59 protein-coding genes (2 of these 59 only partly in view) are annotated in these 55,622 nt (G+C 59.6%); 20 read left to right on the top strand and 39 right to left on the bottom strand.

Going from position 1 to position 55,622, the window contains the following annotated elements:
- A protein-coding gene (locus KI797_RS10645; protein ID WP_218408578.1) for an SRPBCC family protein crosses the window boundary here: on the top strand, nt 1-7 show its 3' portion. The gene continues 404 nt to the left of window position 1, outside the view; the window shows 7 of its 411 coding nt (coding positions 405-411); its start codon lies beyond the left edge, outside the window; it ends in the stop codon at nt 5-7.
- A gap of 40 nt (nt 8-47) precedes the next feature.
- Here the strand turns inward: KI797_RS10645 and smrB are convergent, their stop codons facing one another.
- Nucleotides 48-572 carry an endonuclease SmrB gene (smrB, locus tag KI797_RS10640; RefSeq protein WP_042650147.1) on the bottom strand — a complete coding sequence of 175 codons (525 nt, stop codon included), beginning with the start codon at nt 570-572 and terminating at the stop codon, nt 48-50.
- A 65-nt stretch (nt 573-637) separates the two neighbouring features.
- Here smrB and prmB point away from each other — a divergent pair, with 65 nt between their 5' ends.
- Nucleotides 638-1,573: a 50S ribosomal protein L3 N(5)-glutamine methyltransferase gene (gene prmB, locus KI797_RS10635; RefSeq protein WP_041206945.1), complete on the top strand. Its 936-nt coding sequence runs from the start codon at nt 638-640 to the stop codon at nt 1,571-1,573.
- Between the two features lie 16 nt (nt 1,574-1,589).
- Entirely contained in the window at nt 1,590-2,678 is a 1,089-nt protein-coding gene (gene aroC, locus KI797_RS10630) for a chorismate synthase (protein WP_042650148.1), read from the top strand.
- Between the two features lie 88 nt (nt 2,679-2,766).
- Here aroC and KI797_RS10625 read toward each other — a convergent pair whose 3' ends face one another.
- Nucleotides 2,767-3,579, bottom strand: a complete 813-nt coding sequence (locus KI797_RS10625) for a substrate-binding periplasmic protein (protein ID WP_404801083.1) — start codon at nt 3,577-3,579, stop codon at nt 2,767-2,769.
- 313 nt (nt 3,580-3,892) lie between these two features.
- Here KI797_RS10625 and KI797_RS10620 point away from each other — a divergent pair, with 313 nt between their 5' ends.
- Nucleotides 3,893-5,293, top strand: a complete 1,401-nt coding sequence (locus KI797_RS10620; protein WP_005326024.1) for a DEAD/DEAH box helicase — start codon at nt 3,893-3,895, stop codon at nt 5,291-5,293.
- Nucleotides 5,294-5,386: 93 nt separating this feature from the next.
- On the opposite strand, the gene KI797_RS10615 is transcribed toward KI797_RS10620, so the two are convergent.
- The 3 genes from KI797_RS10615 to cra all read right to left on the bottom strand — a co-directional run bounded on the left by KI797_RS10615 (nt 5,387) and on the right by cra (nt 8,463).
- Entirely contained in the window at nt 5,387-5,773 is a 387-nt protein-coding gene (locus KI797_RS10615; RefSeq protein ID WP_182785522.1) for an MAPEG family protein, read from the bottom strand.
- A gap of 194 nt (nt 5,774-5,967) precedes the next feature.
- Nucleotides 5,968-7,161: an aromatic amino acid transport family protein gene (locus KI797_RS10610; protein WP_043131751.1), complete on the bottom strand. Its 1,194-nt coding sequence runs from the start codon at nt 7,159-7,161 to the stop codon at nt 5,968-5,970.
- A gap of 303 nt (nt 7,162-7,464) precedes the next feature.
- Nucleotides 7,465-8,463 (bottom strand): catabolite repressor/activator, encoded by a 999-nt coding sequence (gene cra / locus KI797_RS10605; protein ID WP_005329727.1) that lies wholly within the window; start codon nt 8,461-8,463, stop codon nt 7,465-7,467.
- Between the two features lie 306 nt (nt 8,464-8,769).
- Here cra and fruB point away from each other — a divergent pair, with 306 nt between their 5' ends.
- Genes fruB through fruA form a run of 3 tightly spaced genes read left to right on the top strand, consistent with a single transcriptional unit; the run spans nt 8,770 to nt 12,592 of the window.
- Entirely contained in the window at nt 8,770-9,870 is a 1,101-nt protein-coding gene (gene fruB / locus KI797_RS10600; RefSeq protein WP_182785521.1) for a fused PTS fructose transporter subunit IIA/HPr protein, read from the top strand.
- A complete protein-coding gene (gene pfkB, locus KI797_RS10595; RefSeq protein ID WP_005329724.1) occupies nt 9,870-10,859 on the top strand; it encodes a 1-phosphofructokinase in 990 nt (329 codons plus the stop codon). The genes fruB and pfkB overlap by 1 nt, the downstream gene beginning before the upstream one ends.
- Nucleotides 10,856-12,592, top strand: coding sequence for a PTS fructose transporter subunit IIBC (fruA, locus tag KI797_RS10590; protein WP_226169291.1), 1,737 nt, complete (start codon nt 10,856-10,858; stop codon nt 12,590-12,592). The genes pfkB and fruA overlap by 4 nt, the downstream gene beginning before the upstream one ends.
- Before the next feature lie 80 nt (nt 12,593-12,672).
- Here the strand turns inward: fruA and KI797_RS10585 are convergent, their stop codons facing one another.
- Nucleotides 12,673-12,924 carry a DUF1289 domain-containing protein gene (locus tag KI797_RS10585; RefSeq protein ID WP_005329720.1) on the bottom strand — a complete coding sequence of 84 codons (252 nt, stop codon included), beginning with the start codon at nt 12,922-12,924 and terminating at the stop codon, nt 12,673-12,675.
- A gap of 150 nt (nt 12,925-13,074) precedes the next feature.
- Here KI797_RS10585 and mltA point away from each other — a divergent pair, with 150 nt between their 5' ends.
- Nucleotides 13,075-14,226, top strand: a complete 1,152-nt coding sequence (mltA, locus tag KI797_RS10580; RefSeq protein WP_226169290.1) for a murein transglycosylase A — start codon at nt 13,075-13,077, stop codon at nt 14,224-14,226.
- Between the two features lie 120 nt (nt 14,227-14,346).
- Here the strand turns inward: mltA and yfaE are convergent, their stop codons facing one another.
- The 5 genes from yfaE to ubiG form a co-directional block, all read right to left on the bottom strand.
- A complete protein-coding gene (gene yfaE / locus KI797_RS10575; protein ID WP_041205821.1) occupies nt 14,347-14,667 on the bottom strand; it encodes a class I ribonucleotide reductase maintenance protein YfaE in 321 nt (106 codons plus the stop codon).
- Nucleotides 14,664-15,797, bottom strand: coding sequence for a class Ia ribonucleoside-diphosphate reductase subunit beta (gene nrdB, locus KI797_RS10570; RefSeq protein ID WP_041205819.1), 1,134 nt, complete (start codon nt 15,795-15,797; stop codon nt 14,664-14,666). Before nrdB ends, yfaE begins: the two co-directional genes overlap by 4 nt.
- 83 nt (nt 15,798-15,880) lie before the next feature.
- Nucleotides 15,881-18,148, bottom strand: coding sequence for a class 1a ribonucleoside-diphosphate reductase subunit alpha (gene nrdA, locus KI797_RS10565; protein WP_005329715.1), 2,268 nt, complete (start codon nt 18,146-18,148; stop codon nt 15,881-15,883).
- 539 nt (nt 18,149-18,687) lie between these two features.
- Entirely contained in the window at nt 18,688-19,371 is a 684-nt protein-coding gene (locus tag KI797_RS10560; RefSeq protein ID WP_005329713.1) for an HAD family hydrolase, read from the bottom strand.
- Nucleotides 19,371-20,087 carry a bifunctional 2-polyprenyl-6-hydroxyphenol methylase/3-demethylubiquinol 3-O-methyltransferase UbiG gene (gene ubiG / locus KI797_RS10555; protein ID WP_041205817.1) on the bottom strand — a complete coding sequence of 239 codons (717 nt, stop codon included), beginning with the start codon at nt 20,085-20,087 and terminating at the stop codon, nt 19,371-19,373. Before ubiG ends, KI797_RS10560 begins: the two co-directional genes overlap by 1 nt.
- Before the next feature lie 199 nt (nt 20,088-20,286).
- Here ubiG and gyrA point away from each other — a divergent pair, with 199 nt between their 5' ends.
- Nucleotides 20,287-23,064 (top strand): DNA topoisomerase (ATP-hydrolyzing) subunit A, encoded by a 2,778-nt coding sequence (gene gyrA, locus KI797_RS10550; RefSeq protein ID WP_226169289.1) that lies wholly within the window; start codon nt 20,287-20,289, stop codon nt 23,062-23,064.
- 255 nt (nt 23,065-23,319) lie between these two features.
- Nucleotides 23,320-23,490 (top strand): hypothetical protein, encoded by a 171-nt coding sequence (locus KI797_RS10545; protein ID WP_167336105.1) that lies wholly within the window; start codon nt 23,320-23,322, stop codon nt 23,488-23,490.
- A 78-nt stretch (nt 23,491-23,568) separates the two neighbouring features.
- On the opposite strand, the gene KI797_RS10540 is transcribed toward KI797_RS10545, so the two are convergent.
- The gene (locus KI797_RS10540; protein ID WP_182785516.1) at nt 23,569-24,624 is read right to left on the bottom strand and encodes a PA0069 family radical SAM protein; all 1,056 of its coding nucleotides are present in this window, start codon (nt 24,622-24,624) and stop codon (nt 23,569-23,571) included.
- A gap of 175 nt (nt 24,625-24,799) precedes the next feature.
- Here KI797_RS10540 and KI797_RS10535 point away from each other — a divergent pair, with 175 nt between their 5' ends.
- Nucleotides 24,800-25,390, top strand: coding sequence for a tetratricopeptide repeat protein (locus KI797_RS10535; RefSeq protein WP_042648224.1), 591 nt, complete (start codon nt 24,800-24,802; stop codon nt 25,388-25,390).
- Between the two features lie 4 nt (nt 25,391-25,394).
- Here the strand turns inward: KI797_RS10535 and KI797_RS10530 are convergent, their stop codons facing one another.
- The gene (locus tag KI797_RS10530) at nt 25,395-25,610 is read right to left on the bottom strand and encodes a hypothetical protein (RefSeq protein ID WP_182310659.1); all 216 of its coding nucleotides are present in this window, start codon (nt 25,608-25,610) and stop codon (nt 25,395-25,397) included.
- Nucleotides 25,611-25,962: 352 nt separating this feature from the next.
- Between KI797_RS10530 and thrS the strand changes: the two genes are divergently transcribed.
- The 4 genes from thrS to rplT all read left to right on the top strand — a co-directional run bounded on the left by thrS (nt 25,963) and on the right by rplT (nt 29,097).
- Nucleotides 25,963-27,891 (top strand): threonine--tRNA ligase, encoded by a 1,929-nt coding sequence (gene thrS / locus KI797_RS10525; protein WP_043131783.1) that lies wholly within the window; start codon nt 25,963-25,965, stop codon nt 27,889-27,891.
- A gap of 3 nt (nt 27,892-27,894) precedes the next feature.
- Entirely contained in the window at nt 27,895-28,443 is a 549-nt protein-coding gene (gene infC / locus KI797_RS10520) for a translation initiation factor IF-3 (RefSeq protein WP_041204270.1), read from the top strand.
- Nucleotides 28,444-28,528: 85 nt separating this feature from the next.
- Nucleotides 28,529-28,726, top strand: a complete 198-nt coding sequence (gene rpmI / locus KI797_RS10515; protein ID WP_005315535.1) for a 50S ribosomal protein L35 — start codon at nt 28,529-28,531, stop codon at nt 28,724-28,726.
- A 14-nt stretch (nt 28,727-28,740) separates the two neighbouring features.
- Entirely contained in the window at nt 28,741-29,097 is a 357-nt protein-coding gene (rplT, locus tag KI797_RS10510; protein WP_010674800.1) for a 50S ribosomal protein L20, read from the top strand.
- Between the two features lie 756 nt (nt 29,098-29,853).
- Here rplT and KI797_RS10505 read toward each other — a convergent pair.
- The 24 genes from KI797_RS10505 to KI797_RS10395 all read right to left on the bottom strand — a co-directional run bounded on the left by KI797_RS10505 (nt 29,854) and on the right by KI797_RS10395 (nt 48,618).
- Nucleotides 29,854-31,464 (bottom strand): hypothetical protein, encoded by a 1,611-nt coding sequence (locus KI797_RS10505; protein ID WP_226169287.1) that lies wholly within the window; start codon nt 31,462-31,464, stop codon nt 29,854-29,856.
- Nucleotides 31,461-32,021, bottom strand: coding sequence for a baseplate complex protein (locus tag KI797_RS10500; protein WP_226169285.1), 561 nt, complete (start codon nt 32,019-32,021; stop codon nt 31,461-31,463). The genes KI797_RS10505 and KI797_RS10500 overlap by 4 nt, the downstream gene beginning before the upstream one ends.
- Complete coding sequence (locus tag KI797_RS10495) at nt 32,018-32,620, bottom strand: hypothetical protein (protein WP_226169283.1); 603 nt, start codon at nt 32,618-32,620, stop codon at nt 32,018-32,020. The genes KI797_RS10500 and KI797_RS10495 overlap by 4 nt, the downstream gene beginning before the upstream one ends.
- Nucleotides 32,621-32,855: 235 nt before the next feature.
- Nucleotides 32,856-35,474 (bottom strand): phage tail-collar fiber domain-containing protein, encoded by a 2,619-nt coding sequence (locus KI797_RS10490; protein WP_226169282.1) that lies wholly within the window; start codon nt 35,472-35,474, stop codon nt 32,856-32,858.
- Nucleotides 35,474-36,154, bottom strand: a complete 681-nt coding sequence (locus KI797_RS10485) for a phage tail protein (protein WP_201964396.1) — start codon at nt 36,152-36,154, stop codon at nt 35,474-35,476. The genes KI797_RS10490 and KI797_RS10485 overlap by 1 nt, the downstream gene beginning before the upstream one ends.
- A complete protein-coding gene (locus KI797_RS10480; protein WP_226169280.1) occupies nt 36,147-37,334 on the bottom strand; it encodes a baseplate J/gp47 family protein in 1,188 nt (395 codons plus the stop codon). Before KI797_RS10480 ends, KI797_RS10485 begins: the two co-directional genes overlap by 8 nt.
- Nucleotides 37,331-37,654 carry a DUF2590 family protein gene (locus KI797_RS10475; RefSeq protein ID WP_005892386.1) on the bottom strand — a complete coding sequence of 108 codons (324 nt, stop codon included), beginning with the start codon at nt 37,652-37,654 and terminating at the stop codon, nt 37,331-37,333. Before KI797_RS10475 ends, KI797_RS10480 begins: the two co-directional genes overlap by 4 nt.
- On the bottom strand, nt 37,654-39,426 hold the full coding sequence (locus KI797_RS10470; protein ID WP_226169278.1) for a phage tail tape measure protein: 1,773 nt from the start codon (nt 39,424-39,426) through the stop codon (nt 37,654-37,656). Before KI797_RS10470 ends, KI797_RS10475 begins: the two co-directional genes overlap by 1 nt.
- 6 nt (nt 39,427-39,432) lie before the next feature.
- A complete protein-coding gene (locus KI797_RS21160) occupies nt 39,433-39,567 on the bottom strand; it encodes a DUF6890 family protein (protein WP_404801082.1) in 135 nt (44 codons plus the stop codon).
- Between the two features lie 50 nt (nt 39,568-39,617).
- A complete protein-coding gene (locus KI797_RS10465) occupies nt 39,618-39,878 on the bottom strand; it encodes a putative phage tail assembly chaperone (protein ID WP_226169276.1) in 261 nt (86 codons plus the stop codon).
- Complete coding sequence (gene lysC / locus KI797_RS10460) at nt 39,875-40,120, bottom strand: Rz1-like lysis system protein LysC (RefSeq protein ID WP_226169274.1); 246 nt, start codon at nt 40,118-40,120, stop codon at nt 39,875-39,877. The genes KI797_RS10465 and lysC overlap by 4 nt, the downstream gene beginning before the upstream one ends.
- Nucleotides 40,002-40,436: a hypothetical protein gene (locus KI797_RS10455; RefSeq protein ID WP_226169272.1), complete on the bottom strand. Its 435-nt coding sequence runs from the start codon at nt 40,434-40,436 to the stop codon at nt 40,002-40,004. Before KI797_RS10455 ends, lysC begins: the two co-directional genes overlap by 119 nt.
- A complete protein-coding gene (locus KI797_RS10450) occupies nt 40,433-40,894 on the bottom strand; it encodes a glycoside hydrolase family 24 protein (protein ID WP_226169270.1) in 462 nt (153 codons plus the stop codon). Before KI797_RS10450 ends, KI797_RS10455 begins: the two co-directional genes overlap by 4 nt.
- The gene (locus tag KI797_RS10445) at nt 40,881-41,969 is read right to left on the bottom strand and encodes a DNA-methyltransferase (RefSeq protein WP_226173075.1); all 1,089 of its coding nucleotides are present in this window, start codon (nt 41,967-41,969) and stop codon (nt 40,881-40,883) included. The genes KI797_RS10450 and KI797_RS10445 overlap by 14 nt, the downstream gene beginning before the upstream one ends.
- Nucleotides 41,970-41,978: 9 nt before the next feature.
- Complete coding sequence (locus KI797_RS10440; RefSeq protein WP_226169268.1) at nt 41,979-42,296, bottom strand: phage holin, lambda family; 318 nt, start codon at nt 42,294-42,296, stop codon at nt 41,979-41,981.
- A 23-nt stretch (nt 42,297-42,319) separates the two neighbouring features.
- Complete coding sequence (locus KI797_RS10435; RefSeq protein WP_226169266.1) at nt 42,320-42,529, bottom strand: TraR/DksA family transcriptional regulator; 210 nt, start codon at nt 42,527-42,529, stop codon at nt 42,320-42,322.
- A 3-nt stretch (nt 42,530-42,532) separates the two neighbouring features.
- Nucleotides 42,533-42,988: a phage protein gene (locus KI797_RS10430; RefSeq protein ID WP_226169263.1), complete on the bottom strand. Its 456-nt coding sequence runs from the start codon at nt 42,986-42,988 to the stop codon at nt 42,533-42,535.
- A gap of 3 nt (nt 42,989-42,991) precedes the next feature.
- Entirely contained in the window at nt 42,992-44,116 is a 1,125-nt protein-coding gene (locus tag KI797_RS10425) for a DUF2586 domain-containing protein (RefSeq protein WP_226169262.1), read from the bottom strand.
- Nucleotides 44,117-44,120: 4 nt separating this feature from the next.
- Nucleotides 44,121-44,807, bottom strand: coding sequence for a phage virion morphogenesis protein (locus KI797_RS10420; RefSeq protein ID WP_226169260.1), 687 nt, complete (start codon nt 44,805-44,807; stop codon nt 44,121-44,123).
- A complete protein-coding gene (locus KI797_RS10415) occupies nt 44,804-45,316 on the bottom strand; it encodes a phage tail protein (RefSeq protein WP_226169258.1) in 513 nt (170 codons plus the stop codon). The genes KI797_RS10420 and KI797_RS10415 overlap by 4 nt, the downstream gene beginning before the upstream one ends.
- Before the next feature lie 8 nt (nt 45,317-45,324).
- Nucleotides 45,325-45,786: a head completion/stabilization protein gene (locus tag KI797_RS10410; protein WP_226169256.1), complete on the bottom strand. Its 462-nt coding sequence runs from the start codon at nt 45,784-45,786 to the stop codon at nt 45,325-45,327.
- A 170-nt stretch (nt 45,787-45,956) separates the two neighbouring features.
- A complete protein-coding gene (locus KI797_RS10405) occupies nt 45,957-46,685 on the bottom strand; it encodes a phage terminase small subunit (protein WP_226169254.1) in 729 nt (242 codons plus the stop codon).
- Nucleotides 46,686-46,688: 3 nt separating this feature from the next.
- Entirely contained in the window at nt 46,689-47,738 is a 1,050-nt protein-coding gene (locus KI797_RS10400; RefSeq protein WP_096117861.1) for a phage major capsid protein, P2 family, read from the bottom strand.
- A 10-nt stretch (nt 47,739-47,748) separates the two neighbouring features.
- Nucleotides 47,749-48,618: a GPO family capsid scaffolding protein gene (locus tag KI797_RS10395; protein ID WP_226169252.1), complete on the bottom strand. Its 870-nt coding sequence runs from the start codon at nt 48,616-48,618 to the stop codon at nt 47,749-47,751.
- Between the two features lie 176 nt (nt 48,619-48,794).
- Between KI797_RS10395 and KI797_RS10390 the strand changes: the two genes are divergently transcribed.
- The 5 genes from KI797_RS10390 (at nt 48,795) to KI797_RS10370 (ending at nt 54,048) form a co-directional block, all read left to right on the top strand.
- A complete protein-coding gene (locus KI797_RS10390) occupies nt 48,795-50,615 on the top strand; it encodes a terminase large subunit domain-containing protein (protein WP_226169250.1) in 1,821 nt (606 codons plus the stop codon).
- A complete protein-coding gene (locus KI797_RS10385; RefSeq protein WP_226169248.1) occupies nt 50,612-51,625 on the top strand; it encodes a phage portal protein in 1,014 nt (337 codons plus the stop codon). The genes KI797_RS10390 and KI797_RS10385 overlap by 4 nt, the downstream gene beginning before the upstream one ends.
- Nucleotides 51,626-51,683: 58 nt before the next feature.
- Complete coding sequence (locus KI797_RS10380; protein ID WP_226173074.1) at nt 51,684-51,935, top strand: ogr/Delta-like zinc finger family protein; 252 nt, start codon at nt 51,684-51,686, stop codon at nt 51,933-51,935.
- 404 nt (nt 51,936-52,339) lie between these two features.
- Nucleotides 52,340-53,194: a hypothetical protein gene (locus tag KI797_RS10375; protein ID WP_226169246.1), complete on the top strand. Its 855-nt coding sequence runs from the start codon at nt 52,340-52,342 to the stop codon at nt 53,192-53,194.
- A gap of 53 nt (nt 53,195-53,247) precedes the next feature.
- Nucleotides 53,248-54,048: a hypothetical protein gene (locus KI797_RS10370; protein WP_226169244.1), complete on the top strand. Its 801-nt coding sequence runs from the start codon at nt 53,248-53,250 to the stop codon at nt 54,046-54,048.
- Between the two features lie 284 nt (nt 54,049-54,332).
- Here the strand turns inward: KI797_RS10370 and KI797_RS10365 are convergent, their stop codons facing one another.
- Both KI797_RS10365 and KI797_RS10360 read right to left on the bottom strand, forming a co-directional pair.
- The gene (locus KI797_RS10365; RefSeq protein WP_226169242.1) at nt 54,333-54,806 is read right to left on the bottom strand and encodes a hypothetical protein; all 474 of its coding nucleotides are present in this window, start codon (nt 54,804-54,806) and stop codon (nt 54,333-54,335) included.
- A protein-coding gene (locus KI797_RS10360; RefSeq protein WP_226172943.1) for a replication endonuclease crosses the window boundary here: on the bottom strand, nt 54,803-55,622 show its end. The gene runs 1,457 nt beyond the window's last position; 820 of the gene's 2,277 nt are visible here — the last part of the coding sequence; the start codon falls outside the window, past its right edge; its stop codon occupies nt 54,803-54,805. The genes KI797_RS10365 and KI797_RS10360 overlap by 4 nt, the downstream gene beginning before the upstream one ends.

Below are 55,622 nucleotides of genomic sequence, written 5' to 3'. Positions count from 1 at the left end.
GCCCTGAGGCGCGCGTTTCGATCGACTATTTCCTGCCCGACGCCGGGTTACTCCTCGATATCCAGCAGTACCAGAATGGCGCTCTCGCCGCCCCATTCCCGCGGGGCTTGATGGAAGGCGCGCACATTGGGGTGCTGGGCCAGCCAGCTCGGGATGCGCTGCTTGAGCACATGCTTGCCGATGCCGTGCATCACGGAGGCGACGTGAATGTTCTCTTTTTGGCACAGGGTGAGCAGGGCGGCCAGCTCCTGCTTGGCCTGGAGCTGGCTCATGCCATGGAGATCCAGATAAATCTCCGGCGGATAGAGGCCGCGTTTGAGCTTTTTCAGCTCGAATTTTGACACGTCTTCACGCACAAAACGGGTCGGGCCCTCTTCGTCCAGATGAGGCTGGTACTCGTCGCTGAAAAAGTGGTCAACCCCAAGCTTTTCGCGGCTTTCACGCAGTTCGCGTTTCTGCTTGACCGGGCTTGAGGAGGCCCTTATGGTATCTTGCTTAATTTTCCGGGTACCTTTGACAGCATCACGAAACAGCAGGCTTTCCTCGTCTGTGGGTGAGGGCGTTTTTTTCATCAGGTACTCGTCTTGCTCGCTGTATAGAATTCTCGGGCCGGATATTACTCGACTTGGAGGTGGATTTGGACAAGATATTTATCGACGAGGTGGTTGCCGAGATGCACACCATCCAGGACATGTTGCGCTGGGCCATGAGTCGTTTCAACGACGCCGGGATCTTCTACGGACATGGTACCGACAACGCCTGGGATGAGGCCGTGCAACTGGTGCTGCCCGCGTTACATCTGCCGCCGGACGTGGATCCTGGCATGCGCCACTCCCGCCTGACCACCAGCGAGCGCCACCGCATCGCCGAGCTCATCATCCGCCGGGTGCAGGAGCGGGTGCCTGCCGCCTACCTGACCAACAAGGCCTGGTACGCGGGTTGGGAGTTCTACGTGGACGAGCGGGTGCTCATTCCGCGCTCCCCCATCGCCGAGATGGTGGCCAACCGCTTCGCCCCCTTCCTGAAAGAGGAACCGACCCGGATCATGGACTTGTGCACCGGCTCCGGTTGCATCGCCATCATCATGGCCCATGAGTTCCCCCATGCGGAAGTGGATGCCATCGACATCAGTGTCGATGCCCTCAATGTGGCCGAGCGTAACATCAACGATCACGGCCTGGAGCAGCAGGTCATCCCGATCCGCTCCGATCTGATGCGCGATTTGCCCGCCGGCGACAAGTACGATCTCATCGTCTCCAACCCGCCCTACGTGGACTCCGAGGACATGTCGGATCTGCCGGAAGAGTTTCGTCACGAGCCGGAGCTGGCCCTGGCGTCGGGCTCCGATGGCCTCAAGCTCACCAAGCGCATCCTGGCCAATGCCGCGGACTTCCTCAAGGATGACGGCGTGCTGGTGGTCGAGGTGGGCAACAGCATGATCCACCTGGAAGCCCAGTTCCCCGAGGTGCCCTTCACCTGGGTCGAGTTCGAGAACGGTGGTCACGGCGTGTTCGTGATGACCAAGGCAGAGCTCGAGCAGTACCAGGCCCATTTCGCGATTTACAAGAGCTAAGCAGCAAGGAGCACCCATGGCAGGGAACAGTTTTGGCCAACTCTTTCGGGTCACCACCTTTGGCGAGAGCCACGGCCTGGCGCTTGGCGCCGTGGTCGACGGCTGCCCCCCCGGGCTTGAGATAAGCGAAGCGGATCTGCAAATCGATCTGGACAGACGCAAGCCCGGCACCTCCCGTTACACGACCCAGCGCCGCGAGGCGGACGAGGTACGGATCCTGGCCGGGGTATTCGAGGGACGTACCACGGGCACCTCCATCGGACTGCTCATCGAGAACACCGATCAGCGCTCCAAGGACTACTCCGAGATCAAGGACCTGTTCCGCCCGGGCCACGCCGATTACACCTATCACCAGAAGTACGGCCAGCGTGACTACCGCGGCGGCGGCCGCTCCTCGGCCCGCGAGACCGCCATGCGGGTGGCGGCGGGGGCCATCGCCAAGAAGTACTTGAAGCAGATGCACGGCATCGAGATAGTGGGTTTTCTCTCCCAGCTCGGCCCCATCAAGGCCGAGGCGTTTGACCAGAGCCAGATCGAGCAGAACCCCTTCTTCTTCCCCGATGCGGGCAAGCTGGAGGCCCTCGATGAGTACATGCGGGCCCTGAAAAAAGAGGGCAACAGCATAGGCGCCAAGGTGGCTGTCATTGCGCGCAACGTGCCGGTGGGCTTAGGGGAGCCCGTGTTCGACCGCCTCGACGCCGACATCGCCCACGCCATGATGGGCATCAATGCGGTGAAAGGGGTCGAGATAGGTGACGGTTTCGCCGTGGTGGAGCAAAAAGGCTCGGAGCATCGCGACGAGATGACCCCGGCTGGCTTTGCCAGCAACCATGCGGGCGGCATTCTGGGGGGTATCTCGTCCGGTCAGGATATCGTGGTGAGCATGGCGCTCAAGCCCACCTCCAGCATCACTGTGCCTGGCAAGACCATCAACACCAGCGGCGAGGCCACCGAGATGATCACCAAGGGTCGTCACGATCCTTGTGTCGGCATCCGTGCGGTGCCCATCGCCGAGGCCATGCTGGCCCTGGTGCTGATGGATCACCTGCTGCGCCACCGTGCCCAGAACCAGGGTGTGCATACCCAGACCCCGCTGTTGCGCTGATCTGCAAACAGCGCTGTTAACTGATCACCATGCTCGGCAAAAAGGCGACCCCAGGGTCGCCTTTTTCGTTTGTGCGGTGTCGTCAGGATCAGCCCTGAGTGCTTTCCTCCCGGGGCTGGCTGCCATCGAAACGGCACTCCGGCGGGGCAAATGCCGTGTCCAAAGGGGGGAGGGTGGCGATGGCCGCATCGATGCGGGCGAGCTCCTCTTCGCTGACCGTCTCCCTGGCCAACATCAGGCTGACCGGCTGCTGGTGCAACAGCACCTGACACGAGGTGAACCCCTCTGCTCCTAGTTGGGCCAGCCGATGCCGGGCGTATTGCCACTCGATGATGACCCCATCGAGTCGCCGTGCCAGCAGGAGGGCGATCAGCCTGTCGTCCGAGTTGTATTCGCTCGCCTGCCGAAGGGAGGGGCAGGCGTCGCTCAGGGGCAGGGGACGGGTGCCCCGCAGCTTGCCAAGGCGCAGCCCGGTCTGCTGGCACAGGTCCGCAAGGTGCGTTATTCCCTGCCAGCGATCGGCGCTCCCGGGCGCAGGCTTATGGCTGAGCAGCACGAAGCTGGCGCGTCTGTAGGGGGCAGAGAAGCGAGCGAAACGCGCCCGCTCCGGGGTCTTCAGGGCCCCCATGGCGACATCCAGTTGCTGGCGTGCCATGAGGTGCAGGGCCCTGGCCCAGGGGAGATTGCGAAACGCGGGCTCAAGATCGGCGCCACGGAGGATCTGGCGGGTCAGTGTCACGTCCAGCCCGCCGAGTTCGCCATCGGCCTCGATCTGGCTGAAGGGGGGCCAGTGGCTCCAGGCCACCGACAGTGTCTCTTTGGCGCCCAGAGGCAGGCTCGGTGCGAACAGCAGGCCGAGGCTCAATGCGCAGTGAATAGCGGTCTGGATATGTTTCCTGATCAAGCAGAACCTCCCTGTTCTGTGTCGTGGATCCCTGAGTACGTGTCCCAAGGTGGGACGGGCCCTGGCGAGCGCCATCATCGCCATTCTGCCCCGCCATAGTGGGCTTTTCCACCCAGGCTGGGAGGCGTATCACATTTTTCTCGTGTAACGGCGCCAACTCCGTTAGACTGCGCCTCTATTCTTTCCCCTTTGCTCTGCTCCCCGGGGAAATCGTTGTTTTCTCTATAGGCCCAGATCCTGTGAGATGGCATCGGCTCAGCAGAGGAGCCCCACCACAGATCCCCGGCGCCCCTATCCCTAGCAGGTAACTATGAGTTTTACTTCCCTCGGTCTGGCCGAACCCTTGTTGCGTGCCGTTGCCGAGCAAGGCTACGACACCCCGTCTCCCATCCAGCAACAAGCGATCCCGGCCGTCCTGGCTGGCCGTGACCTGATGGCCGCCGCCCAGACCGGGACCGGCAAGACCGCAGGCTTTACCCTGCCGATGCTGCAGCGCCTCACCGAGAGCAAGCGCAAGGTATCCCCGAACCGCATTCGCGCCCTGGTGTTGACACCGACCCGCGAGCTGGCCGCCCAGGTGGGCGAGAGCGTGCGCAACTACGGCAAGCACCTGCCGATCCGCAGCCACGTCGTCTTCGGCGGCGTCAGTATCAATCCGCAGATGATGGCGACTCGCCGTGGTCTGGACGTGCTGGTGGCCTGCCCGGGTCGCCTGATGGATCTCTACAACCAGAACGCCGTGAAATTCGACGAAGTCGAGATCCTGGTGCTGGATGAAGCGGACCGCATGCTCGACATGGGCTTCATCCGTGACATCCGTCGCATCCTGGCCCTGTTGCCGAAGAAGCGCCAGAACCTGCTCTTCTCCGCCACCTTCGCCGAGGAAATTCGTGAGTTGGCCACCGGCCTGCTGGATAACCCGGCGGTGATCGAAGTGGCCCCGCGCAACAGCACCGCCGAGCGTATCGAGCAGCTGGTGCACCCGTGCGACAAGGCCAACAAGATCGCGCTGCTGAGCCACCTGGTCACCAGCAACGACTGGCAGCAGGTACTGGTGTTCACCCGCACCAAGCACATGGCCAACCGTGTTGCCGAGACCCTCGACAAGAACGGCGTCAGCGCCGCCGCCATCCACGGCAACAAGAGCCAGGGTGCCCGTACCCGCGCCCTGGCCGGTTTCAAGGAAGGTAGCGTCAAGGTGTTGGTCGCGACCGACATCGCCGCCCGTGGTCTGGACATCGACAAGTTGCCGCAAGTGGTCAACTTCGAGCTGCCGAACGTGGCGGAAGACTATGTGCACCGCATCGGCCGTACCGGCCGCGCCGGCGCAGCCGGTCACGCCATCTCCCTGGTCGCCGCCGATGAAGGCAAGCTAATCAAGGCCATCGAGCGTCTGACCAAGCAGAACATCCCTTGCGAGCAGGTGGCCGGTTTTGAAGCCTCCCGCGAGACCCTCGACAACATCGCTCGTGGTATCGGCGCGCCGCTGCGCAAAGAGCCCCGCGATCCGAGCGAGCAGCGCCGTGCGCCGCGCCCGCAGGGTCAGGGCCAGCGTCAGGGTGCCGGTCGTTCTGCCTCCAATGGCAATGCAGGTGGTGCCCGTACCGGTAACGGTGGCAAACCCAAGCCGCAAGGTGGTCAGCGTCCCGCCGATGGCGCCGCCAAACCGGCCCAGGCTCGTCGTCCCCGCCGCGCCAGCCACAACCAGTAAGTGGCTCGGGAGCCAGGCTCCCCAGTTATTCGCTGATAAAAAAGCCCCGCCAGAATGGCGGGGCTTTTGTTTTTCTGGCCGGCAGTGAAGCGGTCAGAGGAGGAGCGCCGTGATCAAGATGTACGCCGCACTCACCAGGATCACGCCGAAGGTCAGCCCCATCCCCACCACTCGGTAGCGGAAGTTCTCCGGTGTGCGGCTCATGCCAAAGGCGTGACAGAGGTGACCACACAGCAAGCTGGCCCCCAGCAGATGGATGAGCCAGGGTGTCTGGCTGGAGGTTTCGACAAAATAGATCAGCAGCAGGGCCAGGGGAACATACTCGGCAAAGTTGGCGTGCACCCGCATGGCCCGCAGCATGGCGGGATCATCGCCATGCCCCAGCGCCACTCCCCGACGGTGGCGGGTGCGAATGGTACGCTCGCCGAGCAAGACGAAGAGCAAGGCGAGCAGGGCCGCGTAGATGGGCACTATGGTCATGGTATCTGGCTCTCGAGTGGATGTGTTTGCCTGGATATTGCTTGGCGCCTCAATGGCTTGCCTCTGATGGTAGCAGCAGGATGTGGCGAGTGGCGCAACCAGCTGCCGAGGGCGCCTGGGACCAGATCACAAAAAGCCCCGCCAACTTATGCTGGCGGGGCTTTTCAATGTGGGGCATTCAAGGCGGGTAAGGATCAGAGCGCGGGCAGCATGCCGAGGCTAACGCTCACCTGGACGCCGACGATCAGCACCCCCATGGCGCCGGCGAGACCCAGCGCAACCACGCCGCCCGGAACCCGGTAATGGTGAGCGGCGGCCTGCTTGCGGCTCTGCCACACCAGAGCCACTGGCAGCAGCACCGCCAGCACCGCTAGGGCGATGGCGGCGTAACCCAGCGCCATGATGAAGCCCTGCGGGAAGTAGAGGGCAAACAGCAGGGGCGGCACGAAGGTGATCATGCCGGTCTGGCTGCGGCCCTGCCAGTTGTCCTTGCGGCGGGTCACCTTGGCCATGAAGTCAAACAGCCCCAGCGTCACCCCGAGGAAGGAGGTGGCGAGCGCCAAGTCAGCAAAGAGATGCATCGCCTGATTGAAGGCGGGCCAGTTCACCAGGTTGCCGACGCTGGCAAGCAGGCTGTCGAGCGCCCCGCCGGTCTGGATCAGGCTCTGCTGGCCGAGCAGGCCGAGGATGGCTACCTGCCACAGCACGTAGAGGATAAGCGGCAGGGCAGAGCCCCACACGAAGACTCGGCGCAACTGCTTGGGGCAGTCGCCGAGGTAGAGCATGACGCTCGGGATGGAGCCGTGGAAACCGAACGAGGTGAATATGACTGGCAGCCCCGCCAGCAGCAAGCCCTGGCCGAGCGGCATGGAGAGCAGGTGCTGCCCCTCGGCGCGGGGCAGCAGCAGCGCCAGCACCCCTACCATGATCACCAGTTTGACGGTGAACATCAGTCGATTGAGGTAATCCACTTGCTTGGTGCCCACACACACCATGCCGCCAAACAGCAGGGTGAAGGCCCAGGCCGCCTGCTCCTGGCTGACGGTGGTGCCGGCATCCGCCAGCGCCTGGGCCAGCAGGCTGCTGCCGCCGCTGATGTAGGCGGAGGCCAGGGAGTAGAACAGCATCAAAATGCAGAAGGAGGCGATGCGCTTGCCCCAGGGGCCGAGCAGGTGATCCGCCAGTTGGTGCAGGTACCACTTGCCGGTATTGAGGCTGGCCTCCACCTGCAGCATGGCGGTGAAGGCCATCAGGGCCCAGAGCCCGATCATCAGCGCCAGGGTGGCGGGGCCGCCCAGAGACGAGGAGGCCAGCGGCAGGGCCAGCATGCCGGCGCCTATGGTGGTGCCGGCGATAAGCAGCGTACAACCCAGGGTTTTGGTATTCATGGTGTGCATCCAGATAGAGAAACTGCGTAGTAAAAAAAGCGTGCCAGTGGCGGAGTCGGCCAGGTGCCTCCGGGGGCGGGACCGGAGGCTAGCAATATCGGAGTGGACGCATCGTTACGAAAAATCCGTGGGTTGTAAAAGATGGTTGCCACGTTAACGGATCAAAAAAGTGGAAACAAGCCTGTAAAGGCGGATTTTGTACTGCGAGGTGGCAATAGGTGGAAATAAAAGATGACAGCAGACGGTGTTGACTGGTGGAAAAGCGCGCCGGCGTGGCAGGAGAGCGCCGGCACGTGAGGGACGTCAGCGGCGACGCTTGAGGGTGCGGCTCACACAGTGCAGGCCAGCGCGGTAGTGGCCGTTGATGGCCTCGAAGGCGAGGGCAAGGGCCTGGGCAGCCAGGGCGTCGTGCTGCTGGGGCAGGGAGTTGATGCCAAAGGGGAGGAAGTCCAGCAGCCGATCGTCCCCGAAGGTGGCCATGGCAATCTGGCTCATGTCGGCCTCCTGCTCCAGCAGATAGTCGAGCACCCCCTCCATCAATATGTAGGAGGTGGCGACCAGCGCCTCGGGCAACTGGCCGAGGCGCTGGTACAGCTCTTTGATCAGGCGATAGCCCTCGGCGCGGGAGAAGTGGGCCCCCTCACAGACATGGGGTGTCAGCAGGGCGGCGCTGGCGTGGCTGCTCAGCGCCTGCTCGAAACCGGCGCGGCGCTCCTGGCTGATCGTGAGGCCTGGCAGCGCGGTGATCAGCGCCACATGGCGAAGGGTGGTGGTGAGCAGGGAGGCGGTGAGATCGCAGCTCGCCTTCTGGTTTTCACTCGCCACAGTGATGAAGTGGTCGGCGGCCAGGGCCCGATCGATGGCCAGGATTTGCACACCATGAGCTTGCTGCTCCCGATAGAAAGGGTCCGCCGGCGGCAGGCAGCTCGCCACCAGCAGCGCATCCACATGGCGGCTGACCAGCATTCTGGCCAGCTCCTTCTCGGTATCCGGCTCGTCTTCCGAGCAGACGATCAGCAGCTGATAGCCCTGAGCCCGCGCGCCCTGCTCGAGGCGCTTGGCGAGTTTGGCATAGCTGGCATTCTCAAGGTCCGGCAGGATGAAACCCAGGGTCCTGGTCTGGCCGCCGCGCAGGGAGGCGGCGCGGCTGTCCGGCTGATAGTTGTGGGCATGGACCACGGCCATCACCTTGTCACGGGTGGCCTGGCTGATGCGATATTGATTCGCCTTGCCGTTGATCACATAGCTGGCGGTGGTACGCGAGACACCGGCCAGGGCGGCGATTTCATCCAGTTTCATCATATTGGCTCTGTTTGAGTTGCAAGGCCCGCGACGGTTTCAGGTGGGGGCACCGAAAAGTGTGCGCGGGATCATATCATTGAAAAGCACTCTCCGTGGGATCTTGAACAATTGGCTGAAACGATTCAGTCTTAGTGTAAGTGAAACGATTCAGCTTGTCAGTAAGCGATGAATGTTCGACCAGGAAATGCCGAGATGGCCCACCTGGGGGGAGATTCCCGTCTATTGTCAGCAGGCAAATTACCCGAAATCCAAGTTGAGTTGAGCCGGTGTGCCGCGAGGCGAAGCCGGACCTGATGGAGAATCTCTATGTTGAAGTTGGCGCGACAGCAAATCCTGCTGGGACAATCGGTGGCAACCAAGGCGGACGCCATCGCCCTGCTGGCAGGCAAACTGACCGATGCGGGTCTGGTGGAGGCCGGTTATGTGGACGGCATGCTGGCGCGGGAAGCCCAGCACGCCACCTACCTTGGCAGTGGCATCGCCATTCCCCACGGCACCACGGACACCCGTCATCTGGTCAAGAGCACCGGCGTCATGGTGGCCCAGTTCCCTCAGGGGATCGAATGGGATGAGGGGCAGATTGCCTATGTGGCCATTGGCATCGCCGCCAAGTCGGACGAGCATCTGGGCATCTTGCGCCAGCTCACCCATGTGCTGGGTGACGAGCAGGCTGCCGCGCAATTGAGAGAGGCCACCGATGAAGAGACCATCATCAACATCCTGACCGGGGCAAGTGCGGCGAAAGAGGTGCAATACCTGACCCTGGCGGACTTCCCGGCCGACGATCGTGACCAACTGTTGCTGGGGGCTGCCGCCCGCGCCAAATCTGCCGGTTGGGGTGAGGCCGCCATGGTGACCTCTCTGCTGGCAAGCGAGCCCGCCTATCTGGGGGATGGCGTCTGGCTGGCCCGTGCGCAAGCGGCCCAGACCGGCTGGGTGCTGGCGACCCCGAGCAGCGCGCTCAGCGCAGGGGATCTACCCGTCAGCGCCCTGCTGCTGCTGTGCGCCGCTGATGCGGGTCATCTGGCGCAGCTCGACAACCTGGCCAAGCTTGCCGCCGCCGGTCAGCTCGGGACGCTCGCAGGGAGCGACGGTCTGGCCATGCTGCAGGCAGGTCCGGCGAGCGGTCTCTCCGACACCTTCACCATCATCAACCCCCATGGCCTGCACGCTCGTCCGGGCGCCATGCTGGTCAAAGTGGCCAAGGAGTATGCATCCGACATTCGCGTGGCGAACCTGGATGGTAGCGGTGAAGCGGTCTCCGCCAAGAGCCTGATGAAGGTCATCGGCCTGGGTGTCAAGTGCGGCCACCGCCTCGCCTTCCGCGCCGAAGGGACCGATGCCGAGGCGGCCCTCAAGGGCATAGGCGAAGCCATTGCCGCCGGTCTGGGCGAGGGGGCGCACTGATGGACATCGTCACCATCACCCTCAATCCTGCGCTGGATCTCACCACCCGTCTCGAGGCCATGATCCTCGGCGAGGTAAACCTGGTGAGCGAAGCCAACTTGCGCGCCGCGGGCAAGGGGATCAACGTCGCCATGGTGCTCAAAGACCTTGGCCGTGACGTGGGCCTGACCGGCTGGCTCGGGACTGACAATCAGCAGAGCTTCGTCTCCCTGTTTGAAGCGCTGGCCCTGGACGATCATTTCGTGCGCGTGGCAGGCAGCACCCGGATAAACGTGAAGATCTCCGAGCAATCTGGCCGGGTCACGGATCTCAATCTGCCGGGGCTCACCGTGCATCAGGCGGAAGTGGCCACGCTGGAGGCCGAGATAGAGAAGCTGGCGCCACGCGCCGACTGGTTCGTGCTGGCGGGCAGCCTGCCCAAGGGGGTCGAGCCTGGCTACTGCGCCCGTCTCATCAGCCTGCTCAAGGCCAAAGGCAAGCAGGTGATCTTCGATTGCAGCGGCGTGGCCCTCACCGAAGGGATCAAGGCTGCGCCTACCCTGGTCAAACCCAATCTGGAGGAGCTTGAGCAGTGGGCCGGTCGCCCCGTCGAGACCCTCGCCGAGCAGGCCGAGTGTGCCCGTGCCCTGCAGGCCGCCGGGATCCCCCATGTGGTGATCTCCAATGGCGCTGACGGCCTGGTCTGGTTTGGCCCCGATGCCACCTGGCAGGCCATTCCGCCGCGCATGCAGGTGGTCAGCACGGTCGGTGCCGGCGACTCTCTGGTAGCGGGGCTGGCCCATGGCCTCAGCCTTGGCTGGGCGCCGGAGCAGACCCTGCGTCTGGCCACCGCCGTCTCTGCCTTGGCGGTGAGCCAGGTGGCGGTCGGCTTTGACGATATCAAGGTACTCACCCCCTTACTCGAGCTGGTGCGCGTACAGCGTCTGGATGACCTGGCACCGGCTCAATCCAACCCCCTTTCGATGACACACTCAGGAGATGCCCAATGAAAGCAATTCTGGTTACGGCTTGCCCGGCGGGCATTGCCACCAGCTTTCTCGCTGCAAAACGGATAGAACAGCAGGCCAAACTGGCGGGCTGGGAGCTTATCCTCGATGTCGGCTCCAGCGTACAACCTCGCCAGGTTCCCTCGAAAGAGCAGATTGCCGCCGCCGAACTGGTGCTGGTAGTCGCAAGTGCCCCGGTGGATCTCGCCGCCTATGACGGCAAGCGCCTCTATCAGGGCAGCATGGATCTGGCGCTGCAGGATCCTGCCGCCCTGCTGGAGGCAGCCGCGAGCGGTGCCAGCCTCTATCGCCACCAGGCCGCGCCCGCCGTTGCCAATGCCGCCGCCAAGGCGGCCAGCGGTGCCAAGCGCATAGTTGCGGTCACTGCCTGTCCGACCGGGGTGGCCCACACCTTCATGTCGGCGGAAGCGCTGGAGACCATGGCCAAGCAGCTGGGTCATCAGATCCGCGTCGAAACCCAGGGCTCGGTCGGTGCCCAGAACGCCCTGACCGCCGATGAGATCGCCGCCGCCGATCTGGTGTTCCTCGCCACCGACATCGAGGTGGACATGGCCCGCTTCGACGGCAAGCCCGTCTATCGCACCAGCACGGGCGCTGCCCTGAAGAAGACCCGCGCCGAGCTCGACAAGGCCTGGACAGAGGCGAAGACCTATCGTCACAGCGGCGCTGCCGCGGCCAAGAAAGAGGAGAAGGCCGGCCCCTACAAACACCTGCTGACCGGTGTCTCCTTCATGCTGCCCATGGTGGTGGCCGGTGGTCTCATCATCGCGCTCTCCTTCATCTTCGGTATCGAGGCGTTCAAGGAAGAGGGGACGCTCGCGGCGGCCCTGATGAAGATCGGCGGCGGCTCCGCCTTCGCCCTGATGATCCCGGTACTGGCCGGTTACATCGCCTACTCCATCGCCGACCGTCCGGGTCTCGCCCCCGGCATGATTGGCGGTATGCTGGCCAGCTCGCTCGGCGCCGGTTTCCTCGGCGGCATAGTCGCCGGCTTCCTCGCCGGTTACAGCGCCAAGTACCTGAGCGACAAGGTGCGCCTGCCGGTGACCCTGGAAGCGCTCAAGCCCATCCTCATCATTCCATTGGTGGCCAGCCTGTTTACCGGCCTCGTCATGATCTACGTGGTGGGCGGCCCGGTGGCCGGCATCATGAATGCCATGACAGAGTTCCTGAACAACATGGGCTCCGCCAACGCCGTGCTGCTGGGTGTCATCATCGGCGCCATGATGTGCTTCGACATGGGCGGTCCGGTCAACAAGGCGGCCTACGCCTTCGGGGTCGGCCTGCTCGCCTCCAAGACCTATGCCCCCATGGCTGCGGTGATGGCCGCCGGCATGGTGCCGGCCCTGGGGATGGGGATCGCGACCTTCCTGGCCAGCAAGAAGTTCATCAAGGCGGAGCAGGAAGCGGGCAAGGCCTCCTTCGTGCTGGGACTGTGCTTCATCTCCGAGGGGGCCATCCCGTTTGCGGCCAAGGATCCGATGCGGGTCATCCCGGCCTGCATGGTGGGTGGTGCCCTGACCGGTGCGCTCTCCATGCTGTTCGGCTGCGAACTGGTGGCGCCCCACGGTGGCCTGTTCGTGCTCTTCATCCCGAACGCCATCAACAACGTGCTGATGTATATCGTGGCGATTGCGGCGGGATCGCTGTTGACCGGCGTCTCCTACGCCATGCTCAAGCGCGGCGAGGAGCAGGCCAAGCTGGCAACGGCCTGATTGACGTCCATCCGATGAATGACAAGGCGGCCTGTGGGCCGCCTTTTGTTTTGGTGGGGTGCAGGAGGGCAGGGAAGGGGTCAGAAATCCCAGCCGGGTTGTGATGGCGGTTCGATGGGCTCACCCTCTCTGGCCTTGCGGCGGGCGGCCTCGACCCGTGCCTTGCGGTTGCGGCACAGACGCATCACCTCCTGCTGCTGGGTCGGAGTCATGGCGAGCCAGTTGAAGCGCTCTTCCCGACTGCGCAGGCACCCCTTGCAATATCCCTTGTTGTTCACTTCGCAGATCCCGACGCAGGGGCTCGTCAGGGGGAAGATTTCGAGCTGTTCCATCCACGCCCTCTCACATCTTGTCACCTTGTTATAACCCAGAAGATCCCCTTTGGAGAAATAGGGCGTCCGGGGGTGGATGGTGTTTGCTTTCCCCCGGCAAATTTGGCATCTTCCCCGCCGTGCAAGACGCTCGGTGTTATATGAGGACATATGAATATACATGCGTACTGGCTGGCCGCCGCCGTGGTCGGGTTGGCCGGTTGTGCGGGCAACCCTGAACCGGTCAAGGTGCCCCAGAAGAAGGCGGGATCCGGATGTTTTCTGAACTGCGAGGTGCCGGAGAATCTGGGCAAGCAGTATCTGGATGGCGCCCTGCCAGGGGATCTGGTACGGGTGGAGCGCGTCAACAGTCGCCAGCGTGCCGACTACAGCAAATTCGGCCCCCAGAGCCGGCTGGTGCTGGAGCGTTCCGGCAAGATGACCCGTCGTTATGGTGAGCTCTATCGCCAGCTTTCCCGCTGGGTGGCCAATGGCGGTGATCCTGCCTACATCACCCAGTACGGTATCAGCCTGGCCCAGCTCGGCGGCGCCGATCGCATGGGCAACGTGCTTTTTACCGGCTACTACTCGCCGGTGCTGGAGGTGCGCCACCGCCCGGATGCCAAGTACAAGTACCCCATCTATGCCATGCCCAAGTGCGGTGGCCGTTGCCCGAGCCGTGCCGAGATCCACCAGGGAGCGCTGGCCAACCGGGGGCTGGAGCTGGGTTACAGCAAGTCTCTTATCGACAACTTCCTGATGGACGTGCAGGGTTCTGGCTTCGTGCACTACGGGGATGACGACCGGCTGCAATACCTGGGTTACAGCGGCAAGAACGGCCACGGCTACGTGAGTATCGGCCGGGTGCTGATCGACCGGGGAGAGGTGCCCAAGGAGCAGATGTCCATGAAGGCCATCAAGGAGTGGGCCAACAGCAAGCCGGAGGAGAGCGTCAAGGAGCTGGTAGAGCAGAACCCGTCTTATGTCTTCTTCGAACGTCGCCCCACCAATGATGTGATCGGCGCCGCCGGCATTCCGCTGCTGCCACTGGCGGCGGTGGCGGCCGACAAGACATTGCTGCCGATGGGCACGCCCATCCTGGCTGAGGTGCCGCTGCTCGACAAAGCCGGCAACTGGACCGGCAAACACCAGTTGCGGCTCTTGATCGCATTGGATGTGGGCGGCGCGGTGAAGAGAGGACACCTGGATCTCTACCACGGCATGGGGGAGAAGGCCGGTATGGCCGCGGGTCACTACAAACACTTTGGCCGGGTCTGGAAGCTGGGCCTGCACCACGGGCCGACCGCCGCCCCCTGGCTGTGATCCTTTGATGGTTCGGGCGTCTGCACAGGGCGCCCTTAAGAGAAGTTCAAGAAGCAAAAAAGCCGCCGGATTTGCTCCGGCGGCTTTTTATTGGCTGTGATTTACCAGCCCGTAGTGGCGTCAGCCCTTCTGGATGTCCAGCCGGATGGCACCCACCGGCTGGCAGCAGCAGGGCAGGCACTCTCCCTGGGAGACAAACGCCAGCGGCACGGCGGCGTAGTGCACCGAGCCTGCCAGCAAGGGCGTGCGGCAAGCGCCGCAATAGCCGCTGCGGCACTGGAACTCCACGTGATGACCGTGGCGCTCCAGAGTCTCCAGCACGCTCTCGCCGGGATGGGCGTGCAGCACGCCATCCTGGGTATGCACCCGTGGCGAGCCTGCTTCGCTCTGCGCGGGGACCGCGTGCGGGGCAGGGGTCAGCGTGCCGGTGGCGTCACTCACAGCTCGAAGTCACCCAGGTCGTCTGCGTGCACTTCGCTGTCGATCTGGCCGACCAGATAGGAGCTCACCTCCACTTCTTGGGGCGCCACCTGCACGTTGTCGGAGGACAGCCAGGTGTTGATCCAGGGAATTGGGTTTTGCTTGGCACCAATGAAGGCGGGTTGCAGGCCGACCGCGCTCATGCGCAGGTTGGTGATGTATTCCACGTACTGGCAGAGGATGTCCTTGTTCAGGCCGATCATGGAGCCATCCTGGAACAGGTACTCGGCCCACTCTTTCTCCTGCTCGGCTGCTTCCTTGAAGATGTCGAAGCAGGCTTGCTCGCACTCGGCGGCAATCTCGGCCATCTCAGGATCGTCCAGGCCATTGCGCATCAGGTTCAGCATGTGCTGGGTGCCGGTCAGGTGGAGGGCTTCATCGCGGGCGATCATCTTGATGATCTTGGCGTTGCCTTCCATCAGTTCGCGCTCGGCGAAGGCAAACGAACAGGCGAAGCTGACGTAGAAGCGGATCGCCTCCAGGGCATTGACGCTCATCAGGCACAGATAGAGTTTCTTCTTCAGCTCGCGCAGGTTGATGGAGACCTCGCGGCCCGCCACGCGGTGGGTACCTTCACCGTGCAGGTGGTAGAGCGCGGTCGCCTCGATCAGATCGTCGTAGAAGTGGCTGATGGAGCCGGCACGCTTGAGGATCTGCTCGTTGGTCACGATATCGTCGAACACCTGCCCCGGGTTGTTGACGATGTTGCGGATGATGTGGGTGTAGGAGCGAGAGTGGATGGTCTCGGAGAAGGCCCAGGTCTCGATCCAGGTCTCCAGCTCTGGGATGGAGACCAGCGGCAGCAGCGCCACGTTCGGGCTGCGACCCTGGATGGAATCCAGCAGGGTCTGGTACTTCAGGTTGGAGATGAAGATGTGCTGCTCATGGGGTGGCAGGGCCTGATAGTCGATGCGATCGTGGGAGACATCCACCTCTTCCGGACGCCAGAAGAAGGAGAGTTGCTTCTCGATCAGCCGCTCGAAGATGTCGTGCTTTTGCTGATCATAACGGGCCACGTTGACCGACTGGCCGAAGAACATCGGCTCCTTGAGCTGGTCGTTTTGGGTCTGGCAGAACGTTGAATAAGCCATGGTGATTTGAATGTCTTGAATGAGAGGAGACAGGAGGGCGGGAGCTTCATGCTCCCGCCCGGTTCATCAGATCGTGCAGCGACTTATATTTTACAAGCCCCGCCGGCGCAACCGTCGTCTTGCAGATCGGTCTGGGCATCGTCCGCACCATCACGGGTGTTGTGATAGTAGAGGGTCTTGAGGCCGTATTTGTAGGCGGTCAGCAAGTCCTTGAGCAGCTGCTTCATCGGGACCTTGTTGCCTTCGAAACGGGCCGGATCGTAGTTGGTGTTGGCGGAGATCGCCTGATCCACAAACTTCTGCATGATGCCGACCAACTGCAGGTAGCCATCGACGCTCGGCTGTTTCCACAGCAGTTCGTACTGATCCTTCAGGCGGTGATACTCGGGCACCACCTGCTTGAGGATGCCGTCCTTGGAAGCCTTGACCGACACCAGGCCGCGCGGCGGCTCTATGCCGTTGGTAGCGTTGGAGATCTGGCTGGAGGTCTCGCTCGGCATCAGGGCGGTCAGGGTGGAGTTGCGCAGACCCACGGTCTTTATCTCTTCACGCAGGCTTTCCCAGTCCAGATGCAGCGGCTCGTTGCACAGCACATCGAGATCCTTTTTATAGGTATCGATGGGCAGGATCCCCTGGGCGTAGGTGGTCTCGTTGAAGGCCGGACAGGGGCCGAATTCGCGGGCCAGCTGCACGGAGGCCTTCAGCAGGTAGTACTGGATCGCCTCGAAGGTACGGTGAGTCAGTGCCAGACCGGAACCGTCGGAGTAGCGGGCACCATTCTTTGCCAGGTAGTAGGCGTAGTTGATGACGCCGATCCCCAGGGTGCGGCGGTTCATGCTGCCCTTCATCGCAGCCTTGAGCGGGTAGTCCTGATAGTCGAGCAGGGCATCCAGGGCGCGCACGGCGAGATCCGCCATCTCTTCTAGGTCTTCCAGCTTCTCGATGGCGCCGAGGTTGAAGGCAGACAAGGTGCACAGGGCGATCTCGCCCTCTTCGTCATCCACGTTGTTGAGCGGCTTGGTGGGCAGCGCAATCTCGAGGCAGAGGTTGGACTGACGCACCGGCGCCACGCTCGGATCGAACGGGCTGTGGGTGTTGCAGTGATCCACGTTCTGGATGTAGATGCGACCGGTGCCGGCGCGCTCCTGCATCATCAGGGAGAAGAGATCCACCGCCTTGAGGGTCTTCTTGCGAATGCTCGGATCCTGCTCGTATTTGACGTAGAGCTGCTCGAACTTGTCCTGATCCGCGAAGAAGGCGTCGTACAGACCCGGGGCATCGGACGGGGAGAACAGTGTGATGTCGCCGCCCTTGATCAGGCGCTGGTACATCAGCTTGTTGATCTGCACGCCGTAGTCCATGTGACGGACCCGGTTCTCTTCCACGCCGCGGTTGTTCTTCAGTACCAGCAGGCTCTCCACCTCTGTGTGCCACAGGGGGTAGAACAGGGTGGCGGCACCGCCGCGCACGCCGCCCTGTGAGCAGCACTTCACGGCAGTCTGGAAGTATTTGTAGAAGGGGATGCAGCCGGTGTGGAAGGCTTCGCCGCCACGGATGGGGCTGCCGAGACCCCGGATGCGACCGGCGTTGATGCCGATGCCGGCACGCTGGGAGACGTAACGGACGATGGCGCTGGCGGTGGCATTGATGGAGTCCAGGCTGTCATCGCACTCGATCAGCACGCAGGAGCTGAACTGACGGGTCGGGGTGCGCACGCCGCTCATGATGGGGGTAGGCAGCGAGATCTTGAAGGTCGAGACCGCATCGTAGAAGCGCTTGATGTAGTCCAGACGGGTATCTTTCGGATACTTGGAGAACAGGCAGGCCGCCACCAGGATGTAGAGGAACTGCGGGCTCTCGTAAATTTCGCCGGTGACCCGGTTCTGCACCAGGTACTTGCCTTCCAGCTGCTTGACCGCTGCGTAGGAGAAGTCCATGTCACGCCAGTGATCCAGGTAGCCGTTAAGCTCCTCGAATTCGGCCTGGGTGTAGTCGGTCAGCAGGTGCTTGTCATACTTGCCCATGTCCACCAGACGGGCGACGTGCTGGTAGAGGTGGGGCGGCTCGAACTGGCCGTACGCCTTCTTGCGCAGGTGGAAGATGGCCAGACGGGCGGCCATGTACTGGTAATCCGGGCTCTGTTCGGAGATCAGGTCAGCAGCGGCCTTGATGACGGTTTCGTGGATGTCGGCGGTACGGATACCGTCATAGAACTGGATGTGGGACTTGAGCTCCACCTGGGAGACCGACACGTTGTCGAGCTTCTCGGCGGCCCAGTCGAGCACACGGTGAATTTTATCCAGATCGATGGGTTCTTTGTGGCCGTTACGCTTCGTCACAAACAAGTTCATTGGCTGATGACCTTTAGTTGATTCCCGAAAAACCATGGCGCCACGCATCCAGGGCGCCATTCTCGATGGTGGCCTGGGGGCGAAGTGCGCCATGAATCACAAGATATAGTGTTATTTTAAATTCGAACTACAAGATAGTGAGGTCGGCACGGCATTGCAATCTGTGGATAACGCATTAGCTGTGGATAAATTGTGGGTGTTCGGGCCCGAGTTAGTGACTGCTCACAGTGAGTGGGTTTTCATCCGTCCGATCCGGCAAATGCAAGTCTGATGATCGAAGATGGAAAATTTAAATAACTTTTTTTGCTTGCGAAAAGAGGGTGTTTTTACTAGCAAATTCAGCCTGGTTATCCCTTGTGCAGTCAGGGTCAAAAGCTGTCCGATCCCCGTTGGCGCACGGTTGTCACCACCTCGAAAAAGGGGGCATATCAGTGCCCCCTGTCATGACCATAGCGTGGCTCCAGGAGTGAGCGTCGTGCTCATCTGGCCACCCCATGGCGTTAAAGTTGCCCCGATGATCCACCTATGCCGTGCCGTGTTCAGGTCAGCTCGTAGCGCAGCCAGTGGTGCAACGCCTGCACGGTGTCAAACTGCAGATCTGCGCCCCAGTCGGCGGGATCCTCGTCATCGCTCAGATAGCCCCAGCCCGCCACCGCAGTGCGCATGCCGGCGTTGCGTCCCGCCTCGATGTCACGCACGTGATCCCCCACGTAGAGGCAGTGCGCCGCCTCGACCCCGAGCCGTTCGCAGGCAAAGAACATGGGGGCGGGGTCTGGCTTGCGCACCGGCAGGGTATCTGCGCTGACGGTGACGCCACAGCTGGCAAGCTCGGGCAGGGCGGCCAGCAGCGGCTTCGTGAGAAAGCCCGGCTTGTTGGTGACGATGCCCCAGGGCAGCTTCTTCTCATCGAGCCATTCGATGAGATCCAGCATCCCCTCATAGGGGCGGGTGCCGACACAGAGGTTGGCTGCATAATGGTCGAGCAGGGCGGTGCGCAAGCGCGTGGCACCCAACTCTTCCAGCAGATCCTCCCCCAGACCCGCCTTGAGCAGCCCGAGCGCCCCGTGGGAGGTGGTCTGGCGGATGATGGCCTCGGGCAGCGGGGCAAAGCCTTCGCTCACCAGCACATGGTTGACGGCGGCGCCGAGATCAGGGGCCGTGTCGAGCAGGGTGCCGTCGAGATCGAACAGCACGCAGCGCAGGGGGGCCTTGTCGGTGCTCATCAGCCTTGCTCCGGGCGCGCGAACGCTACCATGTAGTTGACGTCGACGTTCTTGCCGAGTTTGAAGCTGTTGGACAGCGGCGCGTAGTGAACGCCGCTCATGTCCCGTACCAGCAGGCCTGCGGCTTCCCCCATGCGACACAGCTCGGCAGGGGTGATGAACTTTTTGTGGTCGTGGGTACCCTTGGGCACCATTTTGAGCAGGTACTCGGCCCCCAGGATCATCATCAGGTAGGCTTTCGGGTTGCGATTGATGGTAGAGACGAACACCTTGCCGCCCGGTCGTACCAGGGTGGCGATGGCGCGCAGTACCGAGGCGGGATCCGGCACGTGTTCCAGCATCTCCATGCAGGTGACCACGTCATACTGGCCCGGGGCCTCGGCGGCATGAGCTTCGGCGGTCATCTGGCGATATTCGAGCTCCACACCCTGCTCCAGGGCATGAAGGCGGGCAACCCCGAGGGGCTCCTTGCCCATGTCGATGCCGGTCACGCGAGCCCCCCGGCGGGCCATGCTCTCGGAGAGGATGCCGCCGCCGCAGCCGATGTCGAGCACGCGTTTGCCAAACAGGCCGCCGCTCTTGTCGGTGATCCAGTCAAGGCGCACCGGGTTTATCTGATGCAGGGGTTTGAACTCGCCCTCCATGTCCCACCAGCGGGAGGCGATGGCTTCAAATTTGGCGATTTCTGTCAGATCGACATTGGCATCACTGTTCATTTTTCGATGATCCTGTGGCAGGGCGCGCAGCGGGCAGGGCGCGCGCAATCTATTGTCCTGGCGGGCATTATAACGGACGGACTTGGTCACACCAGCCCGACGTGCTACCCGGATTTGTGGCTTAAGGTATTTGGCTCAGTGTGTTACCATGTCGCGCTGTTTAAGCCAAAGAACAACTAATTAGGGATTAAGGCTTTCTATGAGCGATCTGGCCAGAGAGATCACGCCGGTCAACATCGAAGAAGAGCTCAAGAGTTCCTATCTGGATTACGCCATGAGCGTGATCGTAGGACGAGCTCTGCCGGATGTGCGTGATGGCTTGAAACCGGTTCACCGCCGCGTTCTGTTTGCTATGAACGAGTTGGGGAACGACTGGAACAAGCCCTATAAGAAATCGGCCCGTGTGGTCGGTGACGTAATCGGTAAATATCACCCGCATGGCGACAGCGCCGTGTATGACACCATTGTCCGGATGGCGCAGGATTTCTCCATGCGTTACATGCTGGTCGATGGTCAGGGCAACTTCGGTTCGGTCGATGGCGACAACGCTGCTGCCATGCGTTACACCGAAGTGCGGATGGCGCGCATCTCCCACGAGTTGCTGGCCGATCTGGACAAAGAGACCGTGGACTGGGTGCCGAACTACGACGGCACCGAGATGATCCCGGCTGTCATGCCCACCAAGGTACCCACCCTGTTGATCAACGGCTCCTCCGGTATCGCGGTGGGCATGGCGACCAACATTCCTCCTCACAACCTCACCGAGATAGTCAACGGCTGTCTGGCGTTGATCGAGAATGGCGCCCTCACCATTGACGAGCTGATGACCTATGTCACCGGCCCGGATTTCCCCACCGGCGGCATCATCAATGGGCGCTCCGGCATCGTGCAGGCCTACCGGACCGGTCGCGGCTCCGTCTATGTGCGGGCCAAGGCCGAGGTGGAAGTGGACGAGAAGACCAGTCGCGAGACCATCATCGTTCACGAGATCCCCTATCAGGTGAACAAGGCACGGCTTATCGAGAAGATCGCCGAGCTGGTCAAAGAGAAGAAGGTCGAGGGCATCAGTGCCCTGCGCGATGAGTCTGATAAAGACGGCATGCGCATCGTTATCGAGATCAAGCGCGGCGAGTCCGGCGAGATTGTGCTGAACAATCTCTACAAGCACACCCAGATGCAGACCACGTTCGGCATCAACATGGTGGCGCTCGATAACAACCAGCCCAAGGTGATGAACCTCAAAGAGATCCTGGATGCCTTCCTGCTGCACCGCCGTGAGGTGGTGACCCGCAGGACTGTGTTCGAGCTGCGCAAGGCGCGGGATCGGGCGCACATCCTGGAAGGTCTGGCGGTGGCCCTGGCCAACATAGACCCCATCATCGAGCTCATTCGCCACAGTGCGACCCCGGCGGATGCGAAAGCTGGCCTGGTTGCCAAGGGCTGGGAACTCGGCAATGTGGCCGCCATGCTGGAAAAAGCGGGCGACGACGCGGCACGGCCGGAGTGGCTGGAGCCGGAGTTCGGGATCCGTGAAGGGCAGTACTTCCTGACCGAGATCCAGGCCCAGGCCATCCTTGACCTGCGTCTGCACAAGCTGACCGGCCTCGAGCACGAGAAGATCCTAGAAGAGTATCAGTCTCTTCTGGATCTCATTGCCGAGCTGCTGTTCATCCTGGCAAGCCCGGAACGGCTGATGGAAGTGATCCGCGATGAACTGCTGGCCGTGCGCGAGCAGTATGGCGACGAGCGTCGCACCGAGATCAGCATGTCCAGTGCCGAGATCAACATCGAAGATCTGATCACCCCGGAAGACGTGGTAGTCACCCTGTCTCACCAGGGCTATGTGAAGTATCAGCCGCTCTCCGACTACGAGGCCCAGCGCCGCGGTGGTCGTGGCAAGTCGGCCACCCGGATCAAGGAAGAGGACTTTGTGGAGCGTCTGCTGGTGGCCAACACCCACGACACCATTCTGTGCTTCTCCACCCGTGGCAAGGTCTACTGGCTCAAGGTCTATCAGCTGCCGGAAGCGTCCCGTGGCGCCCGTGGTCGTCCCATCATCAACCTGCTGCCGCTGGAAGAGGGTGAGCGCATCACCGCCATCCTGCCGGTGAAGGAATATGATGCCGAGAAGTACGTCTTCTTCGCTACCGCCAACGGTACCGTGAAGAAGACCAGCCTGTCCGACTTCAGCCGTCCGCTCTCCTCCGGTATTCGTGCCATCAACCTCAAAGAGGGTGATGAGCTGATCGGGGTGGACATCACCGACGGCAGCAACGAGATCATGCTCTTCTCCGATGCGGGCAAGGTCGTTCGCTTCAATGAAGGTAGCGGCCGCGCCGATGCAGCCGATGTGGATGCCAGCGATGACGTCGAGACCGACGACGCCGGCAACGACGAGGATGGCAGCGACAACGGCGAAAGCACTGAAGGCACCGAGAGCAAGGGTACCTTCAAGGGCGTGCGTCCCATGGGTCGTACCGCCGCCGGTGTGCGCGGCATCAAGCTGGGTGCCGGTGACAAGGTGGTCTCCCTCATCGTGCCGCGCGGGGTCGGTGCCATCCTCACCGCCACCGAGAACGGTTACGGCAAGCGTACCGCACTGGACGAGTACCCGACCAAGAGCCGTGGTACCCAGGGCGTTCGCTCCATCAAGGTGGACGAGCGCAACGGCAAGGTGATCGATGCGATCCAGGTCGAGGATACCGACCAGATCATGCTGATCACCAACGGCGGCACCCTGGTGCGAACCCGTGTTGCCGAGGTGAGCGTCATTGGCCGTAACACCGGCGGTGTTCGTCTGATCCGTACCGGTGAAGACGAGACAGTCGTCGGCCTGCAGCGCATCGCCGAGAGCGACGAGGAAGAGAATGACATCGTGGCCGTTGACGGTGAGGTATCCGAAGGCACTGATACCGCGCCAGATGCCGGCTCTGCCGATGCAGGATCTGCTGAAGAAGGTGCTGCGAGCGACGAATAATCGCGCGTTTTCCACCATGAAAAAGAGCGACCCCAGGGTCGCTCTTTTTGTTGCTGCCGTTTGTCTCTGGCCGCGTGCCCCCAGCCTGATGGGTCAGCCTGATCCTGTTGCTGTACGCGTCGCTGATCACTCGCACGTGCTCCTCCTTGTCCTCATTCATCATGCCTGCGTCATCCCCCTGTCATGGGATGAGGCCAAGCTGCCCCTGTCGCACTCAACAGACTGCGACGCGCAGCCATCAAACAGGAGCACCTTATGACTAGCTGGGTAATGTGGGAGATCTGGTGGAGCCGGGTATGGGGCGAACATCAACCAGCATCGCTGGCAGGGGAGCATGAGGATGAAGTGGCCCATGAGCCGGCACGACTGCCCGCCGAATTGATCGCCCAGGGCAAGGCCACGCACTCGCCTCGGCCAAGAGGGTGAGGCCCTGCTCGCCGGCATGGTTTGTGGTGTACCGGCGAAGGGGAGGCGTTGTGAGTGCGGTTGATGCTGCCCCGGCGATCAGAACAGGCGCAGCTGCTCGTTGGGGCGAATGAAGGCAGAGGTGTTGAGCGCGATATGGCGCTTGCCCAGTTGCAGCCGCTTGCTGATGAGCCGAAAGCGCTGGGCGAGCAAGTCGGCGAATTGCCCCTCTCCGCGCATGCGAGTCCCGAAGGCGGGGCTGTTGAGCGCCCCCCCTCTGCTTGCCCGCAACTGGTTCAGGATGGCCTCCTTCTGGCCGGGGTAGTGCTCTTCCAGCCAGTCGCAAAATAGGGTGGTCAGCTCGTGGGGCAGTCTCAGCAGGATATAGTCGGCGCAGCCGGCGCCCGCCTCCACGGCGCCCTTGATGATCAGCTCCAGCTCGGGCTCGTTGAGCCGCGGGATCATGGGGGCCGCCAGCACTCCCACAGGTATCCCGGCCTGTGCCAGCTTCTCGATGACCTTGAGCCGACCCGCACCCGTGCTGGCGCGGGGCTCCAGCTGTCGCCTCAGCGTCTCGTTCAGGGTGGTGACCGACACCATCACCTGGCAGAGTCCCTCCCGGGCCAGCTCGGCCAGCAGATCGAGATCGCGCAATATCATGACGCTCTTGGTGATGATCCCCACCGGATGGCGATGAGCCAGCATCACCTCCAGCAGCTCGCGGGTGAGACGATAGTGGTGCTCTATGGGTTGGTAGGGATCGGTATTGGCCCCGAGCACTATGGTCTGCGGCTGATAGGTTGGTTTGGCAAACTCCCGGCGCAGTAGCGCGGCGGCGTTCACCTTGGCAAACAGCCGGGTCTCGAAATCCAGGCCGGGGGAGAGCTCCAGATAGGCGTGGCTGGGTCTGGCGTAGCAGTAGATGCAGCCATGTTCGCACCCTTGATAGGGGTTGATGGAGCGGCCGAAGGGGACGTCCGGTGAGAGGTTGTGGCTGATGATGCTCTTGGCCTGGATCTCCCGCACCTCGGTTCGGGGTTGGGACGCACGAAATGCCGCCTCCCATTCCACGGCCTGCCAGCCATCGTCGACGACATCGATCTGTGGGCCGCTGAAACGGTGCTCGATATTGTGGGTGCTGCCTCGTCCTGCCATCTCATCACACCGAATACTGTTTATATATACAGTTATTTTGCTCGGGATAGTGCCAAACATCAAGTCCGGCCACTCTTCCCTTATTTCACTCGGTCAAAGAACGGGATCTCCTGCTTGATCTGTCGCTACATTTCGTTTACATAGACAAAATGAGAACTGGATCACGGAAATCATCATGAGCCCCACCACTTACCGCTGGCTGTTTATCGCCGTCATTGCCCTGGTCGCCTGGCGTCAGCTCCCGCTCTCCACCGAGCAGGAGCTGGCGGCGGCCAACCGCGCCTGGCGGGTGGGTCACTTCGAGCAGGCGACCGGTATCTGGCAGCCGCTGGCCGAGCAGGGCCAGCCCAGGGCGCAGGCCCTGATGGGATGGAGCCATGAGCTGGGGCAGGGGAGCGAGCAGGATCTGGTGCAGGCCATCCGCCTCTATCGCCAGTCCGCCGAGGCGGGAGATGCATTTGGCCAGTACCGGCTGGCGGAGCTCTATCTGCGCGGGGTAGGGGTGCCACGGGATCTGCGTATCGCCTTTCACTGGATGGAGCGGGCGGCCCGCAACGGGGACGTGCCCGCCATGCTCAAGGTGGGGGTGCTCCATCTGATGGGGGCCAACGGTCGGGTCGACATGGCCGAGGCCAAGCAGTGGCTCTATCAGGCCTCACAAAAAGGTAACAAGTTGGCGTTGACGGTATTGCAGGAGTTGGCGCTGGCCGAAGAGGGTCGCAGCGCCTTCGATTTCAATGGCCAGTCACTGCTGGGGGAGGGTTAACCCCTCAGCGGCTGGCGGTGATCTTGCCCGGTGTCACGTCGGTGACATAGAGGGTGCTGCGATCGGCGCTGTGCACTATGCTGCATACCTCGCGCTTGCTGCCATCGCTCAGGATCACCAACTCCCCGAGATGAACGGGGCAGTGTGTCGTCAACAGGTGATCCGGGTGGATAATCTTCTCCGCATGCTCCGGAAACGAAATGTCATAGGTGTACATCATGTTCTCCTTGTTCAGGCAGACGCCTCACTGGAACCCTAGCACACAGGGGGCGAGGTGGGACCCACATCGCATGTGCATCGTTCCGGTGCCTCTGTTGACGCCTCTCCTCGCTTCCACTTTCCATGGTATACAAAATCGGCAAGGCAACTTGTCTGAGTCGTGACGTCTGATACAATCCTCCGCTGTACCTGTCCATTGATGGCCTTGCACACCCAAGAGGGTGTGTACCACTTCTGCGTACCAACCGTATTGTGAACGGTGAAACTCGGGAGTGAACTGCTTGAAATGAAAGGTTTTCTCCAACCTGCATGTGCCCTTTGGTAGGGGGCACCACTGTATAAGGAAACACCGAATGCCAATCATTACTCTGCCTGACGGCAGCCAACGTCAATTTCCCCACGCCGTTTCCGTCATGGACGTCGCCGCTGACATAGGTCCGGGCCTCGCCAAGGCGTGCATTGCCGGCCGTGTGAACGGTGAACTGGTGGATGCTTGCGAGCTGATCGAAGCCGATGCCTCCCTGGCCATCATCACCGCCAAAGACGAAGACGGTCTGGACATCCTGCGCCACTCCTGTGCTCACCTGCTGGGTCATGCCATCAAGCAACTCTGGCCCCAGACCAAGATGGCCATCGGTCCTGTCATCGACAACGGTTTCTACTACGACGTTGATCTCGACCGCACCCTGACCGATGAAGATCTGGCTGCACTGGAAGAGCGCATGCTGGCGCTGGCCGCCAAGGATTACGACGTCGTCAAGAAGAAGGTCTCCTGGCAGGAGGCGCGCGACGTGTTCGAAGCCCGCGGCGAGACCTACAAGGTCGAGATCCTGGATCAGAACATCGCCCGTGATGACCAGCCCGGTCTGTATCATCACGAAGAGTACGTCGACATGTGCCGCGGCCCTCACGTGCCGAACATGCGTCACTGCCACCACTTCAAGCTGCAGAAGATGTCCGGCGCCTACTGGCGTGGCGACTCCAACAACAAGATGCTGCAGCGCATCTACGGTACCGCCTGGGCCGACAAGAAGCAGCTCAAGGCCTACCTGCAGCGTCTCGAGGAGGCCGCCAAGCGCGACCACCGCAAGATTGGCAAGCAGCTCGACCTGTACCACATGCAGGAAGAAGCCCCCGGCATGGTGTTCTGGCACAACGATGGCTGGACCATCTTCCGCGAGCTGGAAACTTTCATCCGCGGCAAGCTCAAGGAGTACGATTATCAGGAGGTGAAAGGCCCCTTCATGATGGATCGCGTGCTGTGGGAGCGTTCCGGCCACTGGGAAAAATATGCCCAGGCCATGTTCACCACCCAGTCCGAGAATCGCGAGTACGCCATCAAGCCGATGAACTGCCCGGGTCACGTGCAGATTTTCAACCAGGGCCTGAAGTCCTATCGGGACCTGCCCCTGCGCATGGCCGAGTTCGGCTCCTGCCACCGCAACGAGCCCTCAGGCTCTCTGCACGGTCTGATGCGGGTGCGCGGCTTCACTCAGGATGACGCCCACATCTTCTGTACCGAAGATCAGATCATGGAAGAGGTGTCGGCCTGTATTCGTATGGTCTATGACGTCTACGGCACCTTTGGCTTCGAAAACATCGTGGTCAAGCTATCCACCCGTCCCGAGCAGCGCATCGGTTCCGATGAAGCCTGGGATCGCGCGGAAGCCGCCCTGGCGGAAGCCCTGGTGCTCAACGGCCTGAAGTACGATCTGCAGCCGGGGGAGGGGGCTTTCTACGGTCCCAAGATCGAATTCACCCTGCACGATTGTCTTGATCGTGCCTGGCAGTGTGGTACCGTGCAGCTCGATTTTGCCTTGCCGGGCCGTCTTGGCGCTACTTATGTGGGCGAAGACAACGAACGTCACGTACCCGTGATGATCCACCGGGCCATCCTCGGGTCTCTTGAGCGTTTCATCGGTATCCTGACCGAAGAATACGCTGGACTGTTCCCGACCTGGCTGGCACCGACTCAGGCCGTGGTCATGAATATCACGGATAATCAGGCCGATTATGCGGTGAAAGTTGCCAAGGCATTGAATGATGCGGGCCTTCGCGCAAAAGCGGACTTGAGAAATGAGAAGATTGGCTTTAAAATCCGCGAGCATACTTTGAAGCGAGTGCCTTTCATGCTGGTCTGCGGCGATAAAGAAGTAGAAGCCGGCAAGATTGCAGTACGGACTCGTAAAGGGGCTGACCTGGGTTCTTATCCTGTTGAAGAGCTGATAGCTCTGTTAACCCAGGAAGTTCAGACCCGCGGACAAAAGAAAGTGGAGGAATAAGCTATAAAAGGCGGAAAAAAACTGGGCAAGCAACCGCAAGCCCGCGCTCACCGGATCAATGAAGAGATCCGTCTGAAAGAAGTTCGTCTGACTGGTTTGGACGGTGAGGCCATTGGTATCACCACCATCCAGGATGCCCTGAACTTGGCCCTTGAAGCCGGAGTGGATCTGGTCGAGATCAGTCCTAACGCTGAGCCGCCCGTTTGCCGAATCATGGATTACGGCAAATTCCTCTACGAAAAGAGCAAGACCACCAAAGAACAGAAGAAAAAGCAGAAAGTCGTCCAGGTAAAGGAAATCAAATTCCGTCCTGGCACTGACGAAGGCGACTATCAGGTAAAACTACGCAACCTGGTTCGCTTTCTGGAAGACGGGGACAAGGCGAAGGTCACCCTGCGCTTCCGTGGTCGTGAAATGGCCCACCAGGATCTTGGTATCAAGGTTCTGGAGCGAGTCAAGAACGATCTGGAAGAGTTGGCCGTAGTCGAGTCGTTCCCGAAAGTCGAAGGCCGTCAAGCTGTGATGGTCCTCGCACCCAAGAAGAAATCTTAAGGCCCACAAGAAATTGACTCATGGGCTCGCCCCATGAGTCGGTTCGCCTTGCGATTTTGTTGTCACTCACAATGCGGAGTATGAAATGCCGAAGATGAAAACCAACCGGGGTGCTGCAAAGCGCTTCAAGAAGACTGGCTCAGGTCGCTTCAAGTGCAAGCACAACCACCTGCGTCACATCCTGACCAAGAAGAGCAGTAAGCGTAAGCGTAAGCTGGGGCCGAAGTTCATGGTTTCTGCTGCCGACCACAAACGTGTTGTCGCTTGTCTGCCGTACGCATAAGGGGGATGTGAAAAATGCCAAGAGTTAAACGTGGTGTGACTGCTCGCGCTCGTCACAAGAAAGTAATGAAAGCCGCCAAGGGTTACTACGGCGCCCGTTCCCGTGTCTACCGCGTAGCGGTACAAGCGGTAACCAAAGCTGGTCAGTATGCCTACCGTGACCGTCGCCAGAAGAAGCGTCAGTTCCGTCAGCTGTGGATTGCGCGTATCAACGCTGCAGCCCGTCAGAACGGTCTGTCCTACAGCCGTCTGATCGACGGTCTGAAGAAGGCTTCTATCGAGATCGATCGCAAGATCCTGTCCGATATCGCCGTTCACGACAAGCTGGCTTTCACCGCCCTGGTTGAAAAGGCCAAAGCAGCTCTGGTTTAATCCGGTTCTGTTATGAAAGATAAAAGGAGGCTCAGGCCTCCTTTTTTGTATCTGTAAGTTAATGATTTAAAAGAATTTCATGGTTTACGTGTCCACCATATGTCCACAGCTCTGACAATATGGCCACATCAATATGGCCGGACACATCTCACCTATTCCCGTTTTCCGTGAGGTAGGCCAGCCAGCGCACCCAGGCTGCAGCGCCCTTTCAAAATTTCAGTTATCAGATCAGCCCTTATCACACCTAACCAGCTGAAACTAAACGCCTTCCAGCCAGCCCCAAGCAACCAGGCAGATCCTTCCCGATCATTCAAATCCCCACGGAAAGTACGACCATCCCAATATATTCAACGAGTTATGTTTTCACCTTCGTTATCCAGAGCCCCGCCGAACTGTAAAACCCTGCAATTTCTTTCGATCCTTTCAGATCCTCACCTCGTCCGAGATCCTTTATCTGGCGCGGCCTGGGCCTATGGTTTTGCGGTAATCCACTTTTGCAAAAAATTTTATTGGTGCGGCGCGCAGGCGGGAGCGGAAGAGCGCGGTTTCCGTGGCGCAGACGCGGCGGTGGGCGTCGCCACCATGTGCTGGGAGGCTGTGAGCGTGCTCAGGCTTCACGTATGATGCAGCGCTGCCCGATGGCTGCCTCTCATGCGGCGCCATTCCCTGGCCATGCTTAGGCGCTGTCAGGCAGATAGAAGAAGGCCCCACAATGTGGGACCTTCTTCGTTAGTCAGTAGCTCAGTCGGTAGATGGTTACTCGATGATGGGGGCTAGGGTGCCAGCCAGTTGCCCGGCCTGCTCGCTCTGGCCGATGAATGTCTCGGCATTGGTTGGCGGTGGGCCGCCGTGGTTATGGCTGGCGGCGGTGGCGGCCAGTTGCTGCACCACGTTCATCAGCTGGTTGAGCAGGCGGAAGATGTTCACCCCATCGCTACCCATCCACGACTTGGGCGACGCGAAGTGCTGCAGTTTGCCGGCCAGCGCCCGGCGAACCAGGGCTATATCTTCATCTAGGTTGCCGCCCGCTGTCTGGCTCATGTTACCGGCGCAGCCCAGGATCATGTCTTCGGCGGACAGCAGCTCGATATCCCCGAGCGCCTCGATGCGCTTCATGCCCCCGATCTCTTCCACGCTATTGGCCAAGACGCTCATCCGGTGCTGACCGAACTCGCCTAGGTACTCATCCGCCTCGCGGATCATCTGCATGGCCTTGTCGTGCTGGCGGCGGTCAGTATGGCGTGACTGGTTGCCCACGGTATCGGTACGGCTGAAAACCTCGGCCCGTTGCTGCTGTAGCTGCTCGCCCGGGGCGATATCCGGCAGAGGCCAGCCAGTGCCCAGGATGGTGCGAATGAACGGCCGGTCTGCTCGACCAAAGGCAAACCCCAGCTCGACCATGGTTCCCTCGATGGGGAACTGCATCAGCCCCTGCTCAGGTCCGCCGAACATGACCGGCAGCGGTACAGCTCGATAGAGCGGTGTCCCTTCATCTGGCTCGCCATCCTCATTGAACAGCTGGACATCTACCGCATAGCGAGGACGAAACGGGTCATTGAGCTGACCGGCGGTGGCCTGGTCGCTGATGGCCTCAACCCTGCCGAACTTGGGCAGGTGCATCTTGTCGGCCAGCTCGGGGAACTCCCCCTCCATCTTGCGCCGCTCTGGCGACTTCACCGGTTTACCTGGTGTGGCCGTGGTCAAGGTCATTTCGTCACCCTTGAGCCGTACCCGCTCCACCCGCTTGCCATTGACGATGGCCCCCGGGCGCATGGCCGGGATCGGGGCCAGGGTGATGGTGTTGCCCGCTTGGCGGGCCGAGAAGGCCGAGTCCAGCTCCACCGCCTTATCTGCCCAGCGGCTATGGGCATGACTGCCCACGAAGATGGCGCCATCCGGTTGTTGATGCCAGATGAAGTCCGGTACCGCGAAGGCGCGGCCCGCATTATCGAGCAGCTGATAGCCGGTGCCGGCGCTGGTGAAGTTGGGGATCGGGGTGTCGGTGTAGTCTGCCCCGTCTGGCAGCAAGAAGGTGAGTTGGGTCTGGTCTGTCAGCCAGGCCAGCAGGCTACGCAGGGTGGCATGCTGGATACTGACAGGGAACTTGCTGCCCAGGATCCCGGCCAGCTCACGGCATAGCAGCTTGCTGGCACCGTTGGCGGCGGGTTGTACGTCATAGACATAACCGGTGAACCAGCGGCGCAGTTCACCGTTGTAGCCGGTATCCAGAGTCAGGGTCAGCCCCTTGGTGGCAGTCCCGTCGATGGTCAGGGAGGCACGGCCACCGGCAGAGAGGTCGAGCACGATATCATGGTCAACCAGGTGGGCCGGTTTACCCCCTAAGGTCAGATTGGTCGATAGTTTCACGCCATTACGTCTCCCAGCTTGTCATCCAGCCCCTTCATCACTTTTTCCCAGGAACTGAGCTGCTCCTGCTCAGACGCTGCTGCGCTGCTGTCTGTTTTCGCCGGCGTGGCATTGACGGTGCCTTGCCCCACAGTGGCAGCAGCCTTGGGGAGGCGCTGCTCGCGCTTCTCCGGTACCGAGTTATGCTCGCGCAGGGTGAACTGCACCTGCCATGCCAAAAGGCCTTCTTGCTCGCTGGCGGTGATGCGTCCGGCAAATTTGGCCTGGCGCACCTTCACTGACTTGGCGAGCAGTGACCCGACCCGGTAGATATGGCGCTTGCCGCCGTCCCCTTTTGCATCAGCCAACTCAAACAGGCGGCTCAGGGTCTGGTCATCCTTGAACGGTACCAGCCCTGACACATCGAGCTCCTTGGCCTTCTCACCCTGCTCCGAGCTGCTGGTGCTGCTGGTTTGGCCGCTATTGTCTTTGTCCTGGAACTGCATCGATGCGGTGATCCGCATCGACTTCATCACAATAGGCTCACCGTCCAGGGTGAGCATGGCGGTTCTACTCATTGGGTTAACTCCTGCCAGAAGGTGAGGGGGGAGGGGGAGAGCAGCAGGGCGCCAACGGTCATGCTGTGACTGTGGTCAGGGTGCTCACTGTCGAGCAGCTGCGCGGCGAGGCTGGCCGGCTCGCCATAGCCGTGCCAGCTCCACAGCATTCCGGCAAGACTTGGCTTGTTGGCCAGTTCCTCATCCAGTTCGGCAATCCTGGCTGCGCGCTTGGCGGCCAGCACGGCTAGCTTGGCGCGGGTGGCCGCAGGGGATGGCGAGCTCCCCTCGCTCTCCTGCAAGGCATCGCTGGCTGCCGTCAGCACCAAGCGGCGGCGCAGCGGATCCCATGTCAGCGGCTCGTCGGCTTTCCAGCGCGGTACCATGGCCGCCGTTGGCTGGGCCATGATGTCGTTGTTGCCACTCAGGCGGCGCAGTGTGGCGCACCACTCCGGCAGCGGCAGGATGGCGCATACCTGCGCCAGCTTGGTGGCCAGTTCCGGCTCGCTGATCGCGGTGACCATCCAAGCCACAGCATGGAGCTGACCAGCAGGAAAGTGTGGATCGGCCCCATCCTGCAGCTTGGCAGCCAGTAAATTGACTGCATTGACGGCAGACAATTTTCCTCCTGTGCTGGCCCCTACATTAAAAGGTGTGACCACGATGCACTGGTTTTTGATTATTGCCTGCCTTGTAAGTGAGCCACTTAATACGCCATTTATATATTCCGTAGTCATTACGTATCACCCCATTTATTGAGTAATACCCAATGCACACCAACCCCCTAAAGACGTTGTTTTCATCTGCAAGAAGCAAGTTATAAAATCAAGGCGATTAAGGTTGTAATGACGCATCTCAATCCTCCAGGCCAAATTTACTAGATACACAAGGAACCACTGTTACCTGTAAACCTTTAGTCAAAGCCTTGCTTTTCACTGCGACGCTTATACTTTGTGATGATGAACTCGCATTTGATAGCACAATTGAATCTGCATCCACACCCATGGTCGAGTATGGTTGGCCAAAGTTAAGACCAATTGAGTTCCCTACTACTTTATATAAGGCATCCTGCCTGAAACTAGATACGTTATTGCTTTCTGCATCACGGATCATTACCCAGAATGATGCAGACCGAAACGCCAAGTCACCGCTGTCTGGAATATCTAGAGCCAATTCAGCACTGCCACTGGGCGCAATGCTGCCCGTGTATTTTGTGCCGTAGAGGTATTGCCCTGGCAAATCAAGGAAATTTTTGTTTGGGATCATCAGATTTGATAGGTGTCTACTATCCGAATCACCATAAGTTTTCATGCCATCGTTGCCATACTCAACCACGCGGCCACCTTCCCCCGAGATGACCAGCGGTCGCTTACCTTTGTTGTTTCGTATCAGCAGATCGCAATTAGCGCTACGAACTACCGCCACTGAGCTGACATTCTCACCATTGAACTTGTTCACTTCGACAGTGAGGCCATCTACAGAATCATCTGCGAACAAGTCGTGCTGACCGTTGCCACCATAGGTTGTATTACCAACCACATGCACACTCTTGTGTCGTCCAGTTGGGTCTTTGCCAAACTTGGTAATGGATATCCTGGCGCATGAGTTCCCTGACAATACGATGTTATTGGTATCATCCGTTTGTGCGGTAATAAGAATTCGATCTGATACTACGTTAGCTGTCACAGAAACGTTAGATGTGTCGTCAATCCAAAGTTGGCTGCCAAAGGTATTTCCAGAGACGGTAGCGTAGGAGACGCTGTTATTCTCAATCTCCAGCGAGCCGTATAGATTGTCATGGTCATAACACCCTTGAACAATGATATAACCATTGCCATTGATGAAATTATATGAAGTGGCATTTATGCCGCCATAAGTCGAACAACCTATACACTTCGCATTTGTCACACCCGTATGTTGAAAATGGCCAGCACGAAGTCCATATGGTGCTTCGGATGTGCCACCCATAATCAAAGTATTTTTAAGCACCCGATTGGTTGGGTCATTATTGCTAGCTGCATATGCTTTTCCTCTAAGGTCGGTACTGTAGAAGAATCCTTCAAAGTTGGGGAATAGGATTTTTATATTTTTATAATTGACACCATCTTCATATGCTGCACATTGGAACGCTCGTGCCTGTTCCTCGTATCTTATTGCTTTGATTTTTCCAGATAGTCGGCTGGTAAAGTCAGAGGTTTTAATCCGTATCTTTTTAAAGAGAAGATCGGCGTCACCAACCAGCACGATCGGTTTTTCCGCCACTACCTCTTCAAAACGATATGGTCCACCATAAAATCCGAGTTCGGCCCCAGGCTTGGTTCCTTTTATGGCAGCTTGAACATTGTTGGTGCTGTCAACGTTGATGTCCTCAATCGCGCCAGCATGCCCGATGGAATATTCACCTTTCACACGCTTCCAGCGCGCCCCTTTCTTGGTCACGATGACTTTGAATCCATCGTCTTCCGATGAGGTGTCATTCTTATCGAACCAGAATTTACCTCCGAATTTAGGGGCGCCATCCACGATAACAGCCCAGTTATCGTAGTAGCTTTCCACTTCAATATGTTGGCCTTGCCTGCTTGGCTCGATCCCCCTCAATTTGCTGATGCTGCTGCATTGCTGTTTGATGGAATCGCTAAATCCTCGCGAGTCTTCTACGTTGCCATCGTTACCAATTATCGCCAGCTTGGCCACGTAGTGCGGATAGCCGCTTTCGTCCACATGGTCGGTCAAGTCCGCCACGCTGGTGATGATGGTGAAGTGGTTCTGATGCTCAGAGAGCAGCGAACCTGACCGGTGCACATCTACCCAGACGCCGATCGGCTTGGTACCCGGGTAAATGACCTGTGGCTGTTTCAGCTCGATGCGCAGGCCGCCGACGATGGCCACGCCCGGGGTGACGTGGTGAGCGCCATCCTGTTGCACGACCTTGAAACCATCGCCGATGAAGGTGTGATGGCCATAGAGCTGACTGGCCAGCTGACGCAGGTCTTCATCCTGCCCGCGCAGGCGGGCGGCATAGTCAATCTGCCAAGTGCCGGCATCCACATGGGTGAGGGTGGCCTCTGCGGCCTGGTCGTAACCCATCAGCATGGACTTGACCAGGGAGTTACCGGTCTGGCCGGTGGTCTGGTCGGTCTTGAGCTTGGTCTCGCGCCCCTTGTAGACAATCATCCCGATCACGCCGTTCGCCTTGTTGCGCAGGTACATGGCGTTGAACGAGAAGTCACCGATGGTGGTATCCATCACGATGGTGTAGGCCACGGCGTTTTTATTGATGCGGCCGCGCTGGTCTACGTTCTGGCGATGGACGATCTGGCTTTCCGGCGGCAGGCCGGTGTCCGGGTCGATGGGGGAGGTGATATCCAGATTCGGGATATCTGCCAGGATAAACTCATCCAGCACAACCGGTTGTTCTGCGGCCAGGCTGGACTGCCAATAGTATTCGAATGCGTTGGTAATGACCTGGCTCATCAGGACTCCTTGCGGGGGAGAGACGCCCCGTAAACGTGTTGAATGAAATGGATTTGACCGGCGCGCAAGTACCCCTTGCAGGCGGGTTTATTGAGGGTTGCGGCAAATACCTGGTGCCCCATGTCAATGCGGCCAGCATGCAGGTAGCCCACGGCGGGATAGATCACCTGGAAGCGGTAACGGCGGCAGGTGCGGCCGTAGTGCTGGATCAGGGTCTCCATCAGTTGCTGATTGGCGGCCAAGGCGCTGTCGGCCACCTCGATGGTGATGACGTCCCAGGGAGTGGCTTCCTGGCGTTCATGAAGCTCACACCAACCGATGCCCAGACGTTCAAAGATGCGCTTGAAACCGGCCACTTCTCCCGAGTCCTGGGCGTTGATGAAGGCGTACTTCACCCGCTTGCGGAACAGGTCAAGCGGCTCCCCCTTGAAGCGGGTGATGTCCCGCTCCCAGGCGATCAGCACCAGCATGGCCTCCGAGCAGGTCATCGGGTCTTGCTGGGTCAGCGGTTGCAGCAGCCAGCCGCGCAGGCGGCGCCAGAACGCCATGATGCCCTTGGCCAGGAATGCTGGCTCTTGCACCCCCTCGGCGATGGTCTTGCCGTCTTCCCACCAGGGGGCCGTGCTGTCTGGCAGCTGCGGGGCCTTGTCCTGGTGGTTGAGCTCGGTGGTCTTAGTCATGGAGGAACACCTCCAGCGCACTCAGGCGCGGGATGGCGAGGCCAGAGACGATATCCAGCTCGGTGAAGTGCAGGCTCTTTATCTCGGTGAATGCCTGATGAAGCTCGCGGCCAAGCTGGCTCAGGGAAAAGCGAGACTGCGGCCACGCCCGGGTCACTGACGGATAGTCAGCTGACTGGCGAAAGGCAGCCTTCACCATCAGCTCTACCTCACGTTTGAGAGTCAGCCGCTGTTCGGCGGTCATGTTCTCGGCTGGCCACAGCTCCAGGTGCAGCGAGTGCTCGGTTTCTGGCATGGCCATCACCTGCAGGTCATCGCCGTGGCCGTGGTTGCCCTGGTTGTTCACGTAGTCATTGAGCTTTTCGATCAAGCTGGCGGGGGTGGTACCCACTTCCAGCAGGATGAAGGCATTGGCGGTACCCGGGCCCCGCGGTGCGTCGTGCTCGAAGAAGATGTGATCGGCGCGGATCCCCGCCACGCTGGCTAGCATGGATCGATAGATGGCGTCGATGTGATAGCGACCCACCGCCGAGAACTGGTTCTGAATGCGCAGGCCAAGGGCGTCATTGCTCTCGGCATCGGCGCCCTGGGTGGTGATCCAATCCCGATCAGCGTTGCGAGCTGACAGGATGCCGGTCACCGGTTTGCTCAGCAGGTTGTAATAGCCCGGGGCCAGATTCCAGGCGCCGCCGGCGAACTCCGCCTCACAGACTACTTTAGCCACGGCTTCACCGGCGGGGCTCACCATCTCTTGCAGCGGTTTCAGGCGGTAGATGGTGCCGTTGATACGCTCGGTGGTGACCCAGACATCGGCCGGGATGGTAACGGCCTCGCTCGGGTTGACCTTAATGAAGTTGACCAGGCCCCGGGTCTTCTGGGCGGCCTTGCGGGTGAGATCCACATCCCACGCCTTGAGGTCGAGATAGGCATCATTGGCGGTGGCGGCAAAGCTGGCTGGCAGCACATGGCCCGCCAGCAGGGTGCGGATCAGCCACAGCGCCGGGGTGATGACCACGCCGCGCACCAGACGCCAGAAAGGTGACACGTCGCTGTCGTTGGTGATGAGGGAGCCTGCGGCCTCCACCTCCTTCTTGAGCTCGACCTCCATGGTCTGCTCGGTTGTCGGTACCCCGCTTTTCGCCAGCAGGGCCACAAAATCCACAGTTGGGCGCAGGTTCACAGGGTTACCTCCAGATCGCCAAATTCATAGGTGCGGGCGGTGACCAGGATCCGGTCTGGTGCCTCTTCGCTGATAACGATGGTGCCCGGGATCAGGCGCTCGTCGTTCTCGACCAGCAGCTCTATCTCGGTCATCACGTCGGCGCGCAGGGTAGGGCTGCGCTCGCCGATGAGCTTGCGGGCCAGCCCGGACTCCATGATGCGGTGCTTGATGTCCTGGCCGATGCTGTGGCGGTCTTGCGTCATGCGCGGCTGGCCGCCGGCATCGAGCTGCCATGCACCGTCTATGACCAGGATGTCGATGTACTTGGGATCGCTCATTACGGCGTCTCCAACCAAGCGTTCTCGGCCATCTGCTCCGGCGTCATCGGGTTCTGGCTGGTCATGTGCACCTCGCCGATGTGAATGGCCTTGGTCGGCTTCTGGTTGGCGGTCGTCGCGGCCGCATTGGCCTGGATCAGCTGCTGGCCAATGCCACCGGATGGGATGCTGCTCTGGCCGCCCTGGCGATAGCGGGCGAGCGGGGCATTGATGTTCTCGGGGTTTGGCAGGTTGAGGTCAGGCATGGAGCCTCCCTCGATATTGACGCCCGGGATCATGTTGAGCTTGTCGATCAGCCAGTCGATGGACTTGCCGAGCAACTGGAACACGCCCCAATCGGAGAAGGTTTTTTTCAGGTCATCCCAGTAGTAGATGACCGCTGCGACAGCACCGATCAGCAGCACTATCCCGGCAATGATCAGGCCGATAGGGTTGGCATACATGGCAATATTGACGGCCAGCATGATGGCCCGGAACGATGCCATCCCTGCTTTGAGCAGGTTGAGCGGGGCCATGATGACGGTCCAGGCGATGCCCAGCCCCAGGGTGGCCAACTTGGCGATCCCGGCTATCAACATCCAGGCGCCAGTGACCATACTCAGGCCCACGATGGCGAGCATGGCGTAGCTCACCACCTTGGTCAGGTTCGGAAAGAGGTGAGTCCAGCGCAGCACATCATTGGCGCCATCAGCAAAGGCGCCGACCACGGCATTGATGGCGGGCAGCACCACGCCAAATGCGGCGGCACGGATGGCGAACCAGCCTTGTTCCACTCGCTGCCACTGGTCTGTCATGGAGGCAGCCATCTGTTCGGCCTTGCCCATGCCGTGGGTGTTGGCCAGCGCGTTGATGTTGGTGGAGAGGGCCTTGGTGTTGGTCATCAGCAGCTTGATCATGGCCACCGCTTCATCCGAACCGAACGCCTTCTTGAGCTCGTCCCCCTCGGCCACGCTCAGGGTCTCGCCATAGCGCAACTTGAGTTTGTCCAGCACGGTCAGCACCGGCAGCATGTTGCCTGCCGAGTCGGTGAACTGCATGCCGAGCGCCTTCTGAGCGCCACCGACACCAGCCAAGAACGACTTGAACTTGGTACCGGCCTCACCGCCGCTCATGGTGGCTTGCAGTTGACCGAGTACGGCGAACTGCTCATCCATCGAGATGCCGGCGGCGGTGGCGTTGGCACCAATCGCCCCGAAAGCATCAGCCATGCCCTGGCCGGTGGTCTTGAACATCTGAACTGCAGTGGCGGTTTTGCCTGCCAAATCTTCCACCCAGTTGGCCTTGCCCATCATCTTGGCCTGCTGCTCGAAGATGCCGTACATGGTGCCCATGTAGTTGGTGATGGTGGCGGTGTCGGCCTTGGTGGCCTTGGCCAGGGTGGTCGATGCGCGGGTAAAGGCGGGGAGCTCGTTCCCCTCCAGCCCGGCGATCGCAGACTGGATATCGTAGGAGGAGCGGACTATCTCTGTGGCTGACTCGCCATACTTGACCGAGAGCGCGAGCGCCTCGCGCCCCAGTGCACCGAGCACATCCTTTTGCACATCGAGGGAGGCGACTTCTCCGAGCGCCCTGTCCATCTCGATGGCAGGGCCAAGGGCTGACTGGATGGCCATGCCGCCGGCGGCCAAGGTAGTTGCACCCATGGCCATGTTGCTCCAGCCCTGACGACCGGCCTTGCTGACCTTGTCGATCTGGCTGTTGATGCCCTGCAGGGGCTTGGTGACCTGATCCACCAAGGCCACTTGCATCATCAATTTTTCCATCCAGGCCATCAGTCGTTATCCGTTCAGTGCTTTGGCAATGCCCTCGGCCACGGCGGCGGCGTTGGACTCTTGGTTGTGTTTGTCTAACCAGATGGCGCGAGCCAGGCTGTCGAGGTCGTCATCCTCATGTGGCAAGTAGTGGCGCCTCAGTGCCAGTACCTGCTCGAGCTGGTTGCGCTCGATAGCCTCGGCACGCGCGGTCAGTTTTTTACGGTGATTTCCAGATCAGGGGCGAACTCTTTGTTGATCGCGCCCGCCAGCTGCAGCGCGGCACTGGGACGCTTGAGCAGGTCATCGAGCGCCTCTTTGCTCTCGGTGCAGACGATCTTCTTGAGGTAGTTGTGAGCTGGCGCCACCTTGTCGTTGGGCATCATGTCGTTGATGAAGCCGTTGTAGGCGGTCATGGTCGGTTCAAAGCTGATGTCGGTGCCGGCGATGGTCAGGGTGATCTTCTTGCTCATGGGGTGGTTTCCTCTTGGGTTATCCAGTTGTTCAGGGTGTTGAGTTGGGTCTGGCAGCGGCGCATGGCCGTCTGCAGGGTGGGGATAAACCGCACGGCGTCGCCGTAGGTGCTCCCCGTGAATTCAGGTTCTGGGCAGTGAGGCACCAGCCCCGGCGGCGGCAGTCGCTTCACCACCTGGGTGTGCACCACTGTGGTGGGCTTGCTGGAGCAGGCGCAAAGCGCCAGCAGGCAGAGGCTCACGAGCGCAATCCGGGCGGCCTGCCGGTGGAGTGGCCAAGGCGTGTTGCAGTTCATCGGCGGTTTTCCTGTTCTGGTTGTCGAGCTCGACCAAGGCCGCGTTCTGGTCGTTGAGCAGTAAGCGCAGACCCTTTGCCTGCATCAGCAGTTCCTGGAAGGCGGTCGCTTGCTGGGTGTTGACTGCCTGCAGGATGTTGATGGTGTCGTTGGCGTTGGCCAGCTCCTTGGTGCGCTGCGTGAGCCGTTCGCCTTGAGTAAACAGAATGGTGCCAAGCACAAAGCCGATGATGGTCGGCAGGAACCGGATGAGCGTGCTCATGCCAGTACCCCGCCGAACTCGGTGAACTTGGCCAGCAGGTCGGCAAGCCGATGTTCACGCTGGCCGTAGCCGGCGCCCGGCAGGCTGGCCCAGATATTGGCGCACTTGGTGATCGCCTGGGGGATACGACCATCGACCACATCGGCCAGCGCTTTGCGCTCGCGGATAAGCTGGATTGCCCAGGCATCTTGTGACTCCGGGCCAAAGTCCGGCAGGCCGAGCTGGTCACGGTAGTGGGGCCAGTGTTTCGACAGGTGCTGATAGCGACCGGCGGCGGTGCTGCTCAGGGTCTTGTTAACCTGCACCAGCACGTTCGGGTGGGTGCGGTAGTCGGTGAAGAACCCAGCCGGATTGACCAGCTTGTCGTATCCGTCATCGCCCCGGCCCTTGGTGCCCTCGGAAAAGGCGAGCAGGTCGAGAAAGGCGGCCACTTGCGGGTGGCAGTTACTGCGCGGCATGGTGTGTATCCTCCTGATTGACGAGGGTCTGAAATTCCTGGCAGGTCTGGGTAAACCGAGGGGCTTCCAGCTCCACCCCGATAAAGCGGCGGCCCAATCGCCAGGCGGCTTTTCCGGTAGCGCCAGAGCCCATAAAGAAATCCCCCACCACGTCACCCGGCCGGCTGCTGGTGCGCACGATGTGCTCCATCATGGCGGCGGGTTTTTCACACGGGTGTTTGCCCGGGTAGGCCTGCACCGAGGGGTAGGTCCACACATCGGTAAAGGGCACCTCTTTGCTGACGCTGAACGGGCGGCGCAGCTGCTCATACTCGGCCTTGAGCTGGTCATAACTGGCGACCAGGGTCTGATAGGTGCGATGCAGCCCCTGATAGGTTTCTTTGAGCTCATGATGGGGCCGGCACAGGGCGCGGGCTTTGCGGGCAAACAGGGCTTGCAGGCGGGCATATTGCGCTTCGCTTGGCAGGCTCCACTGGCTGCGACCAAACCAGTGGCCCGCCATTTGGCAGCCCAGGGCCTGGTCGATCTCTTTGTTGGAAATGCCGCAGGCGGTCTTGGCTTGCTGGAAGTAGTCGATCAGCGGCTGCATCACCTGGCCACGCAAGGACTGACAGGCTTGGCGATACCCACTGGCCTGCGCGGTGCCGTGGGCCCCCAACTGCTCGGCAAAGATGATGCGTTCACTGGCGGGCCAGAAGTTGCGCAAGGCCGACTTGTCCGCCCGGTTCCACACGCCAGAGGGCTTGGCCCAGACGATGTGGCTCAGCACGTTGAAGTGCTTGCGCACCAGCAGCTCGATGTCGGCATTGAGGCTGGGGCTGCAAAACAGATAGAGCGAGCCGTTGGGCTTGAGGATGCGGGAAAACTCCACCACGCACGCTTCCAGCCAATCCAGATAGGCCTCGACGTTGGGCCATTGGTTGTCCCAGTCCAGATCTTTGACCCGGTAATAAGGGGGGTCCACGGCCACCAGATCCAGGCTGTGGGACGGCAGTGTGGTGAGGTAGGCCAGCGAGTCGGCGTTGACCAGCTTGAGGCGCTCGTTGATTTTGTGGATCTGCATTTGATCAGTCATCACGTCTGTTCACTCCTTTGGTAATTTGGTGTTGAGCCAGCGCTCGGCAATGCCGCGAATGGTCTCCACACCGATAAGGCCGACCATGCCACCGACAAAGCCGGCCGCTTCCCCCGGGATCCCGAACCAGCCAAAGGCACTGATAAATGCCAAGGTGATCGCACCACACAGGACGGATTCCAGGAGCCGGCGGCGGCCACTGCCGCCGCCATAGGTGATGCGCAGCCAGGCGGTTAACACGGCCAGGGCGGTGCCATAGACAGTGGGCATGTTGTCCATCAACCAGGCCAGCAGCAGGGCACTGATGAAGGGGTCTTTATGAGGCATGGCGTTCATGTCCGTTGCTTTGGTTAGCGACCCAGCTGCTCAAGGCGGGTCTGACAGGGGGCGCACAGGCGCACCCCGGGTATGTGGCGGCGGCGTTCTTCCGGGATGGGGTCGTCACACTCTTCACATTGGTGCCGGCTTTCCCCCTGGTAGCGGCCTTTGCCCACCTGATTAGCCAACTGGACCGCCAGCATGCGGGCGGCGGTGCGGCTGGCGCGGTCGATCAGATCCATCCGTTAGCCCTTGAGGTGACGGGTGTCGTCATCCGACAGGTACGGCATGCCGTTGATGTGCACGAAGTCGGGGGAGGTGACGAACCCCTTGATTTTGTGCACCCCCTTGCTGCCGCCCTTGGGATCGACATCGAGCAGGTCAGAGATCGTCAGTTTCACGCCGAAGGCTTCCACCTTCATGGTCTCGTCGCCGGTGTCGGCGTAGAACAGCACATCGTCCGGCTTCATACCGCGCCAGCTGCCCTGGCTCTTGGCGCTTTCACACAGCAGCTTGAAGTTTTTGGCGTCGAGCTCGAACTCCAGCTCTGCAGCCACATCCCCATCGACATAGCCATCAGGGATGCCACGGGTTTGCGCCACGGCGCTGTTGTCGGTGATGGAGAGGCTGGCCTTCTCGATGTGCACCATGGTGCCCATCAGGGTGGTGTCGAAGGACTGGCCTGAAATACGGCGGGTCATGGGTTAGCCCTCCCCGTTGTTGAGGCTCAAATCGAGCATGATGTTGACGGTGATCCCCTTGGGACAATCCACGGTGCGCACCACCACATAGATGGAGACCAGGTTCTTGGCGGTCCATTTGATGGTGATGTCGCCATCCTTGGGGGAGGCGATGTCGCCCGGGAACGGCTGGCCATTGATGGTGGTGGCGCTTGCCATCTGACGCAGGTCCTTGCCGAAGAACATGACGGCGGCGGCGGTGCTGCCTGGGGTGGAGTTGAACGAGCGGTCACCGATACGGGCGATGGCGCGCAGGCGCATCCGGCGGGCGACCTTGTAGGCCACACGCAGGTTTTCGATCACCTGGTAGTCGCCGCCCTCGGCGTCCAAGGTGCGGCCATCTGCCCAGTAGATACCGTCATAGTCCGGGTACCACATCGGCACCGAGTAGCGGCTTTGTTCCAGGGTCTGCAGGGTGGCCAGCGGCAGTTCGGTGCCGTCCTTGTCCTTGGGGGTAGCCCCAAGGTCGACCACGGCGCCGGTTTTCACCCGGCAAGGGCTATCAGCGATGCTCACTGCCCGGTTGCACAGGCGACCGGCGTAAGCCCCGATGAGGTTTGGCCACAGCTGCGGGATCAGGGAGACCGATTCCGCCGCGATGCCATTCTGCAGGGCGGCCAGTTCTGCTTCGTATTCGCTCCAGTCCTGACCACCCTCGGCGGTGGAGACAATGCCCGGCACCGCCAGCAGCATGGCTTGCCAGCGACCCCACTTGGCGATCAGCTCCTGATTGAGGGTGTGGGCGGCGTTGATTTTGGTCGCGTCCCACTCCTGCCCCAGCACCACGACTGCCTCGAATGACTGGGTTTTCTGGGCGGTGCGAACGGCATCCTTCCAATCCATGTCGGTCGGCAGCACGAAGGCGGCGGCCGTCCAGTTCTGGCCGGCGTTGTCGCGGGCGGCCAGCAGGTTGGTTTTCAGTTCGCTGTCAGCCTCGCCCAGCAGCGTGTCAAAGTCAGACTGGGTATTGAGCGAGAGCAGCTTGTTGGTGTTGGTCGGCGCACTGCCGATGAACAGCAGGTGACGCTCGACTTCCGTCACTGGCCCCTGCATCTGGTTCAAGTTGTTGATCTGTACATAAGGCCACATGGCGTTATTTCCCCTTCATGCCTTGCTTGTTGACGTCCCAGCCGTAGTTGATGCTCTGCAGCGCACGAGCAAAGGCTTGTTCGCGTTGCTTGGTGTTGGCGCCCAGGAACGGGCGGGCTGGCAGCTGGATCTCCCAGCTCTCTTTGACCGGTTCATCCTTGAGCTTTTTGATAAGCAACCCCGCCTGGGCGTAGTTGAGGTTGCCCGTTATCCAGCCCAGCGAGGCCGAGCGGTATGCCCGCTTGCGTTTGCCCGGGCGCTTGAACCCCAATTCCCGCAACTTGCGGGCTTGTGCCTTGCTGGCCTGCTTGTTCTTGCCGCCATAGCTGGGGGCAATGCGGCGCCGGCTGATTGCCGTCACCTTGTAGGTGTGCCCCTTCTGGTGGGTATTGGCGATCACCCCGGCGTGGGCGCTCATGGTGCCCTTGGTGAAGCCCAGTTCAGCCACGTCCTGGCGGGGCTCGCGGATCAGCAACAGCTTGGGCAGGCCACGCAACATCTTGCGTTTGCCCCGCTTGCGCGGCGCCCACGGCTGGCCGTTGGGGTCTTGTTGCTGGCGCACGTTACGGGCGGCCAGCTTCTTCATCTCATTCGCTGCTCGCCATACCAGGCGCTTGCGCTTCTTGGGCGGCAGGGCCAGCAGGTTGAGCTGGTCTTTGCCACGACGGGTATCCAGCGTGATGCTGATCATGACGGGTCACCGATCTGGTGATGGCCGGTATCACCCACGTTCAGGTCGATATGGTCGGCCACCCAGATGTCATAGGGGGCCACGTTCCAGCGTTTGCCATCCCAGTTGATGGGGCCCTGCTCGTGTTCAACCAGGCGCAGCGGCTCGGTAAAGGGGAGCTGGATCTCAAGGTCCGCCGTCCTTTCATCGTTCGGGGTAACGGCGTACTCGGGGTCGTCCAGCTCGAACCGCTCGCGGAATTCGTCATGCTCCTGCACCCAGGCGGCCACTGACGCGAGCACGATGGCAGGATCCAGTTCGCGAAACGGCAACTGCTCGATGGTGAACACCGCCTGATAGGTGAGCCAGGCCACATCCACCCCGGTGGGGCCCATGTTCTTTGGCTCCAGCCGGATGGTGCCGTTCTCCATCCAGCTATCGAGCGTCTTGTGGCACTTGGCCGGCAACACCCGCAACAGCTCGGCGTGGAGCGCCTGCAGGAAGTAGCCCTGGGCCTGTTGCTCGTTCATGTCGTTACTCATATCAGCGAGACCCCGGCACGGCGCTTGCCCTTGATGCTGCGTACCAGCTGCTGACTCTCTGCCAGCAGTTGGGCGCGTTGGTCTGGCGAACGCTCTACCTGGTTGTTGGCGGTCGCCCGCTCGGTGACGCTGGCGAACTCGGGTAGCAGCGCGGACTTGGCACGGGCAAAGACGGCGGCCAGGTACTGCTCGGTCAGGGCATTGGTGCCGCCTTCCAGGCTGGGCCCGGGTACCTCGGCGGCGGTGGAGTAGCCCTTGCCCAGCAGCGTGGCCTGATGGCTCGCCAGCTGCAGGTTGATTTCAGAGACGGCGGCGAGCAGGGCTGCGCCGGTGGTCTGGGTATCCAGATCGGCAGGCAGGGCGCGGCGGCTCTCAAAATCGGCGACGGCCACATCCGGCCAGAACCCGTCATTGCGGATAGTGGCGGTGCTGTAGTCGATGTCCTTGCCTGCAAACATGTCTGGACCCCTGTTGATGCTTGCCAATGTGAACACCACTGCCCCGGTTGCTCGGGTCGCCGATGGCGCGGCGAGAAAAGGTGCACCCCTGTAGCCACGGATCACAGGATTCGGCGCGAGCCTTGCGGCTGGCCTATCCTCCCCGCCGGGGTGCGGTGGCGCGGAGAGTCTTATTGCTCCGGATTCAGCGCTCGCAGGCGCATGGCAATCTTTTGGCGCAAGGTACCGACGCCCACCTTGCCGTGCAGCTTGTCGGCCTGGGCCAGCCAGTGATCGGCTTGCTCCAGGGTGGTGCTGTCACCCACTGCGCTCGGGCGGGGCTGGCCGTCGTGGTCACGTAGCAGCAGGCAACCAGCCGCCTTGAACCACTTGGCGGTCAACCGTTCGTTGAGGCGCCAGTCATTGCGCACCTTGTCGAACACCCGGGAGAACCAGGGCTCGACGGCATGACCCTCAGCGGACTGCTTCTCGGCCCATTCCAGCACGGTGTCGGCCACGAAGTGGGCCCAGTCGCGCTTGATGTTATTCGGGGTGCGCTGTCCCTGGGCAATGGCGAGCTCCGCCCAGGCAATGCCTGCATCGAAATCACCCACATCAAAGGCCCAGATGATGAGGCGCTGAAACAGCTCGTTCTGATAGGGCTGGCCAGACTCACTGACGGCGGCCAGATAGCGCTCCACATAGGGGCGGTATTTGGGCATCAGCTCATCGCGTTTCATGTTCACCCGGTCACCTATGCGAGCCAGTTTGCGCAAGCGGACAATGTCCTGTTCCAGGGCAACCAGTTGCAGGTGCAGGCTGTCTGCCACTGCACCGGTGGCCATGCCAGAGCAGGCGGCCTGCTCGGCCCCTTGCATGGCTTGAACGCGCTGCTTGTGACGTTGACCGGGTGAGCTCATGAATTAACCGCCGACTTCTTCTGGCTTGGCACCGATGACGATGTCGGCCTCTTCAAAGCCGCCATAGGCCTTGTGTTCGCCCAGGGCGTAGCCTTCCATGCGCCAGTACTGGTTATCGAAGCTCTTGCTGTCCTGGTTATCATCGGCCTTGCGCTTGCGGGTACCGCGCTGGGTGTAGCAGTGCAGGTTGTCCAGGGTAGTGACCACCATCCGCTTGCCAGGGAAGAAGGGAGGGATGTAGGACTTGCGACCGGCGATGGTCTTCTCCAGCTGCTGAGCGGCGATCTGCTCGCTCGGCTTGGTGGCTTCGCTGTAGAGCTTGGCTTGGGAAGCGGAGACTAGGTCGGTACCGACCAGCACAACCAAGCGAGGGTCCTGGCGGAACAGGGGATCGATGGTGCTGTTGATAAGATCTGAGGCCATCTCATCCAAGGTTTTGTAATCGCCCTTGCCATCGGGGTCGAAGTAGATCTTCTTGCCAGCCTCAGCCTTGATGATCTGGCTGCCCCCTTTCCACTCGCGGGCAATCTGATGCCAACCCTTGTTGACGTCTTCACCCAGCGGGTTCTCGGTCGGATCGGTGGTTTCGGCGGCTTCTACGCCGTTCCAGCCGACTCGCATCATATCGAGGGCGAATGCCGTGTTGACGAACTCGCCAACCAAACGGATGAACTCGCCCTCGCTGCCTGCGTTCGCCCAGGTGCAGAGAGTGGCCCATGACAGGGAGGCGCAGGAGTCGGTTTCTTTCAGAACGTAGTTATTTCCATCTACACCCACTTCACCCTTGAAGCGACCGCCTTTCTTGCGGCCGGTGTAGAGCTGGCCCACGCCCACTTGCACCACTTGCCCAGTAATCTGGTCTACGTCCAGACAGGTAATCATGCCCAGGAACTCGACGGAGGCGAGCAGAGCAGAGCGCAAGGTCGTTTCTACCGGACCAGTGACACTGAATTGTTTGGGCAGCTTGGTAATGTCGATGCCGTAGGCCTTGGCCAGAGCATCGCAGTACTTGCTCAGGCGCTGTTCGGCCTGAACGGTCAGGGTTTGGCTCACTGAATGCTCCTTAGCAAATTTTATAGGTGGTGTCGTCACCGCCCAGTGGACTCGGGCGCTGGCCATCCACTTCAGCGGAGAACTTGTCGATCTGGCCTTTCAGCTCGCCGACGGTGGCTGCCAGACCGGTGATGGTCTCGTTCAGCTTGTTGAACTGGTCGTCAGTGCCGTTGGTCTTGTCGCCTTCGGTGGTCAGCTCGGCATCAGGTTTGGTGGTGTCCGGTTTGGCTTCCTGCTTGGCGCTGAAGCCGTCGATCTTGGTGCCAAGGCCGCTGACGGCCCCCAGCAACTGGTCGAACTGTTCTTTGGTCATTTCCTCATCCTCGGGATGGCTGGGGGTAGGTTTGGGGTCAGGTTCACCGTGGCTGGCCAAGAAGCTGAAAAACTTGGTGATCAGGCCATCGGCCTTTTCGTGCTTGGGCAGTTTGAAGGTGGAGAGATCCAGCGGCTCGCTGGTACCTATCAGGCGTGACTCGCCGTTCTTGTTCTTGAACTTGAGGTGAGTTGTGCCGGTGCTGGCGGGTTCATCTGTGACGCCCAGCCCGCGTAGATAGGTGCGGCCTAGATCGGCGAATTGCTCGAGTGGCTCGATGGAGCAGAATCGGTATTGGCCAACCTGGTTGTAATAAACCAGATCACGGGTCGGGCTCAGGATCGCGAACAGCTTGAGCTTGCCGTCTACTGCTTCGGTCTTGAGCTCTTGCACATAACCGAAGTTCGACCAGCGCTCATGTTCAGGCCAAATCAGTGCGGTGTAGTACTCCGGATCGTAGGTCTCGGCCATGTCAGTCAGCCAAGCGGCAGTAATCTCCCGACCATCGACGGTTGTCCCTTCGGTGGCGATACAGACCCAGCCAGTTCTCAAGGTTGATGTGTTCATGCCTGCTCCCAATTGATACGGGCTCAGGCTATCGGGTCGGGAAGGGGTATTCATCCGGTTGTGTTCGGGGGGATTCGGATCCAGCGGGATATCCGAATTGCTCAGAACATCAGTGGGATAAGTGGGGATAGTGGGCTGGCTATGATGGCGCCATCATTCATATCGATGGAGGCGCCGTGGCGTATCCCGAAGAGATCCGCAATGCTGCGCGGGGACTCTACCTTAAGCGATGGACCCCCCAGGAGATCAAGGACGAACTGGGGCTGAACTCCTGCCGCATCGTCTACTACTGGGCCGAAAAGCTCGGCTGGCGGGATCTGCTTACCGATGAAGCGGTGGAGGATGCTATTGCCCGCCGCCTGCACTCCTTGTTGTGTCGTGAGAAGAAAACCAGCGCCGAGATGGACGAGATCGACCGGCTGGTCGGCCACCATGTCAGCCTCAAAGAGAAAGCGCTTAAGTGGGCCGAACGGCAGCAGGCACTCACCACCCGCCGCAAAAGTGGCGATGAACCAGCAGCCGAACGGCCGCGCCGTGGCAGGGGGGGCCAGGATAACGGCAGCAGCAAGGGCAAGGGCGGCAAGAAGGCCAAGAACGAGGTCGGCCACCTGACAGCTGATGATTTTGCCGAGTGGCTGGGTACCTTGTTTGGCTACCAGCTGCGCTGCCGTGAGGCGAAGAACGACCCGGCGCTACCGCGAACCCGTAACATTTTGAAGTCACGCCAGATCGGCATGACCTACTACTTCGCCGGTGAAGCGCTGGAAGATGCCATTCTGAACGGTGGCAATCAGATATTCCTGTCTGCCACCCGCGCCCAGGCGGAGGTGTTTCGCTCCTATATCTGCAAGATTGCCCAGACATTCCTCGGCGTCACTCTGACCGGCAACCCCATCGTCTTGTCGAACGGGGCCGAGCTTATCTTTTGCTCCACCAACTCCAACAGCGCCCAGTCCCGCTCGGGCAACGTCTACATCGATGAGTATTTCTGGATCCCCAACTTCGAGCGGCTCTCCGATGTCTCCAGTGCCATGGCCACCCAGAGCCACTGGCGTAAAACCTACTTCTCCACGCCATCGAGCAAGGTGCACGAAGCGTACCGATTCTGGACCGGGGATCGCTGGAAGGGTACCCGCCCAAGTCGGCAGGCTATCGACTTCCCGGGTGAAGATGAGTTGCGCGACGGGGGCCGCATCTGTCCAGATCGGCAGTGGCGCTATGTCATCACCATTGAGGATGCCATACGCCTCGGCTGCAACCTCATCGACATCGATGAGCTCAAGGACGAGTACCCCGAAGAGGTGTTCGAGCGCCTCTATCTGTGCCGCTTTATCGACGATGCCCTGTCGGTGTTCAAGTTCCAGGACATGGAGCGGGCGGGGGTGGATCCGACCCGGTGGGAGGACTACAAGCCCGGGCGTCCCGACCCGTTTGGCCGGCGTGAGGTGTGGCTGGGCTACGACCCGAGCCGCACCCGCGACAACGCCACTCTGGTGGTGGTGGCTCCGCCCACGGTCGCCGGCGAGCGGTTCCGGGTGCTGGAAAAGCACTACTGGCGGGGCCTCAACTTCCAGTACCAGGCCCAGGAGATAGAGCGCATAGCCAAGAAGTTTCGGGTCACGTATCTCGGGGTCGATGTGTCTGGCATCGGCGCCGGGGTGTTTGACCTGTTGAAGCCCGTGTTCAAAGGGGTGTGTCACCCCATCAACTACAGCATCGAGAGCAAGTCGCGGCTGGTGCTCAAGATGATCGACGTGGTGGAGGCCAACCGCATCGAGTGGGACAGCTCAGACAGAGATATCCCGCTGGCGTTCCTTGCCATCAAGCGCAGCACCACCGGCGGCGGCCAGATGACGTTCAGGGCTGCCCGAGACAATGTGACCGGACACGCGGACGTGTTTTTTGCCATCGCCCACGCCGTGGCCAATGAGCCGCTCGATACCAACCGCAAACGTAAATCCACCTGGACAACCAGCGAAGTTAAGAAGGCAGCATGACCAAACAACAGCAGCAACCGGCCGAGGTGGCCACTCCAACCAAGAGCGGAACGGTAGCGTTCAGCATGCCGGAGGCCATCGACCCCACGGCATGGATGACCGATTACACCGGGGTGTTCTACAACCCCTATGGCGAGTATTACCAGCCGCCCATCGACCGCAAGGGGCTGGCCAAGGTGGCGCGGGCCAATGCACACCACGGGGCGATTCTAATGGCGCGGCGCAATATGGTGGCGGGCCGCTTTACCAATCAGCGCAGCACCGTCACCGCCTTTGCTCATAACTACCTGCAGTTCGGGGATGCGGGCCTGCTCAAGCTGCGCAATGCCTTCGGCCAAGTGGTAGGGCTGCACCCGCTCTCGAGCGTCTATCTGCGCCGGCGCGAGGATGGCTGCTTTGTTTACCTGCAGCTGGGCAAGCCGAACCTGATTTACCGGCCTGAGGATGTGATCTGGCTGGCCCAGTACGACCCGGAGCAGCAAGTCTATGGCATGCCGGATTACCTAGGGGGCCTGCAGTCGGCCTTGCTCAACCAGGACGCCACCCTGTTCCGCCGCAAATACTTCCTCAATGGCGCCCACATGGGGTTCATCTTCTACGCCACCGACCCGAACATGGACGATGACACTGAAAAAGAGATGAAGGAGATGATCGCCAACAGTAAGGGGGTGGGTAACTTCCGCTCCATGTTCGTCAATATCCCGGAAGGCAAGCCCGATGGCATCAAGCTGATCCCGGTGGGGGATATAGCAACCAAGGATGAGTTTGCGGCCATCAAGGGGATCACCGCCCAGGATGTACTGACTAGCCACCGCTTTCCGGCAGCGCTGGCCGGCATCATCCCAACCAATGGCGGGGGAGGCCTGGGGGATCCCGAGAAGTACGATGCCACCTACGCCCGCAATGAGGTGCTGCCGCTGTGTGAGCTGCTGCGGGATTCCATCAATGGGGCTGGACTCCCTCGATCCCTTTGGGTCGATTTTCGGGAAACTGTCGGCACTGCTGTATAAACAAACAGTGTCTGATGTGGCAAAATAGTGCGCTGATTATATGAGAATGGGGGGCGTGATGCGGGTTTATTGCAAAGTGTGTGGCCAGCGTGGCCGCATAACCAAGACCAATCGACTGAGCGATGATGTCTCTGATCTCTATTGCCAGTGTACTGACGCAGAGTGTGGCCATTCCTGGGTGGCCTGTCTGTCGTTTGCTCATACCCTGAGCCCGTCTGCAAAGACGACAAACCAACTGGTGCTCAGCATTATGAGCTCACTGACGCCGGAGGGGCGGCAGATGGTCCTGAAAGGACTGGGGGCGCAATAGCGCCCTTTGTTTTTTTCCTCTCTTGCATTGTGGCGTCTGACTAGGCATTGCCGCCGTCCCTCTAACTACTGCCCGTTCCTCTTCGTTGTCCCACTTTGTGGACCAACATCAAAAAATGAATCAAAAATCTGCGCAATAGAGAATGTTTCACTCACTTAGCTGGTCAGCGTTTGATACCATGTTCATATGACCCCGACTGTCGCCAAAGGCAACCGAGGTGTATCTGATGGTTATTTCCGTCTTCAATCCGGTTAGAAGCAGCATGCTGGGAGCTGAGACCCCGTGCGGTAGCCATATCGTTTCTATTTTTTAAGTATATCAAGCGAATTCTCCATTAAAATTTCGGTTTCAATTTATTGGAGGGTTTTATTAAACATAAGGGTTTTATTGATAGGTATTTCATCGTGACCCCACTAAAAAGTTGTGAATTAGAACTATCTCGATTCTTTAATAAGTATTATAAATATTGTGCATCATCTGAGGCTGACGATCTTAAGGATCTTCTCTCAGTTATGTGCAGCGCATGTGAGAAGTTAGAAAAAATAAAACCAGTGAATTTCGGAATAAATAGACGGTATCGTGCATTAAAAGCATTGAGAAACTTTGCAACACATGAGTCTGAGTTGCTTAATTCATCTAAAGCTATATCAGTCACTTCTAAAAAACTGGTTCATGTTGAAGTTCAATTGATGAGCTTGTTACCCAGCAGCGTGCTTGATTATCTAATGAGAAATTTAAAGTCAAGAGAAACCAAACAGTATATAAATGAGGTTTTCATTAATTATGGCAAGTATGTAGATATATATCCGGCAATTTTTAACTTTGCTGTAGACCTATATTTTGAAGTTGCAAATCAGAAATTAAAAATTGATGGTTCTGGTTTTGAAATGTTGACTCAATCAATTAATTACGAAAAAGAAAATGGTTTTCCTCACTATATAATAGGGAAGGTCATTATGCTTGATGGTTCTGATGTTAATGAATTTATTGATAGTAGAGCAGTGAGTATTAAAGAAAAAAATCTAGAGAACTCTCAGGCTGTAATTGGTGAAGATGGCCTTTTTAGATATAGTAATGTTTATGATAAAATGCCATTTGAAGAAGTTTCAGCTATGAAGCAGGAAGATAAGCTATATATATTAAACCTTCTAGTTAACAGTGGTGTTCTGCAAGTTGAAGGTAGTAACGCACAATCTACACGCCCTCTAAATCCAATAGAGATACTTATCGTTTCAGAGCATCTTGATGGAATTATTTAGATTCCAAAAGTTTAATGCCATTGTTTTTTTATTAAATTTTTTGTGAGGTTGACATGAAGCCATCTGAGTATTTTGGTGAGATTAGTAATGCTATAAGCGGTTTTTCACATATTACAAAAGAACGTTACTTTTCAAATAAAATTATTTTCTCAACAATTCTCACTATTTTTTTATTAAACGGAAAGGGGATTCTGTATTTTACATTTGCGACCTCGCCGGAAAAACTATCAATTATCAAAGGGTTTGATTATGGGCTTTCATTTATAATAAAAGACGTATTATTATCGTTCTTTCTTTCTGTGTTGTTCTTGGCATTTATCCCTAGAGTTGTTGGTGCTCTAAATAAGAATATTTTTTATCGATCTGAAATGTATCAAAAAAATGCTGAGATAGATTTTTTTATTCAACAAAAAGAAAGTGAAGGCCGCTTCTTTGAAGCCGAAAAAAATAATAGCAGAGAATATAAGCATGATGAAATGCAATTAAAATTAACTAAGGCAGTAAATGACTATGAAGATATTTGTCGAAAAAAAGAATCTCTTGATAGAAGAGTAGATACCCTTAACGAGGAAGTTAATAATTTAAATTTGTTCATATCAGCATTGAAATTTGAAAATGAGCATAAAACTAATGTTTGTGATGCTTCTAAGATTGCAGCAAAGCAATACGTGTCTGCTGCAAGTAATATTATAAATAAATATTTAATGCATGGTGAACGTGATGGGATTTCAGTCGAAAAATTTGATTCTATATTAAATGAAATGAATGTTAGCATGGGCTTGTTATTGGATAAGCTTAATGTCGATGCAACTTTCGAACCCCAAAATATTAACTCTTTGGTAAAATCCAAATAAAAATTCATGCTAGTTTTAATGATAAGGGTATGTTTAGTGTAAAACATCCAAGTGGTCGTAGGTATATGAAAGCATAGAAATGTATAAAGTGCCATTTTTAGAGGGGCAGACTTTACTAAGTGGTTAGTCGGTAGGTAGCTTTACATTTGTAAGTTCGATAGCGGCTAGTCAATTTCGGGTAATTATACTTCGAACATGTTATTTTAATTACTAACTTCGACCAATACTACCTGTGAGTTTGCTGTAGGTTACTTCCTTTGTATTATTTCCCACATTTGACATGATTAACAATCATCTGCCACTACTTGGTGCCGCGAAGGTTTGTACCTAGGGTTGCGCTGTTCAGCTGCGCCCGGGTTGGCGCGATCGGTCGGGCTATCCGGTGCAATCCAAAGGGGGCGACCGGTGACGGCACACCGGATGGTGCCGTTCTGGTCGATAACCACTGGCGTCAGCCCTTCCACAATATGGCGCCGACCCTCTGGTCGGCCATCCGCTGAGCGTACCTGCACCGTGGGGCGGTTCACTCTGGCCTGATACGGGTTCGGTACCTCGGGGGAGATGGCTGGCAGGGTCAGCGATGTGGGGCGCGGATGCCTGCGGCGCAGAATGGCGCAGGCCACGGACTGCTGCTTGCCCTTTAGCATCCCCACCCACTGGCTGATCTCGTTGGCTGGCCAGCGCTGCTGCAGGATACAGGTCACCCGATTATCCAGGCGGCGGTACTCTTCGCGGCTGACGGTCTGTGTGTTGTTCATACCCACTCCTCGCTGTAGTCGTTCTGTTCTTGCAGCCACTCCGGGGTGTCCAGCTTTTCCAGCTCGGCCCACATGTGTGACTGATAGGGCTCCGGCAGCATCTCGATCCAGCGGAATGCCCCGGCATGGGCTTGTGCCTGGTAAACCTTGCCGCACAGCTCAACCAGCATCGGCCAGTCCTGATCGCCTTCCGGCAGCGCGTACTCATCCGGTTGGCCCTGTTCGGCTGGCCGCTGGCCCTCTGGCTGCCAATCCGGCTCGCTCGGGATCGCTCGGCCCGACTGCACCTGACCGTTCTCAAGCCAGAGGGTGAAACCGTCAGCTGTGACGCTGGCGCCAGCCCGCAAACGCCCGATAGATAAGGGTGATAAACCCCATTGCTCTGCCATCAACTGATCCGCGAACGCCGCTGGATCCGGCCGCGTACAGTTATTGTCAGAGCTCCAAGGAGCCGGGCTGTCGCCCGACTGAACCCCAACACCCCAGCCCGACGCCCCGGCGGCCTTGGTGGCCTCATGGGTGCCTGCGGGAACCACTTCCCACCCTTGCAGGCGGGTCTTAATACCCAAGCTGGCGGTGTGCAGTCCCATCAGGCGCTTGATGTCTTCGCCGTAGCAGTTGGCCTGCTCCTCAATGAGGTGGGCCAGTTTGATGGGGTGCTCGGCCCGGGTGGCCAGGGCGCCACCCATGGCGTGGAGGTAACAGCGAAAGATGCCGTTATCCGCGGCGTAACGGGCCGCCTCAAAACGCGGGTCTTGCAGCACTGGCTTGGGTGGCCCCACCAGATCGCCGTGCTTCTTGGCGTTGCTGATGCGG

The sequence above is a fragment of the Aeromonas media genome (assembly GCF_020423125.1).
Classification (GTDB): Bacteria; Pseudomonadota; Gammaproteobacteria; order Enterobacterales; family Aeromonadaceae; genus Aeromonas; species Aeromonas media.
The sequence above is the reverse complement of the archived record's forward strand: the minus strand, read 5'-3'. Positions and strand labels throughout refer to the sequence as shown.

Bases quoted from the DNA above. Each gene is read 5' to 3' on its own strand.
- smrB (WP_042650147.1), bottom strand. From the start codon at position 572: ATGAAAAAAACGCCCTCACCCACAGACGAGGAAAGCCTGCTGTTTCGT.
- aroC (WP_042650148.1), top strand. From the start codon at position 1,590: ATGGCAGGGAACAGTTTTGGCCAACTCTTTCGGGTCACCACCTTTGGC.
- KI797_RS10620 (WP_005326024.1), top strand. From the start codon at position 3,893: ATGAGTTTTACTTCCCTCGGTCTGGCCGAACCCTTGTTGCGTGCCGTT.
- KI797_RS10615 (WP_182785522.1), bottom strand. From the start codon at position 5,773: ATGACCATAGTGCCCATCTACGCGGCCCTGCTCGCCTTGCTCTTCGTC.
- KI797_RS10610 (WP_043131751.1), bottom strand. From the start codon at position 7,161: ATGAATACCAAAACCCTGGGTTGTACGCTGCTTATCGCCGGCACCACC.
- cra (WP_005329727.1), bottom strand. From the start codon at position 8,463: ATGATGAAACTGGATGAAATCGCCGCCCTGGCCGGTGTCTCGCGTACC.
- fruB (WP_182785521.1), top strand. From the start codon at position 8,770: ATGTTGAAGTTGGCGCGACAGCAAATCCTGCTGGGACAATCGGTGGCA.
- pfkB (WP_005329724.1), top strand. From the start codon at position 9,870: ATGGACATCGTCACCATCACCCTCAATCCTGCGCTGGATCTCACCACC.
- fruA (WP_226169291.1), top strand. From the start codon at position 10,856: ATGAAAGCAATTCTGGTTACGGCTTGCCCGGCGGGCATTGCCACCAGC.
- KI797_RS10585 (WP_005329720.1), bottom strand. From the start codon at position 12,924: ATGGAACAGCTCGAAATCTTCCCCCTGACGAGCCCCTGCGTCGGGATC.
- mltA (WP_226169290.1), top strand. From the start codon at position 13,075: ATGAATATACATGCGTACTGGCTGGCCGCCGCCGTGGTCGGGTTGGCC.
- nrdB (WP_041205819.1), bottom strand. From the start codon at position 15,797: ATGGCTTATTCAACGTTCTGCCAGACCCAAAACGACCAGCTCAAGGAG.
- nrdA (WP_005329715.1), bottom strand. From the start codon at position 18,148: ATGAACTTGTTTGTGACGAAGCGTAACGGCCACAAAGAACCCATCGAT.
- KI797_RS10560 (WP_005329713.1), bottom strand. From the start codon at position 19,371: ATGAGCACCGACAAGGCCCCCCTGCGCTGCGTGCTGTTCGATCTCGAC.
- ubiG (WP_041205817.1), bottom strand. From the start codon at position 20,087: ATGAACAGTGATGCCAATGTCGATCTGACAGAAATCGCCAAATTTGAA.
- gyrA (WP_226169289.1), top strand. From the start codon at position 20,287: ATGAGCGATCTGGCCAGAGAGATCACGCCGGTCAACATCGAAGAAGAG.
- KI797_RS10545 (WP_167336105.1), top strand. From the start codon at position 23,320: ATGACTAGCTGGGTAATGTGGGAGATCTGGTGGAGCCGGGTATGGGGC.
- KI797_RS10540 (WP_182785516.1), bottom strand. From the start codon at position 24,624: ATGGCAGGACGAGGCAGCACCCACAATATCGAGCACCGTTTCAGCGGC.
- KI797_RS10535 (WP_042648224.1), top strand. From the start codon at position 24,800: ATGAGCCCCACCACTTACCGCTGGCTGTTTATCGCCGTCATTGCCCTG.
- KI797_RS10530 (WP_182310659.1), bottom strand. From the start codon at position 25,610: ATGATGTACACCTATGACATTTCGTTTCCGGAGCATGCGGAGAAGATT.
- thrS (WP_043131783.1), top strand. From the start codon at position 25,963: ATGCCAATCATTACTCTGCCTGACGGCAGCCAACGTCAATTTCCCCAC.
- rpmI (WP_005315535.1), top strand. From the start codon at position 28,529: ATGCCGAAGATGAAAACCAACCGGGGTGCTGCAAAGCGCTTCAAGAAG.
- rplT (WP_010674800.1), top strand. From the start codon at position 28,741: ATGCCAAGAGTTAAACGTGGTGTGACTGCTCGCGCTCGTCACAAGAAA.
- KI797_RS10500 (WP_226169285.1), bottom strand. From the start codon at position 32,021: ATGAGTAGAACCGCCATGCTCACCCTGGACGGTGAGCCTATTGTGATG.
- KI797_RS10490 (WP_226169282.1), bottom strand. From the start codon at position 35,474: ATGAGCCAGGTCATTACCAACGCATTCGAATACTATTGGCAGTCCAGC.
- KI797_RS10485 (WP_201964396.1), bottom strand. From the start codon at position 36,154: ATGACTAAGACCACCGAGCTCAACCACCAGGACAAGGCCCCGCAGCTG.
- KI797_RS10475 (WP_005892386.1), bottom strand. From the start codon at position 37,654: ATGAGCGATCCCAAGTACATCGACATCCTGGTCATAGACGGTGCATGG.
- KI797_RS10470 (WP_226169278.1), bottom strand. From the start codon at position 39,426: ATGGCCTGGATGGAAAAATTGATGATGCAAGTGGCCTTGGTGGATCAG.
- KI797_RS10465 (WP_226169276.1), bottom strand. From the start codon at position 39,878: ATGAGCAAGAAGATCACCCTGACCATCGCCGGCACCGACATCAGCTTT.
- KI797_RS10455 (WP_226169272.1), bottom strand. From the start codon at position 40,436: ATGAGCACGCTCATCCGGTTCCTGCCGACCATCATCGGCTTTGTGCTT.
- KI797_RS10450 (WP_226169270.1), bottom strand. From the start codon at position 40,894: ATGCCGCGCAGTAACTGCCACCCGCAAGTGGCCGCCTTTCTCGACCTG.
- KI797_RS10445 (WP_226173075.1), bottom strand. From the start codon at position 41,969: ATGACTGATCAAATGCAGATCCACAAAATCAACGAGCGCCTCAAGCTG.
- KI797_RS10440 (WP_226169268.1), bottom strand. From the start codon at position 42,296: ATGCCTCATAAAGACCCCTTCATCAGTGCCCTGCTGCTGGCCTGGTTG.
- KI797_RS10435 (WP_226169266.1), bottom strand. From the start codon at position 42,529: ATGGATCTGATCGACCGCGCCAGCCGCACCGCCGCCCGCATGCTGGCG.
- KI797_RS10430 (WP_226169263.1), bottom strand. From the start codon at position 42,988: ATGACCCGCCGTATTTCAGGCCAGTCCTTCGACACCACCCTGATGGGC.
- KI797_RS10425 (WP_226169262.1), bottom strand. From the start codon at position 44,116: ATGTGGCCTTATGTACAGATCAACAACTTGAACCAGATGCAGGGGCCA.
- KI797_RS10420 (WP_226169260.1), bottom strand. From the start codon at position 44,807: ATGATCAGCATCACGCTGGATACCCGTCGTGGCAAAGACCAGCTCAAC.
- KI797_RS10415 (WP_226169258.1), bottom strand. From the start codon at position 45,316: ATGAACGAGCAACAGGCCCAGGGCTACTTCCTGCAGGCGCTCCACGCC.
- KI797_RS10410 (WP_226169256.1), bottom strand. From the start codon at position 45,786: ATGTTTGCAGGCAAGGACATCGACTACAGCACCGCCACTATCCGCAAT.
- KI797_RS10405 (WP_226169254.1), bottom strand. From the start codon at position 46,685: ATGAGCTCACCCGGTCAACGTCACAAGCAGCGCGTTCAAGCCATGCAA.
- KI797_RS10395 (WP_226169252.1), bottom strand. From the start codon at position 48,618: ATGAACACATCAACCTTGAGAACTGGCTGGGTCTGTATCGCCACCGAA.
- KI797_RS10385 (WP_226169248.1), top strand. From the start codon at position 50,612: ATGACCAAACAACAGCAGCAACCGGCCGAGGTGGCCACTCCAACCAAG.
- KI797_RS10380 (WP_226173074.1), top strand. From the start codon at position 51,684: ATGCGGGTTTATTGCAAAGTGTGTGGCCAGCGTGGCCGCATAACCAAG.
- KI797_RS10370 (WP_226169244.1), top strand. From the start codon at position 53,248: ATGAAGCCATCTGAGTATTTTGGTGAGATTAGTAATGCTATAAGCGGT.
- KI797_RS10365 (WP_226169242.1), bottom strand. From the start codon at position 54,806: ATGAACAACACACAGACCGTCAGCCGCGAAGAGTACCGCCGCCTGGAT.